Annotated in this window: 48 protein-coding genes (2 of these 48 running past the window's edge); 21 read left to right on the top strand and 27 right to left on the bottom strand. The window is 72.8% G+C overall.

From position 1 onward, the window contains the following. Positions 1–1,916: the 5' portion of a DUF262 domain-containing protein gene (locus ACFYON_RS24635; RefSeq protein ID WP_354869656.1), read on the bottom strand. The gene continues 640 nt to the left of window position 1, outside the view; 1,916 of the gene's 2,556 nt are visible here — the first part of the coding sequence; it begins with the start codon at positions 1,914–1,916; the stop codon falls past the left edge of the window. 248 nt (positions 1,917–2,164) lie between these two features. Between ACFYON_RS24635 and ACFYON_RS24640 the strand changes: the two genes are divergently transcribed. Beyond that, on the top strand, positions 2,165–3,589 hold the full coding sequence (locus ACFYON_RS24640) for a hypothetical protein (RefSeq protein WP_354869659.1): 1,425 nt from the start codon (positions 2,165–2,167) through the stop codon (positions 3,587–3,589). On the opposite strand, the gene ACFYON_RS24645 is transcribed toward ACFYON_RS24640, so the two are convergent. The 10 genes from ACFYON_RS24645 to ACFYON_RS24690 all read right to left on the bottom strand — a co-directional run bounded on the left by ACFYON_RS24645 (position 3,558) and on the right by ACFYON_RS24690 (position 25,308). Continuing rightward, positions 3,558–5,066, bottom strand: a complete 1,509-nt coding sequence (locus tag ACFYON_RS24645; RefSeq protein WP_354869662.1) for a protein kinase — start codon at positions 5,064–5,066, stop codon at positions 3,558–3,560. The genes ACFYON_RS24640 and ACFYON_RS24645 overlap by 32 nt on opposite strands. 148 nt (positions 5,067–5,214) lie before the next feature. Then, entirely contained in the window at positions 5,215–6,753 is a 1,539-nt protein-coding gene (locus tag ACFYON_RS24650) for a serine/threonine-protein kinase (RefSeq protein ID WP_354869819.1), read from the bottom strand. Positions 6,754–6,801: 48 nt separating this feature from the next. After that, positions 6,802–8,787, bottom strand: coding sequence for an N-6 DNA methylase (locus ACFYON_RS24655; RefSeq protein WP_354869665.1), 1,986 nt, complete (start codon positions 8,785–8,787; stop codon positions 6,802–6,804). 1 nt (position 8,788) lies between these two features. Further along, a complete protein-coding gene (drmC, locus tag ACFYON_RS24660) occupies positions 8,789–9,559 on the bottom strand; it encodes a DISARM system phospholipase D-like protein DrmC (protein WP_354869667.1) in 771 nt (256 codons plus the stop codon). After that, positions 9,556–11,448 (bottom strand): DUF1998 domain-containing protein, encoded by a 1,893-nt coding sequence (locus ACFYON_RS24665; protein ID WP_354869670.1) that lies wholly within the window; start codon positions 11,446–11,448, stop codon positions 9,556–9,558. The genes drmC and ACFYON_RS24665 overlap by 4 nt, the downstream gene beginning before the upstream one ends. After that, a complete protein-coding gene (gene drmA, locus ACFYON_RS24670) occupies positions 11,448–15,269 on the bottom strand; it encodes a DISARM system helicase DrmA (protein ID WP_354869672.1) in 3,822 nt (1,273 codons plus the stop codon). The genes ACFYON_RS24665 and drmA overlap by 1 nt, the downstream gene beginning before the upstream one ends. Further along, positions 15,269–19,255, bottom strand: a complete 3,987-nt coding sequence (locus ACFYON_RS24675) for an Eco57I restriction-modification methylase domain-containing protein (protein ID WP_354869675.1) — start codon at positions 19,253–19,255, stop codon at positions 15,269–15,271. Before ACFYON_RS24675 ends, drmA begins: the two co-directional genes overlap by 1 nt. Further along, positions 19,252–22,401 carry a DISARM system SNF2-like helicase DrmD gene (gene drmD / locus ACFYON_RS24680; protein ID WP_354869677.1) on the bottom strand — a complete coding sequence of 1,050 codons (3,150 nt, stop codon included), beginning with the start codon at positions 22,399–22,401 and terminating at the stop codon, positions 19,252–19,254. Before drmD ends, ACFYON_RS24675 begins: the two co-directional genes overlap by 4 nt. A gap of 146 nt (positions 22,402–22,547) precedes the next feature. After that, positions 22,548–23,405 carry a hypothetical protein gene (locus ACFYON_RS24685; RefSeq protein ID WP_354869679.1) on the bottom strand — a complete coding sequence of 286 codons (858 nt, stop codon included), beginning with the start codon at positions 23,403–23,405 and terminating at the stop codon, positions 22,548–22,550. Position 23,406: 1 nt separating this feature from the next. Beyond that, positions 23,407–25,308: an N-6 DNA methylase gene (locus ACFYON_RS24690; RefSeq protein WP_354869681.1), complete on the bottom strand. Its 1,902-nt coding sequence runs from the start codon at positions 25,306–25,308 to the stop codon at positions 23,407–23,409. A 99-nt stretch (positions 25,309–25,407) separates the two neighbouring features. Between ACFYON_RS24690 and ACFYON_RS24695 the strand changes: the two genes are divergently transcribed. From ACFYON_RS24695 to ACFYON_RS24705, 3 genes are all read left to right on the top strand, one after another. Further along, positions 25,408–25,965, top strand: coding sequence for a DUF4352 domain-containing protein (locus tag ACFYON_RS24695; protein WP_354869684.1), 558 nt, complete (start codon positions 25,408–25,410; stop codon positions 25,963–25,965). A gap of 115 nt (positions 25,966–26,080) precedes the next feature. Then, on the top strand, positions 26,081–27,766 hold the full coding sequence (locus tag ACFYON_RS24700) for a DUF6119 family protein (RefSeq protein WP_354869686.1): 1,686 nt from the start codon (positions 26,081–26,083) through the stop codon (positions 27,764–27,766). 81 nt (positions 27,767–27,847) lie between these two features. Then, positions 27,848–28,282 (top strand): hypothetical protein, encoded by a 435-nt coding sequence (locus ACFYON_RS24705; RefSeq protein ID WP_354869688.1) that lies wholly within the window; start codon positions 27,848–27,850, stop codon positions 28,280–28,282. On the opposite strand, the gene ACFYON_RS24710 is transcribed toward ACFYON_RS24705, so the two are convergent. Beyond that, positions 28,224–28,562, bottom strand: a complete 339-nt coding sequence (locus tag ACFYON_RS24710) for a hypothetical protein (protein WP_387321095.1) — start codon at positions 28,560–28,562, stop codon at positions 28,224–28,226. The genes ACFYON_RS24705 and ACFYON_RS24710 overlap by 59 nt on opposite strands. 79 nt (positions 28,563–28,641) lie before the next feature. Here ACFYON_RS24710 and ACFYON_RS24715 point away from each other — a divergent pair, with 79 nt between their 5' ends. Both ACFYON_RS24715 and ACFYON_RS24720 read left to right on the top strand, forming a co-directional pair. Further along, positions 28,642–29,373 carry a class I SAM-dependent methyltransferase gene (locus ACFYON_RS24715; RefSeq protein WP_387321097.1) on the top strand — a complete coding sequence of 244 codons (732 nt, stop codon included), beginning with the start codon at positions 28,642–28,644 and terminating at the stop codon, positions 29,371–29,373. 37 nt (positions 29,374–29,410) lie between these two features. Beyond that, a complete protein-coding gene (locus tag ACFYON_RS24720; RefSeq protein ID WP_354869695.1) occupies positions 29,411–30,289 on the top strand; it encodes an arginase family protein in 879 nt (292 codons plus the stop codon). Positions 30,290–30,296: 7 nt separating this feature from the next. Here ACFYON_RS24720 and ACFYON_RS24725 read toward each other — a convergent pair whose 3' ends face one another. From ACFYON_RS24725 to ACFYON_RS24735, 3 genes are read right to left on the bottom strand one after another with little or no spacing between them, the layout of a single operon-like run. Next, positions 30,297–30,710 carry an NUDIX domain-containing protein gene (locus tag ACFYON_RS24725; protein WP_354869698.1) on the bottom strand — a complete coding sequence of 138 codons (414 nt, stop codon included), beginning with the start codon at positions 30,708–30,710 and terminating at the stop codon, positions 30,297–30,299. A gap of 45 nt (positions 30,711–30,755) precedes the next feature. Continuing rightward, positions 30,756–31,265, bottom strand: a complete 510-nt coding sequence (locus ACFYON_RS24730) for a pyridoxamine 5'-phosphate oxidase family protein (protein WP_354869700.1) — start codon at positions 31,263–31,265, stop codon at positions 30,756–30,758. Between the two features lie 39 nt (positions 31,266–31,304). Then, positions 31,305–32,324 (bottom strand): LacI family DNA-binding transcriptional regulator, encoded by a 1,020-nt coding sequence (locus tag ACFYON_RS24735; protein ID WP_354869702.1) that lies wholly within the window; start codon positions 32,322–32,324, stop codon positions 31,305–31,307. 103 nt (positions 32,325–32,427) lie between these two features. Between ACFYON_RS24735 and ACFYON_RS24740 the strand changes: the two genes are divergently transcribed. From ACFYON_RS24740 to ACFYON_RS24780, 9 genes are all read left to right on the top strand, one after another. After that, positions 32,428–33,579, top strand: coding sequence for a Gfo/Idh/MocA family oxidoreductase (locus ACFYON_RS24740; RefSeq protein ID WP_354869704.1), 1,152 nt, complete (start codon positions 32,428–32,430; stop codon positions 33,577–33,579). Next, positions 33,576–34,739: a dihydrodipicolinate synthase family protein gene (locus tag ACFYON_RS24745; protein ID WP_354869707.1), complete on the top strand. Its 1,164-nt coding sequence runs from the start codon at positions 33,576–33,578 to the stop codon at positions 34,737–34,739. The genes ACFYON_RS24740 and ACFYON_RS24745 overlap by 4 nt, the downstream gene beginning before the upstream one ends. Beyond that, positions 34,736–35,575: a sugar phosphate isomerase/epimerase family protein gene (locus ACFYON_RS24750; RefSeq protein WP_354869710.1), complete on the top strand. Its 840-nt coding sequence runs from the start codon at positions 34,736–34,738 to the stop codon at positions 35,573–35,575. Before ACFYON_RS24745 ends, ACFYON_RS24750 begins: the two co-directional genes overlap by 4 nt. 73 nt (positions 35,576–35,648) lie before the next feature. Then, a complete protein-coding gene (locus tag ACFYON_RS24755; protein ID WP_357711641.1) occupies positions 35,649–36,815 on the top strand; it encodes an SGNH/GDSL hydrolase family protein in 1,167 nt (388 codons plus the stop codon). 64 nt (positions 36,816–36,879) lie between these two features. After that, positions 36,880–37,464, top strand: a complete 585-nt coding sequence (locus tag ACFYON_RS24760; protein ID WP_354869715.1) for an RNA polymerase sigma factor — start codon at positions 36,880–36,882, stop codon at positions 37,462–37,464. Further along, positions 37,461–38,273, top strand: a complete 813-nt coding sequence (locus ACFYON_RS24765) for a zf-HC2 domain-containing protein (protein WP_354869717.1) — start codon at positions 37,461–37,463, stop codon at positions 38,271–38,273. The genes ACFYON_RS24760 and ACFYON_RS24765 overlap by 4 nt, the downstream gene beginning before the upstream one ends. Before the next feature lie 69 nt (positions 38,274–38,342). Beyond that, entirely contained in the window at positions 38,343–39,137 is a 795-nt protein-coding gene (locus tag ACFYON_RS24770; protein WP_354869720.1) for an ATP-binding cassette domain-containing protein, read from the top strand. Beyond that, positions 39,137–40,486 (top strand): hypothetical protein, encoded by a 1,350-nt coding sequence (locus ACFYON_RS24775; protein ID WP_357711637.1) that lies wholly within the window; start codon positions 39,137–39,139, stop codon positions 40,484–40,486. Before ACFYON_RS24770 ends, ACFYON_RS24775 begins: the two co-directional genes overlap by 1 nt. Next, entirely contained in the window at positions 40,483–41,097 is a 615-nt protein-coding gene (locus ACFYON_RS24780) for a hypothetical protein (protein ID WP_357711635.1), read from the top strand. Before ACFYON_RS24775 ends, ACFYON_RS24780 begins: the two co-directional genes overlap by 4 nt. Before the next feature lie 54 nt (positions 41,098–41,151). Here the strand turns inward: ACFYON_RS24780 and ACFYON_RS24785 are convergent, their stop codons facing one another. The 3 genes from ACFYON_RS24785 to ACFYON_RS24795 all read right to left on the bottom strand — a co-directional run bounded on the left by ACFYON_RS24785 (position 41,152) and on the right by ACFYON_RS24795 (position 44,552). Further along, entirely contained in the window at positions 41,152–43,059 is a 1,908-nt protein-coding gene (locus ACFYON_RS24785; RefSeq protein ID WP_357711633.1) for a beta-propeller domain-containing protein, read from the bottom strand. 84 nt (positions 43,060–43,143) lie between these two features. Beyond that, positions 43,144–43,440, bottom strand: coding sequence for a MoaD/ThiS family protein (locus ACFYON_RS24790; RefSeq protein ID WP_354869727.1), 297 nt, complete (start codon positions 43,438–43,440; stop codon positions 43,144–43,146). Beyond that, positions 43,437–44,552, bottom strand: coding sequence for an exo-alpha-sialidase (locus tag ACFYON_RS24795; RefSeq protein ID WP_357711631.1), 1,116 nt, complete (start codon positions 44,550–44,552; stop codon positions 43,437–43,439). The genes ACFYON_RS24790 and ACFYON_RS24795 overlap by 4 nt, the downstream gene beginning before the upstream one ends. A gap of 164 nt (positions 44,553–44,716) precedes the next feature. Here ACFYON_RS24795 and ACFYON_RS24800 point away from each other — a divergent pair, with 164 nt between their 5' ends. Then, positions 44,717–45,127, top strand: coding sequence for an MmcQ/YjbR family DNA-binding protein (locus tag ACFYON_RS24800; protein WP_354869732.1), 411 nt, complete (start codon positions 44,717–44,719; stop codon positions 45,125–45,127). A gap of 1 nt (position 45,128) precedes the next feature. Here ACFYON_RS24800 and ACFYON_RS24805 read toward each other — a convergent pair whose 3' ends face one another. Further along, on the bottom strand, positions 45,129–45,665 hold the full coding sequence (locus ACFYON_RS24805; RefSeq protein ID WP_354869734.1) for a GNAT family N-acetyltransferase: 537 nt from the start codon (positions 45,663–45,665) through the stop codon (positions 45,129–45,131). 108 nt (positions 45,666–45,773) lie between these two features. Between ACFYON_RS24805 and ACFYON_RS24810 the strand changes: the two genes are divergently transcribed. Then, a complete protein-coding gene (locus ACFYON_RS24810; protein WP_357711628.1) occupies positions 45,774–46,652 on the top strand; it encodes an alpha/beta hydrolase in 879 nt (292 codons plus the stop codon). A 60-nt stretch (positions 46,653–46,712) separates the two neighbouring features. Next, positions 46,713–47,129 carry an ASCH domain-containing protein gene (locus ACFYON_RS24815; RefSeq protein ID WP_357711626.1) on the top strand — a complete coding sequence of 139 codons (417 nt, stop codon included), beginning with the start codon at positions 46,713–46,715 and terminating at the stop codon, positions 47,127–47,129. 24 nt (positions 47,130–47,153) lie between these two features. Here ACFYON_RS24815 and ACFYON_RS24820 read toward each other — a convergent pair whose 3' ends face one another. Then, entirely contained in the window at positions 47,154–48,281 is a 1,128-nt protein-coding gene (locus ACFYON_RS24820; RefSeq protein WP_354869743.1) for a CoA transferase, read from the bottom strand. A 118-nt stretch (positions 48,282–48,399) separates the two neighbouring features. Here ACFYON_RS24820 and ACFYON_RS24825 point away from each other — a divergent pair, with 118 nt between their 5' ends. Both ACFYON_RS24825 and ACFYON_RS24830 read left to right on the top strand, forming a co-directional pair. Further along, complete coding sequence (locus tag ACFYON_RS24825) at positions 48,400–49,806, top strand: acyl-CoA synthetase (RefSeq protein WP_354869745.1); 1,407 nt, start codon at positions 48,400–48,402, stop codon at positions 49,804–49,806. 49 nt (positions 49,807–49,855) lie between these two features. Continuing rightward, on the top strand, positions 49,856–50,593 hold the full coding sequence (locus ACFYON_RS24830) for a zf-HC2 domain-containing protein (protein ID WP_354869748.1): 738 nt from the start codon (positions 49,856–49,858) through the stop codon (positions 50,591–50,593). A gap of 62 nt (positions 50,594–50,655) precedes the next feature. Here the strand turns inward: ACFYON_RS24830 and ACFYON_RS24835 are convergent, their stop codons facing one another. Together ACFYON_RS24835 and ACFYON_RS24840 are read right to left on the bottom strand one after the other, a co-directional pair. Next, positions 50,656–51,222 (bottom strand): sigma-70 family RNA polymerase sigma factor, encoded by a 567-nt coding sequence (locus tag ACFYON_RS24835; RefSeq protein WP_354869751.1) that lies wholly within the window; start codon positions 51,220–51,222, stop codon positions 50,656–50,658. 153 nt (positions 51,223–51,375) lie between these two features. Further along, positions 51,376–51,849, bottom strand: coding sequence for a molybdenum cofactor biosysynthesis protein (locus ACFYON_RS24840; RefSeq protein ID WP_354869754.1), 474 nt, complete (start codon positions 51,847–51,849; stop codon positions 51,376–51,378). Positions 51,850–51,939: 90 nt separating this feature from the next. Between ACFYON_RS24840 and ACFYON_RS24845 the strand changes: the two genes are divergently transcribed. Further along, complete coding sequence (locus tag ACFYON_RS24845) at positions 51,940–53,175, top strand: hypothetical protein (protein ID WP_354869757.1); 1,236 nt, start codon at positions 51,940–51,942, stop codon at positions 53,173–53,175. Positions 53,176–53,336: 161 nt separating this feature from the next. On the opposite strand, the gene ACFYON_RS24850 is transcribed toward ACFYON_RS24845, so the two are convergent. From ACFYON_RS24850 to ACFYON_RS24870, 5 genes are all read right to left on the bottom strand, one after another. Beyond that, complete coding sequence (locus ACFYON_RS24850; RefSeq protein WP_354869760.1) at positions 53,337–54,410, bottom strand: PIN domain-containing protein; 1,074 nt, start codon at positions 54,408–54,410, stop codon at positions 53,337–53,339. Positions 54,411–54,445: 35 nt separating this feature from the next. Then, positions 54,446–54,670 (bottom strand): hypothetical protein, encoded by a 225-nt coding sequence (locus ACFYON_RS24855; RefSeq protein WP_354869763.1) that lies wholly within the window; start codon positions 54,668–54,670, stop codon positions 54,446–54,448. 120 nt (positions 54,671–54,790) lie between these two features. Further along, positions 54,791–56,380, bottom strand: coding sequence for a DHA2 family efflux MFS transporter permease subunit (locus ACFYON_RS24860; RefSeq protein WP_354869766.1), 1,590 nt, complete (start codon positions 56,378–56,380; stop codon positions 54,791–54,793). 304 nt (positions 56,381–56,684) lie between these two features. Beyond that, positions 56,685–57,353 (bottom strand): DUF305 domain-containing protein, encoded by a 669-nt coding sequence (locus tag ACFYON_RS24865; protein WP_387190010.1) that lies wholly within the window; start codon positions 57,351–57,353, stop codon positions 56,685–56,687. Beyond that, positions 57,338–57,671, bottom strand: partial view of a lytic polysaccharide monooxygenase gene (locus ACFYON_RS24870; protein WP_354869772.1) — the 3' end only. 416 nt of this gene lie beyond the right edge of the window; the window shows 334 of its 750 coding nt (coding positions 417–750); the start codon falls outside the window, past its right edge — the gene reads right to left on this strand; it ends in the stop codon at positions 57,338–57,340. The genes ACFYON_RS24865 and ACFYON_RS24870 overlap by 16 nt, the downstream gene beginning before the upstream one ends.

Here is a 57,671-nt window from a genome sequence, read left to right on the forward strand (position 1 = left end):
AGCCAGCGGAAGTTGCCTGCGAGCACGCCGTCGACCTGCAACACCCGGTGGGCGTTGGGTGCCGGGTGGTTGGCGAGCCGAACGCCGACCGGCATCGGCGCGGTGCCGATCAGGGCGGCGACGTCTCCGTACGTGGTCCAGGATCCGGCAGGCAACTCGGCGAGGGCCTTGTTCATCAGATCCCAGGCGAATTCCGCCTGTCCCGCTGCCTGCTCGGTCGGCCCTGGCCAGAGCGAGACGATCTTCTCGGCGAGCTTGTCGGCCCGGGCGTGGATCTCCGGACGGCTCCAGCGCTCCTGGGTGGCGATCTCCTGGTTCAGGCGGACGCCGCTCTTGGCCAACGCCGCCCGCTTGAGCGAGAACGGGCCGTTCCCCAGCTCGGAGTTGTAACCGGTGAGGGTGAGGTTACCCAGGCTGTGCACCAGGGCTTCGTACACGTCGTCGAAGTTCTCGTCCGGCTTGAGGTCGGCCGCGAGCATCTGGCGCCACTCGGCAGTGGGCGTCTGCGGCAGCACATGTTCGATGGTCAGGCCGTCGAGTACGACCGGCTCCTTGGCGCCGTACGACTCTTCCAGCCACCGCAACACCAGATGGCGTTGGTGCGGCCTGCCGTTGAGATAGAACGGGATCGACCGCACCGCGCTCCGGACGCTCTCGTCGTTCGCGTAGTACTTGCGGCCGGCCGACAGATACGCGTGCACCGCCTGGTCAACCGGCAGCGTCCGGTCCATCTCGGTCACCACGGAGAGCAGAATCCGGTTGATGTTGGCGGTGGCGCGGCCGATCAGCAGGCGTCGGACGAAGAAGCTCTCCACGTACCGCATCGCCGAGGCGATCTGCTCGGAGCTGGCCGTGTCCTGCTGGCGGCGGTCGAGCAGGTGCAGCAGAAGTGGGTAGATGGTGGTGGTGCTCCAGGCGCTTAGCCGCTCCAGCCGCTGTCGTACCGCCGGATCCTGCTCCTCGGCGGGGTTGAGAATGATCCGCAGGAGGGCGCCGAGGCGACTGAACCGGCGCACCTCCGCCTCGATCTCCTCCTCCGAGCGCAGCCGTTCGAGCCGGGTCTGCTGGGCCGCGTAGATGTCGCTCTGCTTGACCCGGGAATCCCGGTGGACCAGGTCGAGCCAGAAGAGAAGCTCCAGGTTCGCCGCGGTGAGGCTCTTCTGCAACGGCAGCCAGAGCCCTTGGTAGACCGTCTCGCCGCGGGTGGGCAGGCGCATGAACAGGTAGTTGCGCAGCAGGTCTCCTTGGGTGAGAAGGAGACCGGTGTTGTTCAGCGACTCGAAGATCCGGTACACGTTGTCGCGGGCCTGCGCAGTGACCGACACCAGCGCCAGCCCGGTGATCACCCCGCTCTCGATGTGCTCGACGTCGAGTCGGTCCTCCGCTTCCCCGTCGGTGTTCGGGAGTTCGGCGAGCTGCTTGGCGAAGTAGTCGTAGGCGACGGTGACCGGTACGGCGTCCTTGGGCAGCGGCGTCGATTCCACACAGGCCACGTAGGCGTCCCGGTCGGCCTGGGTGGGCACCAGCTTCCAGCGGCGCTGCCCGTCCTCGAAGGGGTTGGTCAGGAACTGCTGGTCGAGCCGGGCCCGCCGCCGGTCCTCGCCGCGTGCGGCCCAGTGGTCACGGATGGCGCAGAGCAAAATGGTCAGGCTGGTCAGCCGCTGCTGGCCGTCCACCACGAGATACTGGGCCAGGCCGGCAGGGCCGTTCGTCGGGCTGGGCGCGAGCACGAGCGAGCCGATGAAGTGGGTTGCCTCCGGGTTGTGCGTCCGGTCTTCCGCCAGTTTCCGGACATCGTCCCAGAGCCGGGCCAGTTGCACCTTCGTCCACGAGTACGGGCGCTGGTACAGCGGCACCTGATATTGCTTCGCTCCCTCCAGCAGACCTTGCAGCGTGGTCTCCTGTGCCGCGACCATTCCAGCTCCCGTCGATCGGACTCGCCTCTGAGCCCGGAAAGACAAACAGATCCGGGCGCTGTGGGCAATCCGCCGAGGAGGTGATCAACCAGACCAGCCTGTCGAAGATCCGACAGCCGGCATGCCGCCCTGGTCGCGCCAATGCGAGCAAGTTATCTCCTCGCGCACACGCGCGATATTGACACTTCGGAACTGTTCGATCACTCTGAGCTTTCTGGCCCACGCGGTACGTCAGCACCGGGGTGAGCATGGACATCGAATCTCTCGTACGGTCCCTCAGCCAACCATCGAGACTGGTAGTCGATTCCTCCCCCCGGCTGGTCGATGCCGTCGAGAAGTACGCCAAGGAAGCCGCGGCGAAGAACGACGCATACCGCTACGGCAAGGCGCCCTCGACCGTGCGGATCGGTCAGACGGTGGAGACCAGCCCGGCGCACGTGCTACACGAACTCGGCGTGGCGACCACGCTCTTGGCCACATCCCCGTTGGCCCAGGTGGCCCGGCATTGGGCGCACGTCCGTTACTGCGCCACGCTCACCCGACACCGCGGTGTACTCGGCCTGACCCAGTCGGCGCAGAGTCTCGTCTACCACCACAAGGTGACGCAGTCAGAGCAGTTGGGCATCGGCTTGGCGCTGGTGGTGGCCAAGAGAGTCCTGCAACGGCAATACCCTCAGTGGACTTTCTTCGCCGTTGACGCGGAGATGGCCCTGAAGGCGGGCTTCATCGACGGCGCCGGCGCGGTGGCACCCAGTTCAAGGGCCCAGAAGCGCCCGGACTATTTCCTGGTGGGACACCACAGTTCGGGTCGCCGCAGCCGAATGAAGATCGTCGTCCTGGAGTGCAAGGGAACCCACCAGTCGCCCGGATTCGCCTACGGTCAACTAGCACGGGCAGCAGTGCAGGTGCGCTCCCTGAGCGTCGGCGGGCGCCGTCCTCCGGCGCTGATGGTGGCCTCATGTCTGGCCGGACGGCAGATCACCTCGTACGTCCTCGACCCGCCGGGCGATGACGAGTTGTGGGACGGCACACTCGACGACTTCGCGGGAGTGGTGCAGAGGCCGCCGGAGGACCATCACTGGCGTACCCGGTCCGCCACCGCCGACGAGGCGCGGACGTGGTCGGTGACGGATCAGAACGTGGAGTTACCCGACACCACTGCTGCCACACCGGCAGACGAACTGCCGCCGGGAGCCCCCGAGGTGTTCGACGTACCCGAAGAACAACGCGGCTGGTTCACCGGGATCCTGACCCGGGCGGTGGCGGCCACCGCGCTGCTGTTCGCCGGAGACAGCGGCGCCGCGCGCAACTACGCGACGCCTCGGCAACGCGGCGAGAGCGAGCCGCCCGACGGACAACTGAGGCTGTTCGAGCTGGACCAGTCGTGGGCCAGAACCACCGCCACGTCTCATGACGTGACGGACGACCTACGCGCCCAGGGCACCCTGTATCGCACGCCACTTCCGAACGGCAGGACGCTAGAGGTGTTCCGCGGCGTGGAGATCGGCCTGTACGGGAAGCTCGCGGACGGCCAGCTCGCGGCCTACTTCCGGGCAGCGCCGTCGGTCCGACGCCGGTGGCTGCGGTCACGGCCGCGGCAACGCGGCGGCGTGGTGTCGCTCGGCCGGGACGGCACGGTGCTCACCGTTCGGGTGACCGACCGGCGTGATTGAGGCGGAGGGTCGTCATGAGGTCGAGGATCTCGGTCGCTACCGTGTCGCCGGTTCCGTGCGCGCGGGTCAGGTCGGCAGTCAGCTCGGCCAGGGTGTGCTCTGCCGCTCGCGGGTCACCCGAACCAAGCTGCAACAGTCCAAACTGTCGACGGATCTGCACGGTCCGCGGATCGATCGCGCCGAAGACCTCGGTCTCGTCGCGGACCAGCGTCTCCAGTTCCCGCAGTGCCCGCCGGGTCTCCCCGGTCAGCGCATGACAGGTGGCGGCCCGCAGCCGGCAGGTCAGCACGACCTCCGAACGTGAGCCCTGCCGAGCGGTGAGGTCGCCGACCAGGCGCTCGTAGGCGAGACCGGCCCGACGGTAGTCCCCGTCCTCGTACCAGGCCTCGGCCTGCTGGAAGCGAAGCGTCAGCATCTCGTCGTCCAGGCCCGGGATGCCGTCGCCCGCGGCGAGGACCCTGGTGAGCAGCTCAGCCGCCTGATCGTAGCGGGACTGTTCGAACAGCTCGGTCACCTCGGTGCGGGCCCGCTCCAGGTCGACCCGCGTCAGGGTGAGGGTCGGCGCGATCGGCGACGCCCTGTCAGGCTGTGTGGCAGGGCTCCGGGCGGCGTGCCGGCCCGTGGCGTGGATGCGGCTGATCACTGTGGCGTAACGCCGGACGGAGCTCGGTCCGGGCGGCGGCATGGCGGCACTGAGGACCGGGCCGAGGCCGGTGGCGAAGGGCAGCAGGCGGTCGTAGACCGCGTCCGCGTCCACCGGGCGCTCCTCGGGCTTCTTCCGCAGCATCTCGAGCACCAGCGCTTCCAGCGCCTCCGGAACGTCGCGACGTACGGTACGGACGCCGGGCGGCTCGTCCTGGACCTGCCGGTTGAGCACCTCGAACGCAGTCGCGCCCGTGAACGGCCGCTCTCCGGTCAGCAGTTCGTGGATTGTGCAGCCCAGAGAGTAGATGTCGCCGGCCGGCCCGCTGATGTTGGCCTGGATGCGCTCCGGCGCCATGTACGACGGCGTGCCGAGCAACTGCCCCGTCATCGTGATCTTCGAGAAGTCCGACATGGTGGGCGCCACGGCAAGCCCGAAGTCGAGGACCTTCACCGTGCCATCCGGCTCCAGCATCAGGTTGTTCGGCTTGAGGTCCCGGTGGATCAACGACGCCCGGTGCGCCGCGGACAGCACCGCGCAGACCTGGGCGGCGACTGCCGCCACCCAGCCGATCGACAGCGGCCCGTGCTCGCTGATCAACGCGCCCAGGCTGCTCCCGTGGATCCGCTGCATCACCAGATACGGCCGGCCCTCGTGGCTACCGGCGTCGTAGACCGCGGGCACACCGGGGTGTTCCAGGCGGGCGGTGATGCGGGACTCCCGCACGAACCGGCGAACATAGTCGTCATCCGGCTCGTCGCTGGGGAAACGGACGAACTTGACCGCGATCTGTCGATCGAGCCGGATGTCGCGGCCGAACCAGACGTCACTCATGCCGCCCTTGCCGCCGGGGCGATCGGCCAATTCGTACCGTCCGTTGATGAGCGCTCGTCGCGCCACAGCCTCTCCAGTCAGCTATGTCGATCGGTACCGAGAGGCTAACGGAGCGTCGACTGAGCGCCTTCGGGTGGGGGCAGGCCCGCTATGGCCGAACCACAGCGAGCAGGTCGCTGATCTCTCTGACCAGGGGGTGGCTCGAACCGTGCAGCTCGCTCAGGTCCTTCCACAATTCCCGCAGCGTCCGCTGGGCGGCCGCGGATTCGCCGGTACCGAGTTGCAACAGCCCGATCTGCCGCCGCAGGTCGATCGTCCGTGGATCGTCGTCGCCGATGATCCGGCGTTGGTCCCGCAGCAGATCGTCGAGCTGGCGCAGCGCCTGACTGGTGTTGCCGGTGAGCGCGTGACAGGTCGCTTCCTGCAGCCGGCATCGCAGAAGCAGATCCTCGTCACCGGTGTCGGCGAGATCGGCGATCAGTGCTTGGTAGACCGGTGCTGCCCGCCGGTAGTCGCCGCCTTCGAACAACGCGTCGGCGAGGTCCAGCCGCAGACCCACGGCGTCGGAGTCGGCGGCCGCATGCGGGGTGGCGGCGACGGCGCCGGCGAGCACGTCGGCGGCCTGGGCGTAGCGGGCCTTTCCGGCAAGTCGGCGCGCCTCGCTGCGGGCACGTCGTACCTGTCCCCTGTCGACCGAGAGGGAGGGCGGAGGAGGCACCGACTCCGGCTTTCGTGCCAGTGGGGCGGGCGTGATCGGAGTCCGGCGGACGGGAGCATCGGCGAAGACGCGGCTCAGAACGGCCGCGTACATCCGGGTCGGACTGGGATCGCCGGGCGGCGACAGCACACCGGGCAGCGGACTCAGTTCGGTGACGAACGACGTCAGCCGTCGGTAGACCACGTGCGCGTCCGCGGGCCTGTCCTCGGGCTTCTTCTCCAGCAGGTCGAGCAGGAGTTGCTCCAACTCGACGGGAATCTCGGCGCGCACGCCGCGCACCGGCGCCGGCGGGTGGCTGACCTGCTTGCTCATCACGTCGTAGGAGGTGGATCCGGTGAAGAGCCGCTCCCCGGTGAGCATCTCGTGCAGGGTGCAGCCGAGCGCGTAGAGGTCGGTCGCCGGGCCGGTCAGGGCCGCCTGGATCTGTTCGGGCGCCATGTAGGCAGGGGTGCCCAGCGGCTGGCCCGTGACGGTGATGCGGGAAAATTCCGGCTGATCGGGGGCGACGGCGAGACCGAAGTCCAGGACCTTGACGCCCCCGTCCGGTTCGAGCATCAGGTTGCTCGGCTTGAGGTCGCGGTGGACGAGCGACGCCTCGTGGGCGACGGCCAGCACCGCGCAGACCTGGGCGGCGATGGCCGTCGCCCATCCCACCGGCAGAGGGCCCTGCTCCGCTACCAGGTCAGCGACGCTGACCCCCAGGATCCGTTGCATCACCAGAAACGGCCGGTTCTCGTGGGTGCCCACGTCGTAGACGGCCGGGACGCCGGGGTGTTCGAGCCGGGCCGTGATCCGAGACTCGCGGACGAACCGCCGGATGTAGTCCTGGTCGTACGAGCCGGCCGGGAAGCGGATGAACTTGACCGCGATCGCGCGATCGAGCTTGATGTCCCGCCCGAGATAGACCTCGCCCATTCCACCCCGTCCGATGGGCAGGTCCTCCAGCTCGTAACGCCCGTTGATCAGCATGCCCACCGCGACAGCCCTCCCCGCCGGTCCCGTGTCCCGCTTCGCAGGCTAGTCATCCGAGACGGTGCTCCGAAGGCTGCCGTCGCCCAGCCCGCGGAACGCCTGTTCGACGACGTCCTCGCCCAGTTCCACCAGTTCCCGCAGTCCGTCCTCGAAGGCCATCAGCCGGCGGAACGCCTCACCGTAGGCGCGTTGCTCGCCGAGGGGCAGCCGGGGAAGCCGGACGCGGCGGATGTCCGACCGCACCGCGAGGGAGGCGCTCCCGGTGGCGGCAGGATGCTGCGCGATCCGCAGAAACCCGGCCAGGAAGTAGGCGTCCACCTGCTCCGGGTCGACCCGGAGCAGGTAGAGCCGCGGCCCGAGCAGAACGTCGCTCCCGCTCATCACCCGCACCGCGGGAGCGCGGGGAGCCAGCGGGGTGACCACGTCACCGGCCCGCACGGAGATCGCACCGTGGAGCGGGTGTGCCCGGCCGGAGGGAGAGCGGGCCTGGCGTATGTCCTGGGAGGTCACCATCGTCAGCGGGCCCGCGTCGACCACGGCGGTGCCGGGAGGCGCCTGACGGATCGTCAGCGCGCCGGCCCGAGCCAGCTCGCCGACGGTGGTGGTCGGGCCCGCACCGGTCGGCGGGTCGGCACGAAGCTCGGGCAGGATCGAGGTCAGCCCTGCCAGGGACGCCTCCATCCGGTCCCAGGCAGGCCGATAGTCGGTGGGTGAACCGGCGGGGACGAGCCAGCGGCCCGGGTTGACGTCCACGTCGTCGTCGAGCAGGTCGACAATCGGTACTGCGAGGCTCCGGTCGGGCAGGCCGGCATGCCCCGTTCGAAACGCCGTCCAGGCCCGTTCCGCCGCCCTCAGATCGTCGGTCGCGTCGACCACCAGCAGATGTGCCGGCTGATCACCGCCGTCGGGTCGCCGGAGCACCCACAGGTCCGGCGCGGCGGCGCCGGCGGGCCCGGCAGACGGGAGCGCGGCGACGGCCCGCAGCGCGCCGGCCCGCAACAACCCGGCCCGGACCCGTCTGCCGGCCCGCCGGGTGGCCGCCGCGGGAGGCATCAGGATCGCGACGTGTCCGCCGGGCCGCACCTGGTTGAGGCAGTGCTGAACCCACGCGAGTTCCGGTTCACCGCGCGGCGGCGGTTCCTGGTCGCCACCTTCGGCGGTGTCCGTGTGCCACCGAGGGCGCTCGCCGGGAGGAGGGTCGCAGATCACCGCGTCGGCGAGGCCGGGAGCGGAGTCCGCCGAACCAGAGGGCTCGGCGGCCGTGACGCGTCCCCGACCACCGTGCAGCAGCAGGCGGGCGGCGGTCAGCCGGGCCTCGGTGACACTCACGTCCCGGCCCCACAGCTCGCTCGCACCGGCACGTTGCGCGGCGGACAGGAGCGTCCCGAGGCCGCACGCCGGGTCCAGCACCCGGCCGTACGGTGCGGTCACCGCGGCCATCAGCTCCGCGTACGCCTGGGGGGTGTCGGTGTGGCGGCGTGAGTGGACCTCCCGGTAGCGGTGGCAGAGGAAGTCGAAGACCACCCGGTGGTCCGCGTGCTCGGTCGCGTCGGCGGTCAGCCGCACGATGGCGAGCCCGTCCTTGTCCGGCGCTTCGGTGACCAGGTCGGCGGCTTCGGGCACGACGGCGCGGAGCGCGTGGGTCAGCTCCTCCGTCACCGCGGCGTCGGATTCGCCGACAAGCTCCCTCCACCGGCCGGGATCGCGTGCCAGCAGCACGAGGAACAGGCCGAGGTAGCCGATACGGTCACCGAGTTGCAGGTCGTCCGCGGCACCGCGCAGTGCCTGCCACACCCGGTCAACGGGGCGGAGCGTGAACGGCTTCTGGTGCCGGATGAGCCATGCCTCAACGTCGGCGAGTGAGTAGTGCGGGCTGGCCGAGCTGCCCCCGACGGGCACCGGGAAGTCCGGAAAGCGGCGGCGCCAGTTGCTGACGGCGGCGCGGCCGACGTCGGCCAAGCGGGCGATGTCACTGGTGGTGACCGTCGCGTCGGCCAACGCCTGGGCGCGTCGGTGATCCGTACCGGTCATCTCAGGGTGCCCCGAGTCGGACCAGGACGCCTCGGACCTGCAGCTCGGCGATGTGCTCGGCGGCTCGCTGCGGTGCCGGGCCGCCGTGCACCAGCAGCCCCGCCTCGATGTTGCGGTTCACGCCGGACTGGGTGAGGTTGGCGCTGGAGACGAGCAGCACCCGCCGGTCCGCGACCGCGATCTTGGCGTGCATGCGGGCGGGCCGTTCCGCGCGCCGGGCGAGCGGCCAGTGCCACATCTGGACGCCCGCGACCCCGGCGAACGCCGCGGCCGGCTCCGCTCCCTGTAACGCGCCGGCCGCACCGGTGACGGTCTCGACCACCACGTTCACGCTCACGCCCCTGGCGACCGCCGCGATCAGGGCGGCCACCAGCGGCGGATACGGCGTCGCGGAGTAGGTCATCAGCAGCAGTTCGGACCGGGCCTCGCCGACCAGGTCGACGAGGACCTGCGCGGTGGCCCGCACCGGCACCGGATGGGTGCCCGGGCCGCTCCACACCGACTCGATCCGGACGGCCGCGGACCGTTGCGCGTGCCCGGCCGCCAAGCCACGCAGGTATGCCGCGGCGACGCCCGCGACCAGCCCGGCTTCCTGCTGCGCGGTGAGCACCGCGCCGGCCGCCTCGGCGAACCCGGGCACCGGCACGGCGTGCCGCAGCGCCTGATGCGGCACGCCGTCGTCGAGGCGGTCGGCCAGCACCCGCACATGGGCCGGTCCGAGCCGCCGCACCGCGGCCTCGGCCGCCGCCTCGAACGCCGGGTGCCAGGTCACGGCAGCTCGGGAAAGAGTGCCAGGGCAGGCTGGTCGATCGGTACGACGAACCGGCGGTCCAGGAACCGGTTGCCGCGTTCGCAGGTCGTCTCGGACACGAAGAGGCACACGTGGCAGGCGGCGCCGTGCAGGAACTCCTCCATGTCGTGCGGGAGCCGCTCGGCGCAGAGGGGGTCCGACGAACAGTGGAGGGCGTCGCTCATCGCCCGCCGGGTCAACCGCACCAGCGCGTCGTGTTCGGCGAGTGACACCAAACCGCCCAGCGTCCCCTCCGCGTCGGGCACGGCGGTGTAGATGAGGATCCCGGAACGCGGGTCGTCGGGGCGGCCCGCGTAGATCCGTTCCGACAGGCTCGCGGAGCTGTAGCCGCATTCCAGCGCGATCGTACGGATCAGCAGGTGGGACAGCGTGTGCAGGGCGATGTAGCGCTTTCCCGGCCAGTGCCGCATCGGTTCGAAGGCGCCGGAGATCCGACCGGAGTAGCGGCTGCGCCGGAACCGCCCGTACGCCTCGCGGTGGGCCTGCATGGACTCGGTGTCGGCGACCCGGCGCTCCCAGTCGGCAAGCAGATCCTCGGGGAGCCGGAGGAAGATTCCCTCGCCGCGTACCTCGCTGGCCGGAACCCAGCCCACCGACGCCTTGGCCAGCGGCGCACGGCGGACCAGGTCGGGGTCCATCGGGTCGGGGGCGTCGAGGCGGGTGAAGCCGACCAGGGCACGGACTTCCCGGAGCCGTTCGGCCTGGATGACGTCGGCGTAGACCTCCTTCAACTCGCCCGGCACACCGTCGGGATCGCGGCGGAGCGTGAAGTCGTCGGTGGCCGGCGGCAGGTCTCCCGCGGAGAAGATCTCCCACTCCGGCGTGTGCAGGTCCGGGTACCCGGTCTCCTCCTCGTCGCCCTTCGGGGCGTTGCGATGCCGCTCGATCGCCGCCCAGAGCTGGTCGTCGCTCCACCGGGCGAACTCGCGCAACACCGGCACGACAGTCCGCAGGTAGGGCAGCATCGCCGCCCCGGGTACACCTTCCAGGGCAGCCCAGTGCTGCTCGATTTTGGTCTGGAGTTCGCCGGCACCGGTGCGGGGGACGGCGAGCGCGGAGAGGGTCTGCGCGAACCACTGGTTGGAGGCGCCGAGCACGAGCAGTTTCAGCTCGCCGGCACACCTACCCGCCTCGAAGTCGCCGAGGTGCGCCCACCGTCCCCGGCAGCGCGGCAGCTTCTCCGCCCCGCGTGGCCCGAGCACCTCTTTCATGTTGCGGCGGGCGCCGCACGGCACACACCTGATCTCGACGTTGGCCCCGAGGTTGCCGCCCCGGTCGTCCATCCGCAGCCGTGGGTGACTGGCGTTCGGGCAGGCGCCACCGTGGTGCACGAAGTGCCGGTACGGGAAGTCGTCCAGGTGGCCGGCGGTGCAGGCGAGCACGAATCGCGCGGCGACGGCCATCGGCTTGGCCAGCTTCTTCCGCGTGCACGACTTGTGGAAGAACCGGGCCTCGTGCGGCTTGCGCGGCTTGGAGTTCTCGAACTCGAAGACGGAGCCGTCGAGCGGGGCGAGTTCGTCGCAGACGGTGCACCGCAGCCAGCCGGGGAACGGCGTGATCGGCACACCGATCTTGGCGGCGGGTCCGTTCGGCTGCTTGTCGGTGCCGTCGATCCAGGGGGCGGGCCGCAACTCCTTCACGGACTTGTCGTTGAGGAGCCGGCGCGCGGCGGCGAGCAGCCTCGGCTCGGCGATCGGCTCCCAGTCCGGCACCGCGGAGTGGTTCCAGTCGTCCAGGCCGCGCACCAGGACGGAGAAGTTCGGCAGGTCGACGATGGCGCCGACGCCGGTGGTGAACATCAGGTGGCTGGGGCGGACGGACCCGACCCGCCGGAAGTACGTGGCCGCCATCAGTTTCCCTTCCCCGCGAGCGTCGACTCGCCCAGTTCGTCGCCGTCGGGCAGGTCCTCGTCGCGTGCCTCGCCGCCCGGCTGCCCGAACGACCACTCCGGCGCGCCGTACTGCGGATCGAAGATCTTGTCGCCGGCGGGCAGCACCAGGTTGATCTCGTGTTCGGTCTCCCGCATCGACTGGCCGACGGTCAGGTCGGTCCACCTGTCGCCGCCTGCGACAGTGAGCAGGCCCGCGAGCTTCTGCTGCTTGAACGTCCCTTCGGCGTAGCCGAGGCGGATCGACCCGGTCTTGCGCTCGTTCCACAGATCCCGCAGCCGGTTGACCCGCTCGGAGAGGTAGTCCCGAGCCCGCGTGCCGCCGATGGCCTCGGCGCGTTCGAGGAACCGGCCGACGACCCGTTGCACGTCCGGCCCGTCGAGCGGCACGTCTTGCGCGTCGGTGTTGCGGGAGAACGCGTCCGCCGCGTTGCGCACGGCCGCGACCAGCGTCCCGGTGGTCCCCCGGTCCAGCGCCCGCCGCGTGTACGGGGTGACCGACAGCGCCTCCACCTGCCGGTAGAACGTCGCGTGGTAGTACTCGAAATCCTCGTAGTGGGCGAGATCCCGAGGGCGGGTCCAGTTGTACAGCGTAATCACCAGACCGGGACGGCGCGCGTCCCGGCCGACACGGGAGGACGCCTGAATGTATTCGGCCGTGTTCTTCGGCTGGCCGGTGACGACCATCAGACCGAACCGGGAGACGTCCACACCGACCTGGAGCATTGACGTCGCCAGCACCACGTCGACCGGCACCCGGCCTTCCCTCTGGCGGCGGTAGAAACGCTCGGTGGTCGGGTGCAGGGCGGGCCGCGCGTGGGAGGCGGGCTTGGCGCTGCTCGCCTGCCGGTAGTCGTCGATCACGGCACGCAGCCGGGCAGAGGTGTCCAGCTCTGGATCGAAGCCGATCTCCAGCCGTTTCAGGACGTCGCTGATGTCGCCGGAGGAGATCCGGGAGGTCATCTCCTGCACGTTGAGCATCTGCGTGCCCACGAGCCGGTCCGAGAGGTCCTTGCGCCGGCCGTGTGACCGCACACGCGTCGCCACCTGGTCGTCGAGGAGGCGGCGCATGCCGGCCAGCTCCCTGGTGGCGCTGAAGTAGCCGACAGTCGTCAGGTACGGGTCGGCCGGCGCCCCGTACCTGTCGAAGAGCGTCTGCCCGGCGAGCAGCAGGATCTCCGCGACCCGGATCTCGGCGGACTTCATCCGTACGCCGTGGGCGCAGACGCCGAGGTAGCGGCGACCGGGATGCTCGGCGGTGACCGGCACCTGCCGGCTGAAGAACGTGTCGGTGATGTCGATGACCGGCGGCGGGAAGACCGCCAGGTCCCGGCCGAACACGCCGAGCACCTGCTCGCGGGCCCGTTTGGTGGTGGCCGTCGAGGCCACGATCTTCGGTCCCGTTTCGCTGCCGCCGGGCAGCGGCCAGGTGCAGAGCTGGTCGACGGCCGCCTCGAACAGGCCGACCACGGTGCCGAGCGCGCCGGAGATGAGGTGCAGCTCGTCCTGGATGATCAAGTCCGGCGGGCGGAGCTGGATCACCGGCTGGCTGGTGACCGCCTCCAGGCTGCCCTTCTTGTTGTGCCGGTTGCCGCAGTTGGTCCGGCCGTCGAGGTCGTCGTGCCGGTAGCCGTGCCGGGGGCACCGCTGACGGACGCGCCCGAACAGCATTCCGGCGAAGCCGCGCCAGGGAAGCTGGGCGAGCTTGTCGACGGTAGCGATGACCAGGCTGGGTGCGTACCGGTAGATTTCCTCGTCGACGGTGAGGATCGGCAGGCCCTCGGTGCTGCGGGTGCGGGAGAACGGGCACGCGTCGGCCCCTTCGGCCTCGGCGCAGAACAGCAGCACCCGCCGCAGGTCGTCCTTGGGTTCGAGGTCCCGCTCGGCGCGCAGTTTCGCCCCGCACCACGGGCAGCTCAGCGTCTGGAGGACGTTTGTGTGCTTGCCGTGCCCGGCCTCGCGCGCCTCGGCGATCTGCTCGGCCGCCTCGTCGTACCAGTTCGGCGAGACGCCACCGCCGACCCACAGCCCGATCCGGAACGGTTCGGTGCCCCAGGTGCGTTCGTCGCGCCGACGCAGCACCTCGGCTGCGCAGATCAGCGCGGCGGCCCGCTGGAACTGCTGCGCGGTGAGCAGCCGCAGCGTGTAGCGCATGAGGACGGCGACGCCGGCCTCGCCGCTGCGGGCGTCTGCCCCGGAGCCGACCACGCCCTGAAGCCGGCGGATGGCGAACGTGAACGCGGTCAGGCCCAGGTAGGCCTCCGTCTTGCCACCACCGGTGGGGAAGAACAGCAGGTCGACTGTGGCGTCCCGGTTGGCGGCCCGCTCGGCGTGCGCCGGGTCGGTCAGCGACGGCAGGTTGAGCAGGACGAACGCGAGCTGGAAGGGGCGCCAGGAGGCAGCCGCGGCGCCGCGCGCGTCGACGGCGGCCTTGGCTTCCGCGTACGTCAGGCCCTGCTCCTCGCGAAGGCGGGCGACCTCGCTGTGCCGGCGCTGCAAGGCCATCGCCTCGTTGGCGAACCGGAACGCCGCGAGCGCGTCGGCGTGCTTGTCCCGCTCCGGGTCGGTGAGCAACGCGATGCCGGCCCGGATGCGGGTTGCCGCCTTGCCGGCGTTGAAGACGGCCGCCTCCGCGGCCGGGCGCAGCTCGGCCGGCAGGCCAGGGATCTTCGCGGCCTCGTCGTCGAGCCACGTCTCGTACCCGTCGGCGAGCGGCGCGAGACCGGTGCGGAGCCGATCGATGTCGGCGGCGGCGAGGGCGTCCATGGACAGTTCGACCCGGGCCAGCGGTGTGCCCTTGCCGACCGGTGCGACGGTCGCCGGCACGTTGTAGGTCGGCAGCCAGGTGGTGAACAGCTTGTGCGCGCAGCGGTCGCCGTCACGCACCCACGGGTGCACGGCGACGTTGCGGCCGGAGGCGTAGCGACGCTGCGACCGGTAGAGCAGCCGCAGGTGTGCCTCCTCCAGGTCGTCGCTGACGCCCTTCACCCCGTCGAGCGGGTCGTCGATGGGCAGGAAGACGGCGGCGTGCCCGTCCAGCGCCGTGAGCGTCAGGGACGATTGGAAGAGCCAGGCGGTGTCGGCGTTGCTCTCCGGTTCGAGTTGCGTGTTGATCAGCGCGACCTGCACCACCCGCTGACCGCCGCGCGGCCGGACCTCGACGGAGAGGTGCACCCCGGGCGCGTCCTGGTCGTCGACGGTGAGCGGGATCCGGTACGAGGTGTCGCCGTCGAGCCGGACCTCCCTGGCGTAGGAAACCGGCTCGCGGTACCAGACCCGGCGCTTGCCCTTCTCGTCCTCGGACTCGCGCAGGTCGTAGCGGCCCCACTCGGCGGTCACGGAGAGCGCGTCGGTGTCTTCGGCCGCGGCGAAGGACAACCCCATCGAGGAGGCCCACATCTTGCCCAGATTCTGGGGGGTGACCACCTCGGGCAGTTCGGCCTCGCTGCCGTCACCCTGGACGGCGGCGTCCACGTCGTGCACCTCGGACGAGTCACGCTTCCCGGTGCGTGGGCGCTGCTTCGGGCCGAGCATGCCGACCAGGTACCGCTCGCGCGGACCCATCGCACCCGGACGGAACTCCTCCTGCTCCCCGTCCCACGGGCCGAGCAGATCCCGGCCGATCAGGTCCTCCAGCTCGTCCCGGACCTGGTACGAGGTGGCCTTGGGAAAGGTCTGGGGCACGTCGAGCGGTGGCTTCTGGCCGTCCTCGCTGCCGGACAGGGCCAGCGCCTGCTGCTCGCCGCGCGGGTGAGGGAACAGTCCTCCCTGTACGTCGACCATCACCACAGCCCTTCCGCGGTGGACTTCGCCTTGCGGCCGGACTTCTTGTCGTGCAGGCCCTTTGCCTTCTCCTCGGCGTAGCGCTGGTGGTTCAGCTCCAGTAGACGGTCGAGGATCTCGCGCTGGACCGCCGGGCCGACGGTGTAGCGGGTGTACGCACCGGCCTTGTGGAAGCCGTGGTCGAGGCCCAACTCGACGAGGTCGTCCCAGCCGTAGGCACGGCACACTGCCTCGTCGATGTCGCGGTGGATGCGCCGCAACTCCACGATGTCCTCGTCATGGCATCCGGGGTCGAACACGAGGTTATAGGTCGAGGTCAGGCCTGCTTGCCGACTGAGCATCACTTCTCGCCGGGTTATGTCGAGCCGATCACCCAAGGCGCGCAGGTCGGCAATAGGTGTCGGTAACGGAAGCGTCGCAATTACGTCGGAGGGCGAGTAGCTAAGGTCCGCCTTCATCGTGGCGCTACGGCTCACCGCCCACCAATAGTGCGGCGCGCTGGATAGCAGCGCCAACATCGCGGTGTCAGAGCTTGGAAAGACAACGATCTTATGTGCGTACACCTGCTTGGTGGTCACCAGCAATGGCATGACTGTCTTGCTGACCTGTGCGAGCACAATGACTCGCTCCAACCTCGCAATCGCCTGATACAGCTCGAGAGTTGGGCGTGTGAAGCGCCACCAAATCTCCCGGCGCCGCTTGTCGCTATTGCGGTCCCGCTCGGGCTTGACGAGCCGTAGCACTCGGTCATAGCAGTCCGGGTAGGTGCGGGCCCGATCCTCGGGCCAGTCGTGGAAGTTGATGACCCAGCGGCTGGCTGAGCCGTCGGGCCGGGAGTTTAGGTCCTGCCCGTTCAGATAGGGAAAGAGAATCTCACGGTTGCGGGGATCCTTAGCGATGAGCGCCTCAGCCTCACGCGGCTCCATCGTGAACCCCATGCCCAGCACATACGAGCCGATGAAGGATGTTCCGGCGTTGCTCTGCAAGCGGTACGGATTGCCGGTCACGCGAGATTCCGGGTCCAGCGAAGGCGTGATGCCAGGAACCGCAAGGCCGTCGGCACGCCTGACGGTCGTATCGCCGAGGGCGCCTCGGCTGGTCCAGACAGCACAGAACTCCAGGGCTGCCGACTGCGACGGCCATCGGCGGCTCTTGATCGACTGGCGGATGGCTGCCACTTTGACGACCTGGTCGAGGCCGACCTCGCGGGTGTCGCCTTGGGCGAGGGTGTTCGTGGCGATCAGTCCAGTCTGCCCACCGGAGTTGAGCAGGTCGTGGGCGCGGAGCAGGAAGTAGGCCACCAGGTCGGCACTGCCCCGCACGCCACGGCCGGTCGCGCTGATCAGCAGCTCCCGGTAGGCCGGGCCAAGTGCCCCGGTCAGCTTCTGCCCACCCAGGAATGGCGGGTTTCCGATGATGGCGTCGAAGCCGCCCCGGTCGAACACCTCGGGGAACTCCAAGGGCCAGTGCAGCGGATCGCGGTCGAAGCCACCGTCCGGCTGGTCGAGGGCGAGCCAGGACCGCGCCTGCTGCGACAGCGGCTCCACGTCACCGCCGCCAGCCAGGTGCTGGGCGAGCCTGCCGACTGTTCCGGCGATCACGACCGGGTCCTGGCCCCGTGTGACGGAGGCGAGTGAGGCACCTACCACCAGATCGGCGTAGGCGTCGGCGCGCTGTCGCGCCGCGTGTGCCTCGGCCAGAAGTTGGTGCTTCCGCGCCACTGTGTCCTGGCGGTCCGGCAGTGCGGCGAGCTGTCGGCGAAGCTTACGGACGTCGGATAGGTCCCGTTCGAGCCGTAGATCGCGTGCCGCCCTGCCGGGCAGGTTCTCGGTGTTTCCGAGGCCGAGCAGCGAGTCACCGGCGACGAGCCGGTCGTCGAGGAAGGTGAACGGCCGCTTCGGATCCATAGACACCAGCCAGAGCGACAGCTTCGCCATCTCCACTGCCATCGGGTTGATGTCCACGCCGTACAAGCAGTGCTCGATGATCTGCCGTCGGGCCTCGATCACCAGCGGGTCCGTGTCTGCGTCGGTGCCTCGCTCGACAGCACGCGACTCGACCTCGGACGCCTGTTGGCCTCGCTCTCGGGACCAGGCAGAGATGAGGTGACCGGCCAGGTATCGGGCAGCCGCGACGAGGAACGCGGCGGAGCCCATCGCGATGTCGGCGATCTTGAGGGCGAGGATTTCCTCGCTGGACTTCGGTTTCCACTGTGTGGTGTCCGCCGTCTGCAACGGTCCCGGCTCGTACACAAGCGGTTCCAGCGCTCCCGCCACCACTTCCTCGGCGAGTTCGCGCGGCGTGTAGTGGGTGCCGGTGTTGCGGCGCAGCGCCGACTCGGTGACGAACAGCGCACCGGGCAGGATGACCACCGGCAGCCCACGCAGGTCCTCGCGCAGCAGCCCGACGAACGGCAGCAGCCGCTCGGAGAGCGGATAGTCGCCGCCGGTGACGGCGAGCAGCTTCTTGCGGGCCTCCTCGCGCTCCACCCCGTCCAGCGGCGCCAGCTTCTTCGTCAGCGCGGCCGGCGACCCGATCTTCGAGTCCTTGTACTTCTCGGCCAGCGTCTTCGCCAGCGCCAGCGCGTCGGGGTGCCGGTCCCGCAGCGCCTCCAGGTCGGTGAGCGGGACCTCCTCCTCCAGCCCTTCCTTGCCGATCAGGCCGACCGTCACGTCCTCGGCGCGGAAGCCCTCGAAGGAGAGCAGGCCCTCGTAGACGTACCCGATCTGCTCGACGTCCAGGGCGCGGAAGCTGACCGTACGGCGCTCCCGCGACCTGCCGGTGCCGACCTCGACGTACTGCACCGAGCGGAGCATGTGCAGCACGGTGCGGTCGTCGACGGTCAGCGGCAGCCACGCGTACCGCTCGGGGTCGAACAGCGAGCCGTCGTGGCCGTGCAGGGTGAGCCGGGGGTGGTCGATGCCCTGGTAGACGGCGTTGAACAGGGCGAGCAACCGGTGCCAGGCGGCGGAGCTGTGCTCCAGGTCCTCCTCGCTGCCCTCGGTGGCCCGCTGTTCCAGCTCGGCGCAGAGCCGCCCGGCGGAGTACGCCGTCGCGTACAGCTCGTTGTCGGCGGGCAGCAGCTTGCGTTCCTCGGCGAACAGCAGGAAGACGATCCGCATCATCACCGCGACGGCGCCACGGTAGACCTCGTGCGCCTCGACGTCGGCGAGGCCGCGTCCGCCGGTCTCCCGTTCGCGTACGTCGATCCGGCCGATCGCGGCGACGAGCAGCTCGACGGCCCGACGGACCTGGACACCCAGCGCCTCGGTGATCTCCTCCTGGCTACCAAGGCTGTCTCGCAGCAGCGGAACGAGGCGCTCGGCGTCGGGCACGCCGAAGAACCGGCGGCGCGACAACAGTGACACGAACGCACGCACCACGTCCCGTTCGGCGGCCTCCGGCCAGGAGACGGCGTCGAAGGTGGCGGTGGTGGTGACGCCGCCGCGGGGCGCCCAGACCAGCGTCCACCAGCGGCCGTCGGTGGCGAGACCCAGCTCGATGTTGTGGTGCCGGCAGAGGTGGGCGAGCCGGTCGACGGGCGTGGCGGCCCAGGTCGAGTCCTTGATCCGGGCGGTCGGCTGCTGGCCCGGCGGGCAGGTCAGGCCGAGCAGCCGTACGCTGTCCGGCTTGACCTCCTCGCCCGGCTCGACCAGCAGGAACGACGGCCGCAGCTCGGTGTCGTGTTCGGCCACCGTGTGCGCGAGCGAGTCGAGGGAGTCCGCGTGCAGGGTGTCGCCCCAGCCGAGCAGCTCGCCCAGCACGTACCCGATCCAGGCCTGCTGGCCCGCGACGGTGTCGTCCTGCCAGGCGGTGTACGCCTGGCGCAGCCGCTCCCGGGTCGGCTTGTCGAGGGCGTCGAGGGTGGGCCAGGTGCGGCGCAGCACCGGCAGGCTGAGGAACGGGCCGTTGACGTCGACCAGGCTCAGCCAGTTGCGGTGCTGCTCGACGCCGTCGGGGGCGGGGCGGCGGAACGTGCGGCTCATCGGGTGGCCTCCCGCTTCGGTACGACGAAGACCACTGCCACCGGGAACCGGTGCGGCTTCGGGTCGCGGTAGCGGGCGGCGACCGCGTCGAGTTCGCGGTCGCGCTCGGCTTCGAGGGCCGACAAGCGTTCCTCCCAGGATTGACGGTCCTTGCGGTACTGGGCGAGTTCTTCCTTGCTCTTGGTCATCGCGACGAGCTGCTCCGACGTGAAGAGGGAGTCCTGCCCGCCGGTGCCCTCCTCCGGCGTCGCGAGCGCGCCACGCAGGGAGGCGGCGAACTGGTCGAGGTTGTGCCGGATGCGCTTCTCCTCGGCTTCCTGCCGCTGCTTGAGCTTGCGGTCCAGCGACTCCTGCCGAGCGTTGGTGCGCCAGTCGATGGCGGCGAGCAGGCCGTCCTTGATCCGGGGCCAGCGCTCGGCGACGCGGCCCTCGACCACACGGGAGGCCGGCGTTCCGGTGGTGAGCGCCCGGTCGAGGATGCCGCCGAGGGTGGTCAGGTTCTCCAGCCGGCGGAACCGGCCCTGCTCGGGTGCCCAGCCACCGGCGTAGAGGACCTCCTCGTGCAGCCGGACGCCGTCCGCGCCGACCAGCACGAACCGGGAGTACGCGCCGACCAGCACGTCCTCCAGCGACGGGTCGTCGCTGACGACGGCGGTGACCCGGTGCAGGCCGATGTCGGGGTTGGACACGGCGGCGCGCAGCAGCCGGGTCGACATCGCCACCAGCGGATGGTTCAGGTGGGCGAGGACGATGCCGTCGCGGTCCCGCTTGGCCACCTGGGCGTCGAAGGCGATCGGGAGTTGGCTTGGCGGTTCGTTCTCATCCTGGAGCTTGGCGGTGAGCCCTGCGCCGGCACGTTGCCAGGAGCCGGTCAGCGGCGGCACCTCGTAGAGGCCGTCCACCAGGTGCCTGTCGTCGACGAAGCGCTTGAGCGGCTGCTGCCGGGCCAGGTCCAGCGCGGTGTCGACGACCCGCTTGACCGCCGGCGGGGTGATGCCGAGTTCCTCGACGGTCTTGTCCAGGTCGGCGCGCAGCCGCCGCACCTGCTCGCGCAGGTTCGACTCGGTCGGCAGGCTGCCGCCGGTCCGCCCCTTGCCGGCCCGATCGATGTCGACGCCGACCTGCTCGCCGAGCATCCGGCGCTGCACCGCCTCGGACAGCACCGCGTTCACCGAGCCGAGGTCCTCCTCCATCCGGGCGACCTTCGTGGCGACGCGGGACAGAAACTCCAGGTCGGCCTCGAACGAGTCGACCTGCCTGCCGAAGCCGGTGCCGACGAAGTGCTGGATCTCCGGGCTGACCGTCTGCCCGTACCTGTCGATCCGGCCGATCCGCTGCTCCAGTTTGTTGGGGTTGAACGGGATGTCGTAGTTGACCAGCCGGTGGCAGTGGTTCTGCAGGTCGATGCCCTCGCTGGCGGCGTCGGTGGCGAGCAGGATGCGGACCGGCCGGTCGGTGGGGTCGGCCTGGAAGGCGAGGCGGATCTGCTCCCGCTCGTCGCCCGGGGTGCCGCCGTGCAGCAGCGCGAGGCTGTCGCCGCCGAGGTCCTCCTGCCGCAGCAGGTCCGCCAGCCAGGTCTGGGTGTCGCGGTATTCGGTGAAGACGACGACGCGCTCGTTTGTCCAGTGGCGCCCGTCGGGCTTGCAGATCGCCGTCAGATAGTTGATCAGCTCGCGGGCCTTGGCGTCGGGCTGCGCCTCCTTGGCCTCGGCCCAGTCGAGCATCTTCTGCAACAGGGCGGTCTCGTCGGAGGTGGGGTCGGGTTGCATGGGCCGGACGCGGTTGAGGGCGTCATCCTCGGCCTCGGCGAGCTGCTCGTCGTCGTAGGTGGCGAGGTCGTCCATGAACTCGTCCATCCAGTCCGGCACGTCGTCGCCGGCGATCAGGTTGGGCGAGCCCTTCCTGCTGGCCAGCGTGTCGAGGTAGACGCGGACGGTGTGGGCGAACGCGGCCGGGCTGGAGAAGAGGCGCTTCTTGAGCAGCAGGGTCACCAGGTCGGTCGCCTTGCGGCCGCGCTGCGAGTTGAGCCGCTTGCGGCGCAGCTCGGCGAACTGGGTGAGCAGCGCGTGGATCTGCCGCTCGTCCTCCGGGTAGGTGACCGGGATCGCCGACGCCTTCCGCTCCACGAAGCGCGGGCTTCCGTCCGGGTTCTCGATGTCGCGCTTGAGCCGGCGTACGACGGTGTCCTTGACCGCGGCCTGGTCCGGTTGGACGCCGCGGGCAAACCGCTGGTTGTCGAGGATCTCCAGCAACGCAGTGAAGGACGCCTGGTAGCCGTTGTGCGGGGTGGCGGACAGGAACAGGCGGTGGGTGAAGTGCGGTGCCATCCGCCGGATCAGCTTGGTCTGCTGGGAGTCGACGGCGTAGACCTGCTTCGGGGCGGCTGGCGCGACGTGGTGTGCCTCGTCGAGGATCAGCAAGTCGAACGTGCGCGGGTAGGCCGGGCCGTCGGCCGGAAGCACCTCGTCGAGCAAGCGCTGCGCCTTCTGCCCGCGCAGCCAGGGCAGGCTGACGATGCTCAGCGGGTAGACCTCGAACGGGTTCGCCGCCGAGCCGTGGCTGCGGCGGACGGCCGCGCAGCGTTCCGAGTCGATGATGGTGAAGTCGAGGCCGAACTTCTCGGCCATCTCGTCGCGCCACTTGAGCGTCAGGCCGGCCGGGCAGACGATCATGACGCGGCGGGCCCGGTGCCGCAGCAGCAGCTCCTGGGCGACCAGGCCGGCCTCGATGGTCTTGCCCAGGCCCACGTCGTCGGCGAGCAGCAGGTTCACCCGGGGGGCGTCTACCGCCCGAGCGACCGGTTCGAGCTGGTAGTCCTCGATCGCGACGCCGGACCGGAACGGCGCCTGCAACGTCTTCACATCAGCGGAGGTGACGGCGGACCAACGGACGGCGTCGAGGAACGCGGCCAGCTTCTGCGGCGGGTCGAACGATCCGACCTCGGGCAGCGAGCCGCTCGGCAGCACCTGCCGGCCCGGCTCGACCTCCCAGATCACATCGAGCATGTGGCCGTAGCGGCCGTCCTCGACGCTCTGCAGCGACACCAGGGTGCTCTGTCCGGCGCGCTCGACCTCGCTGACCACCCACCGCTGTCCCCGTACGGCGACCAGCGCCCCGATCGTCACCGTGTCCGTCGCGCTCGGCATCGTGCCCCCATGTTCATGCCACACCCGCTCGAATCGAACGGACCTTGAACCGCCGATCGGGCGACAGTGATTCAGCCAAAAGGACTGTTTGCTCAGTTCACACACCGGCGGCGGAGCGACCAGGAGATCACCGTTCTCGCACCGGGTCAACCAGCCGGTTGAGTCGGGTCTCCGACATCGCACGCGGCACCCTGCTGAGGGCGAAAAAGGAGCAACTCGACCAGGTCAGGGCTCCACCGTTCGCCCGTTTCCGAAAGCTGGTCGGCCACCCTGTTCATGAACGTCAGATAGACCTCGTACCGGTACGGCGTCCAGAGCGGCCCTCGCCAGAGCCAGGCCGCCGACCGGGCACCCTCGGCGTACGGCTGGCCTGCCCGCGCCTGCCAGATGGACCGCATCCAGGCGGCGAGCCGCGCATCGAGGATCAGTGGTCGGGCTCCGTCGGCACGGGCGCGATCCGCGAAGTAGAGGAGCTTGGTGAAGAAGGCCGGACCGAGCCCGGGAATCGGCTCCTCGCGGTGCAGACGGCGATACGCGGCCACCGCTCCCCCGGCTTCGAGGTCGCCGATCGCGGCAGCGAGCCTCCGGTTCGTTTCTGGCTGGGTGGGCGCCTCCCACCGGGAGCAGCCGTGCAGGATCCAGGACAAGCGGGTGGGACCGAAGCCTCTCGTGCCCCAGCCCCAGGCCAGGGAGGCGACCAGCAAGGGGATCCAATCGTCCTTCGCGCAGTTCCAGGCCACCTCCGTCACGGCACGCCGGCTCGCGTATTCCGCGGACGAGGCGAAGGGAAAGTCAGGGAACATCGACCAGTGAGAGGGGAAGATCCGCACCTCGTGCCGATCCACCAGGTCGTCCGGATCCTCGTAGCGGCCGCCGCATTGCGACGCCCATGCTTGGCGTCGGCCAACCAGCGAGGACTGCTCATCCGCAGACAGTCCGTCCGCGATGACGCCGCGGTCGAACGCGTTCAGGTCATGGGGCAGCTCTTCGGGGTCGAACGCCATCTCATTTCCTTCCGGTTTCTGGCGCCAGGTCACCACGGCCGAGCCCGTCGGCGGTGAGCTGCACCAGCTCCGCCCCGAGTGTCGCCGCCTGCCGCAGCGCCGACTCGAACGCGTGCAGCCGCCGGAACGCCTCCCCGTACGCCTCCTGCTCCTCCCGCGCCACCCGCCGCACCTGCGCCCGCCGCACGTCGAACCGCAGCGTCCCCGACAAGCTCGACGCCTGCCGCTCGTTCGTCGACGTCCGCAACTGCCCCGCCAGGAACCACGAATCCAACGCGGCCGGATTCGGCCGCAGCAGATACAGGTTGCGCCCCAACAGGGCACCCTCCGCCGTCACCACCCGCGCGGTGAGCTGCCGCGCAATCATCGGCACGACCACGTCCCCGGCGGCCAGGGCGATCTCCTGCCCGACCCGCCCGTCGTCCCGCCCCGACGGCTCACCGCCGCCCAACACGTCCGGCACGGTCAGCACCGGCCTGCCGTCACCGGCGAGCTCACCGTCGTCGCCGGAAGCGCCCCGAATCGGCCCGAGGAGCTGCAACGCGCCGGCCCGGACCAGTTCACCGACCGTGAGGAACTCCCCATGGACCTCGTCGGCTACAGGCGTGACCTGCGGCATCAGCGTGGGCAGGTCGGCGACGACGGCGGCGAGGCGCTCGCGTGTGCGTACCAGATGTTCGCCTGTCGCCTCGCCCGCGACGGCGGGCTGGCGACGCGCGGGGGTGAGGTCGATCTCCTCGTCGAGCAGTTCGATGACCGGGACGGCGCGGGCGTAGCCGGGCTCGTCGATCTCGCCGTCGTTGGCGAAGAACCGCCAGGTGTCGAGGATGCGGGTGTGGTCGCCGGTGGCGGCGTCGACGAGCAGCGTCCGCGCCGGTGGCGGCGCGTCGGCCGGTGGGCGGCGCAGCACCCACAGGTGCAGGGGTACGCCGTGCGGCGCGGCCGCCCCCGCCGGCAGCGCGATGACGGCACGTAGCACGCCGCGGCGCAGCAGTTCGGCGCGGATACGGCGGCCGGGGCGGCGGCCGGCCGCGGCGGGCGGCATGAGGAGTACGGCGTGGCCGCCGGGGCGCAGGTGGGCGAGCGCGTGCTGGACCCAGGCGAGTTCCGGTTCGGTACGGGGGGTGGTGCCGACGATCCAGCGGGGGTCGTGGCCGAGTTCCTCGTCGCCCCAGTTGCTGGCGCCGAAGGGCGGGTGGCAGACGACCGCGTCGAACGTGCGTCCGGAGTAGTCGTCGGCGCGCAGCGAGTCGCCGGTGGTCACCTCGCCCGGCACGTCGCGCAGCGCCAGCCACAGCCCGGCGAGCCGGGTGAGGTCAGGGTCGAGTTCCTGCCCGTACGCGGAGGCGCAGCCGGCGCGGACGGCGGCGCGCAGTGTGGCGCCGGTGCCGGCGGCGGGGTCGAGCACGGAGCCGCCGGCGACGGTGGCGAGCCCGGCCATCAGGTCGGCGATGTCGTCGGGGGTGGCGAAGGGGCGGCCCGGCCCGGGGGCGGAGAAGCGTCGCCAGAGCGCGTCGAAGGCGCCCTGTGGGCCGAGTTCGTCGGCGAGCGCGTCGACGTCCGGCAGCAGCGCCTTGAGCTGCGGGTCCGCCGGACGGGCAGGGCGTTGGCCGCGTTGCCGGGCGAGCAGCCGGGCGCCGACGGCGGCGAGCCCGGCGGCCGGTGAGGCGCCGGCCGGGGCGAGGTGGCGCCAGAGCCGGTCGGCGGTGGCGAGTTCCGGGAGTTTGCCCTGGGCGTGCAGCCAGCGTTCGACCTGGGCGAGGTCGAACTCGGGGCTGGTGGCGCTGCCGCCGACGGGTTCGGGGAAGTCGCCGTGCCGTTTGCGCCAGTTGCTGACGGCGGCCCGGCCGACACCGGCGAGCCGGGCGATCTCCGCTGCGGTGATTGTCGGTGTCTCCTGCACGTTCGGAGTGTGCCACACCCGTCAAGCATGATGTCTGTTGACACCGTTCACGGATGATGCTCTTATTGACGCCGCCACGTTCACAGCAGGAGGAAAACGATGCGCAAGACCACCACGCTCGCCCTGATCGCCGGCGCCCTCGTCGCACTGGGCTGCGGCGCCGGCACCACCGAGGACACCACCGGCAGCAAGACGGAATCCGGCACCGAGGCCGACGGCGGCAAGGTGGACGCGGGCAAGGCCGAGGACAAGCCGAAGACCGCGAAGATCGGCCAGCCGGCCCGCGACGGCAAGTTCGAGTTCACCGTCAAGTCCGCCAAGTGCGGCGTCGGCAAGGTCGGCACGTCGATGGTCGGTGCCACGGCACAGGGCCAGTTCTGCCTGGTCACGCTCAACGTGAAGAACATCGGCAAGGAGTCGCAGATGTTCGACGGCAGCAGCCAGAAGGCGTACGCCGCCAACGGCACCGAGTACTCCGCCGACGGCGCGGCCGGCCTCTACGCCAACAAGAACGCCGAGACGTTCCTCAACGACATCAACCCCGGCAACCAGGTCGCCGGCGTGGTCGTCTTCGACATCCCCAAGGGCGTCAAGCTCGCCCGCCTGGAGCTGCACGACTCGCCGTTCTCCGGCGGCGTGACCGTCGCGCTGAGCTGACCTGACCTCATCTGAGCTGAGCTGCACCGGCCGGGAGCGGGATCCGCGAACCCCGCCCCCGGCACCCACTTCACCGCGCAACCGCCGGCACGAGTCTCTACGCGAGGAGATCGACATGCGCAGTGCGAACAACCCGGACGACGGCCGCGACAGTCAGTCGCCGCCCGGCACCTACCCGACGACTGTCTACCGGCTCACCGTCCCGGCCACCTCCGACGGCATCAGTGCCGCGCTCAACAGCGACTACCTGCGGCGGCACGGCTTCGAGCCCACCCCGCACCGGGTCCTCGACGCGCCGGCGCTACTGGTGCACGGCAGCGCGCCGCGCGACCGGGCCGAGTGGTGCGGCGTCCTGTCCGGCCTGGTCGGCAGCGACGTGACAATCGGCTACAGCAGCGGCGGCGGCGCCCTGCTGCTCGCGGTGGACGACCGGGCGTACGCCCTGACCTTCGGCACCCTGGGCCGGTTCATGATCGAACCGGAGAAGGTGGACCCGACGTTCGGTGTCTCCTTCGCCGTGCGGACGCTCCAGCCCGACGGCATCCGCAAGGTTCGCCGCCGGGTGGTGGGCGCCAGCGGCCGGGTGGACCGCAGCATGGTTCCGGGTGGCCAGCCCATCCGGAGGTACGGCATCGACAAGTGGGGAGAGATCGTCGGCCAGGTGTCCGGCCGTGTCGACAACCCGAACCTGACGGCGTGCCGGCACACGCGCGGTGCGGTACGGGTCGAAGGCAGCGACGCCCTGCGCATCCCGCTCGGCGTCGCCCCCGAGCGGCTGCTCGCCGACCTGCGGGAGATCGACCGGGTGTGCCGGCGGGAGTCACCGCTGGCCGATCTGGAGTTCATCGAGCAGATCCGGCCCTTGCGTCCCCACGACGCCCGGCAAGCGGCGCTGATCGAGGTGCTCGACCGGCGGCTGGGTCTGCCCGATCCCCCGGATGTCGGTGTCGCGGTGCCGGGCAGCCTGGTGGCCGACGTCGAGCACGTCGGGTCGTACCGGGTTCGGGTGCCCCGCACCGGGCAACGCCCGAGCCTGACCCCCGACCTGGACCTGGGGACGATCCTGTCGCACACCACCCGCGCCCTCGACGGTGACCGGTGGACCGGGCTGCGCGACGGCACGCTGACGCTCTACGCCGACGCCGCCGGCACCGAGGAGATGGCGTCGACACCGGTGTCCCGCTGGATCACCGCCGAGGTCGCCGTCAACGGCAGCCACATGCTGCTGCACGAGGGCCAGTGGTACGAGATCGGCGACCGCCACCGGGAGTTCCTGCGCGAGGAGATCGCGCGCATCCTGAACCGGCCGCCCACCGTCGCCCTGCCGCCGTGGACGAAGAAGCTGGCGAACGAGGACTGCTACAACCGCGAGGCCGCCAAGCAGCACCCGGGGCTGGTGCTGCTGGACAAGAAGCTTCTCCGCACCGAGCAGCACCCGCGAGGCATCGAGGCGTGCGACCTGCTCGGGCCGAACGGTGAGCTGATCCACGTCAAGCGGGCGTCGGGCAGTTCGCCGCTCAGTCACCTCTTCGCGCAGGGCGTCACGTCGTTCGACGCGCTGCGCTACGACGCCCAGGCACGTACCCGGCTCCGCGACCTGGTGCGCGCGCAGCCGGGCGGGCGCGACCTGCCCGAGGACTTCCGCCCGCGCACCGTCGTCTACGCCATCGCGCTGAGCGGCCAACGTGCCGTCACCGTGGAATCGCTGTTCACCTTTGCCCAGGTCGCGCTCTATCAGGCGGTGAAGACGCTGCGCACGGAGGGCGTCGACGTCGAGGTCGTCGCCATCCCGCCCGCCTGACCGGCACCGCTTCCGGCACCGGACCGCCCGGCGTACCGCACACGTGCCCGCCGCCGCGCCATCGACCACCCAGGAGGAACGATGCGACCCGACGAGTTCCGCCACGCCCTGAGCCTGTTCCCCGCTCCCCTGCACGCCCACGCCCTTCCGCTGGACCGGTGTGCCTTCCACGCCGCCTGCCCGCCGTGCCAGCGGATCGGGGACGTGGTCACGCTCGCGCTCGCCGCGGCTCACTACGGCCGGGTGGCCTCGGCCGGGCAGCTCCTCGACACCGCCGTCCGGCTCGCCGAGGAGCACGGCACCATCCGTCGCCCGCAACCCGATCCGCCACGCGCCCACGGTTGGCCCGTCCAGTGGACGGCGGCGGCCACGCCCGCGCCCGCCGTCGCCGCGACCCGCGCCAGGCGGCGCCGCACCGGTGACATCGGGTACGCGAGCGGCCGGTGGACCCGCCGGGTCACCAGTCGCGGGCCCAGTCCGGCGGCGGTACGACGGCGAGCTGCGGCTCCCCGCTGATCGGCTCCAGCGCGCACACGATCCGCAGGTCCCCGTCGGCGGCGGTCAGCACCCGGCCGCTGCTGCCGTCGGCGCTGACCAGCACCCACCGGTGAATCCAGCCGAATCCCTCATCCCCTTCGGGCGGGGTGAGCATGGCTACCGGGCGAGCGTCGTCCACGGTCTGGTCCTCGATCCGCCCGAGGTAGTCCGCCCCCGGTGCGACGCCGTACTCCGTCAGCAGGAACGCGCGGAGGTCCGCCGCCGGCAGTTCGGCGTCGAAGTGGATCCGATACCGCACTTCCCACCCCTCTCCCAGGCCGGCGTGTGACCCGCCACAGTGCTTGTCTCGCCGGTTTGCCGGGAGTTGGCTGTGGCGTATGGCTCGCATCGCGTACCACGACGCGGACGCCGAGGCGTTCGCCGCGACCCGGCACCTCACCGACGACGGTCTCACGGCCTGGCGGGACGCCGTCGCCCGGCACCTGGGCCCGCGTCGAGGCATGCGGCTGCTGGACCTGGGCGCCGGAACCGGTAGCTGGGCACGCGCCTTCAGCGGCTGGTTCCCCGGCGTCGAGGTCATCGCCGTCGAGCGGTCGGCGGCGATGCGCGCACGTTGCGCGTTCGCGCCGCTGGTCGCGGGCGACGCCGAGCACCTTCCGCTCGCCGACGACAGCGTCGACGGCGCGTGGGTGTCCACTGTCATCCACCACGTGCCGGACCTGGCCGCCGCTGCGCGCGAGCTGCGCCGGGTGCTGCGGCCCGGCGCGCCGGTGCTCATCCGGTCCGCGTTCGCCGGACGGCACGAGGCGATCACCCTGTTCGACTACTTCCCCGAGGCGATCCGCGTGCTGGACACGTATCCCGCCATTGTCGACGTCGAGGCCGCCTTCGCCGGCGCCGGCTTCACCGCCGCGGCGGTCGAGGCGGTCCCGCAGGTCACCGCGCCGTCGCTGCGGGAGGCGGCGGCCGGCCTGCGCCGGGAGGCGCACACGCCGCTTCAGCTCATCACCGACGCGGAGTACGCCGCCGGCGTCCGGCGGTTGCGCGAGGCGGCACGGACCGACAGCGGCCCGGTGATCGACGCGCTGGACCTGCTGGTGCTGCGCTGATCCCCGGGTGTGCCCCGGCGGTGGTTAGGGTGGGTCGATGGACCCTCGTCAGTGGACGGTCGTCGGGGCGCCGTCGAGCGCGGGCGCCCACACCCCGGGCGTGGAGCGCGCGCCGGCCGCCCTGCGCGCCGCCGGCCTGCTCGACCGGCTGGGCGCCGACATCGAGGACGCCGGTGACGTGCCGGGCTTCCGGTGGCGACCGGATCCGGCGTACCCCGGGGGTCAGAACGCGGGCGCGGTGGCCGCCGTCGCCTCGGCGGTGGCCGACCTGGTCGCCGCGGCGCTGGGCCGAGGGCGCGCGCCGCTGGTGCTCGGCGGCGACTGCACGGTGACGCTCGGCCTGGTCGCGGGTTGTGCGCGGGCCGGGCTGTCGCCCGCGCTGGTGTACGTGGACGGCGGCCCGGATCTCTACACGCCGCTGACCCGCGCCAACGGCAACCTGGACGCGATGGGGCTGGCGCACATGCTCGGGTTGCCGGGGACGCTGCCCGAGGTGGCCGGTGTCGGGCCGGCGGTGCCGCTGCTGTCGCCGGAGCGCGTGGTGGTGTACGGCGACTCGCTGCCCCGGGGTGACCACGAGCGGGAGCTGGTGGCGGAGCTGGGGCTGGCGTACGTGCCGGCCGAGGAGGTGCACGCCGACGCGCGGGCCGCGGCACGCCGGGCCCGGTCGGTGGCCGAGGGTGCGGCCGACGGGTTCGTGGTCCACTTCGACGTGGACGTGCTGAGTTTCGTGGACGCGCCGCTGGCGGACGTGCCGGAGCCGTTCGGGCTCAGCCTCGGCGAGGCGGCGGCGACGCTGGCGGAGCTGGTGGCGAGCCCGCGGTTCACCGGGCTGTCGGTCACCGAGATCAACCCGGATCATCTGCCGGACGACGAGGTGCTCCCCGGTTCGTCGACGCGTTGGCCGGGGCGCTGACCGGGCGCTAGGCGGTTTCCGCGAGGTGCAGCGGCAGCACCTTGGCCGCACTCACCGCCAGGTCCCGGTCGAGCACCTGGTCACGGGGCACGAAGACCATCGCCTGCCCCTCGCCGAGCACCACGTCCTCCTGCCGGGCGTCGGTGGCGCCGCGGAAGACGTACACGGTGACGGCGTGGGCGAAGCCCTCCTCGCGCGGGCGGGGGCCGCTCCACAGCAGGTGCAGCTCCCCGGCGGTCAGGCCGGTCTCCTCGCGTAGCTCGCGCCGCGCGGCCTGCTCCGGCGTCTCGCCGGGTTCGATGCTGCCGCCGGGCAGGCTCCACTGGTACGGCGACACCGGCGCGTTGCCGTCGCGGTGCTGCATGAGGATCGCGCCGGTCGGGTCGACGAGCAGGACGAGGGCGACGTCGTAGCTGGGCACGCCCCGAGCATGCCAGCCGCCGCCGTCGGCAGCACGTACGACCGGTCAGCGACGCCAGTGCTGGCGCGGCGCATAGCCCTCGCGGCGCAGCCAGTGTTCGGTGTAGACGATCCGGTCGGCCGCGATGACGACGAGCGGGTCGTCGGGCGGCTCGGACAGATCCCGGCCCCGCTCGGCGTGCTCGTTCTCCCAGCGGAACGCGGCCCAGTGGTGCGCCCGGTCGGGGTGGTCCGGGCCGAGCACCCGGGCGGTGCCGAACACCTGTGCGCCGCGGCTGCTGGCCAGGCCGACCAGCGGCGCGAAAACGCCGACGGACACCCGCGGGTCGGCGGCGATGTTGCGCATCTTCGGCGAGCGCGGCGCGGCGGTGAGCATCAGCGTGAAGTCGAGCGGGTAGTAGCGCACCGGCGTGGCCAGCGGCCCGTCCGGCCCGACGGTGGCCAGCACGCACATGTTCTGCGAGGACAGCAGGTTGCGGATGCGTTCCTCCAGACGGTCCCGGTCCAGCTTCCTCGTCGGCGTCGGCCCGGTCAGCCAGGGGTTCGTCAGCGGCATACGGCGTCCTCGATCATGACGGCACCCTACCGGCCGGGCTCAGGCGACCGGCGCCGTGCTGGCCCGCAGCACCACCTCGCCGGGCAGGCGGACGATCCGGCGGCGGCGGCCGGTGTTCTCGGTCAGGGCCAGCCTCATCGCCTCCTCGCCGAGCCGGTGCAGCGGCAGCGCCACAGTGGTCAGCGGCGGGGCGAGGTCGCGTACGACAGGGATGTCGTCGAAGCCGGCGACCGAGACGTCGCCGGGCACCGACAGTCCGCGGTCGCGCAGCGCCGCGTACGCGCCGACCGCCATCACGTCGGCGAGCGCGAACACGCAGGTGGCGTTGAGTCCGCGGTCGAGCAGCTCGGTCATCGCCTGGTAGCCGCCGTCGCGGGTGAACGCCGCCTCGGCCACCGCCGCCGGGTCCAGCGCCACACCGGCGGCGGACAGCTCGTCGCGGAATCCGCCGAGCCGGTCGGCGACCGTGGTCAGCTCGGGCGGGCCGGAGAGCACCGCGAAGCGGCGGTGACCCAGGTCGAGCAGCGCGCGGGCGAGCGCTGCGGCGCCGGCCCGGTTCTCCGGCAGCACACTGTCGACCTTCAGGGTGCGGTGCCGGCTGACCACCGCGACCCGGCCGCCACCGTCGAGGTAGGGCGCCAGCTCGGCGGCCATGGCCCGTTCCCAGCGGGGGTCCTCGAATCCGGAGCCGATGAGCAGGATCGCCGGGGCGCGTTCGGCGCGCAGCATCGACACGTACGCGATCTCCCGTTCCGGGTCGCGGAACGTGCTGGCCAGCATGACCAGCAGGTCGTTGTCGGCGGCGACGCGCATGACGCCGCCGGCGACGGCGGCGAAGTAGGGGTCGGTGACGTCGTGGCAGACGACGCCGACGCTGCGGCGGGACGCGCCGGCCAGCGCGCGGGCGTGGGCGTTCGGGGTGTACGCGAGGCGCGCGGCGGCGGCCAGGACGCGGTCGTGCAGGTGCGGGGTGACGCGCCGCCCGTTGAGCGCCCGGGAGGCGGTGGCCAGGGACACGTCGGCCGCCCTGGCCACGTCTTCCAGCGTCACGTGCGACATCGATGCGGCTCCCTGCGGAACGTCTTGACCCGGTGTTCCGGCGTGGCTACGGTAGCACCCTGAAAGCGCTTACTGAAAGCGCATTCACCTGCGGGGAGGCCCAGTGGAACGCACGTCCGTCGGCATCATCCTCAACGGCGTCACCGGCCGGATGGGCTACCGGCAGCACCTCGTCCGGTCCCTGCTCGCCATCCGCGAACAGGGCGGTGTGCCGGCCCGCGACGGCAGCCGCATCTGGCCCGAGCTGACCCTGGTCGGCCGCGACGAGAACCGGCTCGCCGAGATCGCCGAGCGGCACGGGCTGTCGGCGTACACCACCGACCTGGACGCTGCGCTGGCCGACGACTCCCACCGGATCTACTTCGACGCGCAGGTGACCGCCGCGCGGGAGAAGGCGATCCGGGCGGCGATCGAGGCCGGCAAGCACGTCTACACCGAGAAGCCGCTCGCCGAGGGTTTCCTCGCCTCGCTGGAGCTGGCCCGGCTCGCCGCCGCCAAGGGCGTCCGCAACGGCGTCGTGCAGGACAAGCTGTTCCTGCCCGGCCTGCGCAAGCTCAAGCGGCTCGTCGACGGCGGGTTCTTCGGCCGGATCCTGTCCGTGCGCGGCGAGTTCGGCTACTGGGTGTTCGAGGGCGACTGGCAGGCCGCGCAGCGTCCGAGCTGGAACTACCGCGCCGAGGACGGCGGCGGCATCACGCTGGACATGTTCCCGCACTGGCACTACGTGCTGGAGCAGATCATCGCCCCGGTCACCGCCGTCACCGCTGTCACCGCCACGCACATCCCCGAACGGGTCGACGAGGCCGGCACCGGCTACCGGGCCACCGCCGACGACGCCGCGTACGGCATCTTCGAGCTGGCCGGCGGCATCGTCGCGCAGATCAACTCCTCCTGGGCGGTCCGCGTGCACCGGGACGAGCTGGTCGAGTTCCAGGTCGACGGCACGCACGGCAGCGCGGTGGCCGGGCTGCGCGACTGCCGCATCCAGCACCGGGGCAGCACCCCGATGCCGGTGTGGAACCCCGACCTGCCGGTCACCGAGCCGTACCGCGCGCAGTGGCAGACGGTGCCGGACAACGGCGAGCACGACAACGCGTTCAAGGTGCAGTGGGAGTCGTTCCTGCGGCACGTCGTCGACGACGAGCCGTTCCCGTGGGACTTCCTGGCCGGCGCCCGAGGCGTGCAACTGGCGGAGGCCGGGCTGCGCTCGGCCCGCGAGGGGCGGCGGGTGACGATCGAGGAGATCCCCCGGTGAGCACGCGGATCACGCTGCCGGCGCCGGGCGGCGGCACCGAGCGGCTGACGCTGCGGGAACCGCCCGCCTGGGGGCGGCCGTCCGCGCCGCCGGCCAGCCGGATCGCGTACGCGGCGGCGCACGTCGTCGCCGATCCGTACGCCGACAACTCCCCCGGCCGCCCGGCGCGGCTGGACTGGGACGCGACGCTCGCGGTGCGGCGCGACCTGTGGTCGTGGGGTCTCGGCGTGGCCGAGGCGATGGACACCGCGCAACGCGGGATGGGGCTGGACTGGGCGGCCACCCGGGAGCTGATCCGGCGCAGCGCCGCCGAGGCCGCCGCCTGCGGCGGGCGCATCGTGGCCGGGGCGGGCACCGACCAGCTCACCGGGGTGCCCGGCACGCTCGACGAGGTGGTCGCCGCGTACGCCGAGCAGGTCGCGTTCGTGCGGGAGTGCGGCGCCACGCCGGTGCTGATGGCCAGCCGGCACCTCGCCGCGCTCGCCACCGGCCCGGACGACTACCTGCGCGTCTACGAGCGGGTGCTACGCGAGGCGGGCACACCGGTGGTGCTGCACTGGCTCGGCGACATGTTCGACCCGGCGCTGTCCGGCTACTGGGGCTCGACCGACCTGGACGAGGCCACCGCCACGTTCGCCGCGCTGGTGCACGCCCACGCCGACGCGGTCGACGGGGTGAAGGTGTCGCTGCTGGACGCCGGCCGCGAGGTCCGGCTGCGGGAACTGCTGCCACCGGCCGTGAAGGTCTACACCGGCGACGACTACCACTACCCGGAGCTGATCGAGGGCGACGGGAAGCGGTTCAGTCACGCGCTGCTCGGCGCGTTCACGGCGATCGCCCCGGCCGCGTCGGCCGCGCTGGGACGGCTGGACGCGGACGACAGGGCCGGATTCCGGGCCATCCTCGATCCGACGGTGGCGCTGTCCCGGCACCTGTTCGCCCCGCCCACGCCGTACTACAAGACCGGCATCGCGTTCCTGTCCTGGCTGAACGGGCGGCAGCCGGGCTTCACCATGGTCGGCGGCCTGCACGGCGGACGCGGCGTCCCGCACCTGGTCGAGGCGTTCCGGCTGGTCGACGCCGCCGGGCTGCTGCGCGACCCGGAACTGGCGGCGCGGCGGATGCGCGCGTACCTGGACGTCGCGGGCGTGGCCGGATGACCGCCGACCCCCGGCTGGCGAGGCTGTCGCTCAACCAGCGCACGACGCGGCGCTGGTCGGTGGCCGAGGCGGCCGACGGCTGCCTGCGCGCCGGCATCCCGGCGCTCGGGCTGTGGCGCGAGCCGGTGGCCGAGATCGGCGTGCCGGCCGCCGCGCGGCTCGTCGCCGACGCCGGACTGCGGGTGTCGTCGCTGTGCCGGGGCGGGTTCCTCACCGCCGCCGACGACGCCGGACGGGCCGCCGCACTGGCCGACAACCGGCGCGCGATCGACGAGGCCGCCGAGCTGCGTGCCGCCTGCCTGGTGCTTGTCGTCGGCGGCCTGCCGCCCGGCTCCCGCGACCTGGCGGGCGCCCGGCAGCGGGTCGCCGACGCGCTGGCCGAGCTGGCGCCGTACGCGGGCGAACGCGGGGTGCGCCTCGCGCTGGAGCCGCTGCACCCGATGTACTGCGCCGACCGTGCGGTGCTGTCCACGCTCGGCCAGGCCCTCGACCTGGCCGAGGAGTTCCCGGCCGAGCAGGTCGGCGTCGTGGTGGACACGTTCCACGTCTGGTGGGATCCGGACGTGTGGCGGCAGATCGCCCGCGCCGGGGCGCGGATCGCGAGCTTCCAGGTCTGCGACTTCCTCACCCCGCTGCCCGCCGACGTGCTGCTGGGCCGCGGCATGATGGGCGACGGGCACATCGACTTCCCGCCGCTGCGCCGCGCGGTGGAGGCCGCCGGGTACACCGGCGACGTCGAGGTGGAGATCTTCAACGCCGAGGTGTGGGCCACCGACCCGGACCTGGTGCTCGCCACCATGGCCGCGCGCTACGTGGATCGCGTGCTCGCCGACTGACCCAGCGTGACGAGTCCGGCCTGTCGGACAAATCAGGTGGCCGCCCGCCGGATGCGGCGGCAGGATCGGAACCATGGCATCCCCTCACCTCACCACCCCGATCACCACCGACCTGCTGCGCGGCGCGCTCGACCTGGAACAGACCGCGGACGGGGTGCTGCCGCACCGGCTGCCCGCGTGGGCCCGGGCGCAGAACACCGATCCGCAGGTGGCGACGGCGGAGGCGATGCCCTCGGGCGTACGGCTGGCGTTCCGGACCCGCGCCACCACTGTGGAGCTGGACGTGCTGCCCACCAAGATGGTCTACCGGGGGGCCGGGCCGCGTCCCGACGGCCGCTACGACCTGGTCGTCGACGGCCGCCTCGCCGGTCAGGCCACCGCCGGTGGCGGCAGGGTGCTCACCATCGACCTGACCACCGGCACGTCCGGCATCGAGCCGGGTCCGGTCGGCACGGTCCGCTTCACCGACCTGCCCGCCACCGACAAGGAGGTGGTGATCTGGCTGCCGCACCGCGAGATCACCGAACTGGTGGCGCTGCGCACCGACGCGCCGGTCGAGCCCGCCGGCGACTCCGGCCGCCGGGTGTGGCTGCACCACGGCAGCTCGATCAGCCACGGCTCGGACGCGGAGAGCCCCACCGGCACCTGGCCGGCCGTGGCCGCCGCACTCGCCGGCGTGGAGCTGATCAACCTCGGGTTCAGCGGCAGCGCGCTGCTCGACCCGTTCACCGCGCGGGCCATGCGCGACACCCCGGCCGACCTGATCAGCGTCAAGATCGGCATCAACCTGGTGAACAGCGACGCGATGCGGCTGCGCGCGTTCGGCCCGGCGGTGCACGGCTTCCTCGACACCATCCGCGAAGGGCATCCGGAGACGCCGCTGCTGGTGGTGTCGTCGATCCTGTGCCCGATCCAGGAGGACACGCCCGGCCCCGGCGCGGCCGACCTCAGCGACGGGCGGCTGCGGTTCCGGGCCACCGGCGACCCGGCCGAGCAGGCCGCCGGGCGGCTCACGCTGCGGGTCATCCGCGCCGAGCTGGCCCGGATCGTGGCGTCCCGGTCCGGCGCCGACCCGAACCTGCACTACCTCGACGGGCTGGAGCTGTACGGCGAGGCCGACTACGCCGAACTGCCGCTGCCCGACGAGCTGCACCCCGACCCGGCTGCCGACCGCCGCATCGGCGAGCGGTTCGCGGCGCTGGCGTTCGGCCCGACCGGACCGTTCGCCGCACCGGAGTGACGGACAGCCCCGCACGGTCTGATGTGACCCAGGTCATATCGGATCGTGATCCGTCGAGGGCGCCGTGCACGACCAACTAGGCGTGGGAGGAAGTCGACAGGACGAGGAGCGGCTGCTGCGGCGGGTCGCACGCGCCGACCTGGACGCGTTCGACGAGCTGTACCGGCGTACGTCGCCGTGGCTCGCGATCCGGCTGCGGCGGCGGTGCGCCGACGACGGCATCGTCGCCGAGGTCCTCCAGGACACGTACCTGACGGTGTGGCGGGCCGCCGGCTCGTTCAGCGGGCTCCGGCCCTCCGGTGGCGCGGACGCGCCCGGTGGCTCGGCCGCCGGCTGGATCTGGACCATCGCGGCCCGGCGCCTGGTCGACGCGCTGCGCCGCCGCGCCCGGGTGCAGGAGGTGCCGACCGACGTGCTGCCGGTACGCAGCGTGCCGGCCGCCGAGGACGAGGCGCTCGCCGGGTCGCTCGGCTCCGAGGTGGGCGCCGCGCTGGACGCGCTCGCCCCGGAGCTGCGGGCGGTGCTGGCCGCCATGGTCCTGGACGGCCTCACCGTCCGCGAGACCTCGGTCCTGCTGGGGGTGCCGGAGGGCACCGTGAAGAGCCGGGCGCGGCGTGCCCGCAACGCACTCCGGGAGGCGCTGGCATGACCACTCACGTTCCCCCGCCGGCACTGGCCGCGTACGCCGCGGGCAGCCCCGACGACGCCGCCACCTGGACGATCGAGGTGCACCTGGAGGGCTGCGCCGAGTGCCGCGACCGGCTCGGCGAGCTGGCCGCGCCGCCGCTGCGGGCCCTGCTCGGCGACGCCCGGGAGGCGATCCTGCAACAGGCCCGCACCGGGCCGCAGCCGGTGCGCCGGCGCCCGCTGCGGAGGTGGTGGCTGCGCTGGACCGACTGGTCGCTGGCGGCGTGGGCGGCCATGACGTGCACGGCGATCCTCGCCGCGGTGCTGCTGGACCGCAACTACCCGGACCGGCCCTCCGCGGTGCTGCTGCTCGCGCCGGTGGCGCCGCTGGCCGGGCTCGCGGTGGCCTGGTCGCGCCGCGCCAACCCGAACTGGGAGGTGATCGCCGGCACCGCCCGCGCCGGGCTGGAACTGCTGCTGCGCCGTACCCTCGCGGTTCTGCTCCTGGTCGCGCCGGTGCTCGCGGTGGCCGGGCTCGCGGTCGGCCGCAACCCGGCGCTGTGGCTGCTGCCCTGCCTGACGTTCACCGCGGCGACGCTGCTGGTCGGCAGCCGCGTCGGCGTGCCGCTGGCCGCCGCCGTCCTCGGCGGCGGCTGGCTCGCGGCGGTCACGGCCGTGTCGTTCACCGGCGACGCGGCCCGCGCCGCCGCCGTCACCGAGACCCTGCTGCGGCCCGCGACCATGCCCGCCTGGGCGGCGGCCGCCGTCGTGCTCACAGTGCTGACCGCGCTGCGCGCCGAACACCTGCGGCGGCCCGCCGGCTGGCGCTGACCCGAGACCCGCACCACCACACGGCGCCCGCCCGGCGCCGCTACGACCCTGCCCGAAAAGGAGACGACATTGGTACGCGCAGTGAGCGCCGACGAGGTGGCGCCGACCCGGCACGCCTGGCGGATCGAGGCGGTGGGACTGTCGGTCAAGGCCGGACGGCACCTGGCCGTCGACAACCTCGGCCTGACCCTCGGCGCCGGCGTGCACGGGCTGCTCGGCCCCAACGGCGCCGGCAAGAGCACGCTGATGCGCGCGCTCGCCACTGTGGTCAAGCCGCACGGCGGCGTGCTGCGGCTGCTCAGCGCGGACGCCACCGCGACCCGTGAGCTGCGGACCGTGCGCCGCCGGCTCGGCTATTTGCCGCAGCAGTTCGGCTACTACCCCCGGTTCACCGTCCGGGAGTACGTCGAGTACGTGGCCTGGCTGCGGGAGATGCCCGCCTCGGCGGTGCCGGCCGCCGCCCAGCGCGCCATCGACCGGGTACGCCTCACCGACCGCGCCGACGCCAAGCTCAAGTCGCTGTCCGGCGGCATGCTGCGCCGGGCCGGCATCGCCCAGGCGATCGTCAACGAACCGGACCTGCTGCTGCTCGACGAACCGACGGTCGGCCTCGACCCGGAGCAGCGCGTCGAGTTCCGTGAGCTGATCCGCGAACTCGGCGGGGACGCCTGCGTGCTGGTCTCCACCCACCTGGTGGAGGACGTGGTCGCGGCCTGCTCCGACGTCATCCTGATGGACCACGGCACCCGGGTGTTCCAGGGCCTGCCCGCCGAGCTGGTCCGCCACGGCGAGACCGGCGGTGTCGGCGACAGCGCCGCCGAGCGCGGCTACTCGTACCTCCTCAATCAGCACCGGAGCGCCTGATGATCCGACAGGTACGCGTCGAACTGCGCCGCTCCAACGCGCCGGCCGTGGCGGTGCTGCTGCTGGCGATCGGCGCCCTCGGCACGGCGAGCATGTACAGCTTCTGGCAGGGACAGTGGCTGCGGCTGGGCTACGTGCACGCCTCCGACATGTTCTTCCTGATGCCGCTCGCGCTCGCCGGTGGCGCGGTGCTGGGCCGGCGGGACCGGCGTACCCGCGCCGACGAGCTGATGAACAGCACCGGCCGGCCCCGCTGGCAGCGCGCGCTGCCGGCGATGACCGCGCTCGGCGTCGCCGCCGCGGGCGCGCACCTGCTCGTCCTCGCCGCCAGCGCGGCGGTGGTCGCCACCGGCGGCGCCTACCTCGGCGTACGCGGACTCGCCGGGCCCCTGATCGACGGGCTGGTGCTGGTGGGCGCGGCCTGGGTGGGCGTGGCAGTCGGCCGCCTGTGGTCCTCACCGCTGCTGCCGCCGCTGCTGGCCGCCGCGGCGCTCGTGGCGCAGGAGGGCACGTCCCTCCTCGCCGGGCCGGACAGTGAGCTGGCGAGCCCGTCGCTCATGATCAACTGGCCGCCGGACGCGCCCTGGGAGACGCTGTCGGACCGGCTGCTGCTGAGCCGGCTGGCGCTGGGGGCCGGCCTGGTGCTCGCCGGCCTGCTGCTGGCGGCGGGCGGATCGTGGCTCACCCGGGCCGGCGCGTTCGCGAGCCTGGCCGGCGGCGTGGCGGGTCTCGTGCTGATCGGCGTGCCCGGCCCGGCCGGGATCTGGCAGCTCGACGCGGGAGCGCGCCGCTACGTCTGCGCCGACGGCGCGCCGCAGGTGTGCGTAACAGCAGTCAACGCGCACCTGCTGCCCGAGGTCACCACCGAGGCCCGCCGAGGGCTGCGCGCGCTGGCGAAGCTGCCGGGCGCTCCGACCCGTGCGGTGGAGCTGCGGCTGGACACCATCGGCAGCAACGACAGCGAGCAGTGGCACCGGCCCGAGCCCGCACCGGGCACCGTGCAGTTCCTCCTGGAGGTCGACCCGGACACCGGCCGGGCCGCGGACGTGGCCGAGCGCATCGCCCTGGGCGGCGGCACCAGGTGGTACGGCTGCGGGCGCAGTGGCGACGACATCGCCCCGGCGATCGTCGCGGCCTGGCTGCTGGACACCGAGACCCTCCGGCTGTGGGACTCCTGGACCGGATACCGGTACGCCGACGAGCAGCAGGAGGAGATCCGGGCCGGAGTGCGGCAACTGCGCGCGCTGCCCGAGCCGGAGCAACTGCGGCGGGTGACCGCGCTGCGGGACGCGGCCGCGCGGTGCGAGCCGGACCTGATGCCGGCGCTCACCGGCCGGGCCGCGCCGTGACCCGCTGGCTGCCGCTGTACGTGCGGTCCCGCCGGATACCCGCAGCCCTGGCCGGATCGGCGGTCGCCGTCGCCGTGATGGCCGTCGCCTGGTCGGCCTTCACCGACCGGCCCGAGGTGCCCACCGGCCTCGCCCTGCTCACCACCGCGCTGGCGGTGGCACCGCTGGGGCCGACGCTCGCCGGCACCGACCCGGCGCTGGAGCGGACCGCCGCGTGGCAGTGGGCGCCGCGCCGGGCCGGACACCTGCTCGGGTACGGCGCGGTGGTGGTCGGGCTGCTGGCCGCCGCCCGTGTGCTCGGCGCCGACTTCGGGCCGCCGTCCGTGCTGGCCCGCAACACGGCCGGGCTGGTCGGGCTGGTCGGGCTCGGCGCCGCGCTCGCCGGAGCGCGCGGCTCCTGGCAGGTGCCGACCGCCTGGGCCGCGCTGGGGGCGTTCCTGGCCGCGCCGGGCGGGCCGGAATGGCGGCAGGTGGTGCTGTGGATGGCGCAGGAGCCGGGCAACCGGATCGCCGCCGTCACCGCCACGACGTTCCTCCTCGGCGGGGTCGTCGCGTACGCGCTGCGGGCAGGGCCGCAGGTCGCGGCGGCCGAGGCGGCGCTGGAACAGTAAGGGAACCGGACCTCGTCGCGCGCCTGTCACGCGGCGAGGTCCGGCCGTCCACGGTCAGGCAAGTGGCACCCAGGCCACGGTGGCCATGCCGGGCAGGGCGGTCGCCTTGAGGCCGGCGTCGGACACCGTCCAGAGCACACCGTCGACCATCAGCGAACGGCGGATCGACGTCCACTCACCACCGTCGGCCGGGGCGGCCGGGTGGTCGACGGCGCCGGCCACTGTGAAGCCCTTGTCGCCGATCCGCAGTGCCAGCACACCGCCGGACCGCGTGCCCTTGGCGCTCTCGGCCCGGTCGGCGACCACGCCCGGACGGTTCACCGGGAGCACAATCAGCCGCTCCGGCGCCCAGTAGAGGAAGGCGTGCGGGTCGCTCTCCGCCTCGGACCAGCCACCCGCGACGTGGTGCTGGGCGAGCCGGGCCGGCCGGGCCGGGTCGGCCACGTCGAACAGCGACACCTGGGTGCCCGTCACCCGTCCCCGGTCGGTCGCGTCCTGTCCGACGCCGATCAGGCGGCCGTCGCCGGCCGGATGCAGGTACGACGAGTATCCGTTGATCTTCAGCTCGCCGGTGACCCGGGGGGTGGCCGGATCGCGCAGGTCCAGCCCGTACAGCGGGTCGGTCTGCCGGAACGTCACCACGTACCCGGTGCCGCCGAGGAACCGCACCGCGAAGATCCGCTCGCCCTTGCCCAGCCCGGTCACCGCGCCGACCTGGTTCAGCGTGGCGCCCTCGGTACGCAGCACGTACACGCCGGACTGCGAGGACCTTCCGCGGATCCACGTGTCGCCGGTGGTGGTGGCCACCCGCAGGTGACCGTCCCACTCGGACAGCGCGTACTGGCCGATCAGCCAGCCGGGCACCGACCCGGCGGCGACGTAGCGCGGCGTGGCCGCCCCGGTGTCGAACTGGAAGATCTCCGTGCGGGCGTCGCCCGCCTCGGACGGCCCGCCCCGCCACGTCCGCCAACGCTGGTCGCTGGCGACGTAGAGATGTGCGCCGGTGCCGTAGACGGTGTCCCCGTCGGCGAACACGGTGACCGGATCACCCGCTCCGAGGGCCGGCGCGCCCATGTCGAAGCTGAGCACCGTCACCATCGAAGCGCCGGAGAACTCGGCCGGCCGGCTCACCCGGTCACAGCCGACCCGGCCCGAGCCGACGGTCCGGGCACCGTCGCTGACCTCGTAGCGGGGCAGCCAGTCGTCGAGCGTCGCCTTGTCGATCACGGCCTTGTTGGCGGCGATCCGCTGCGCGTCGGAGCGCCTCTTCCCGGGTTGCGGAAAGACGAGCCGGTGCCCGGAACTGATCACGACGCGGGCGGTGGCGCCGACCTGCCGGGCGTCGACCAGCCGGCCGTCCATCCGGTACTCGCCGGCGATCCGCGGCGATCCGGCGAGATCGACCAGGACCAGCCGAGCCTGCGCGACAGCGCCCGGCGCGGCACGGCCGCCCGGCACGGTGCCCATGGTGACCCATCCAGCGCGCAGCAGCACGAGCGCCCGGTCACCGTGCAGCAGCAGGCTCGCCTCGTCGCCGGAGAACCGCTCGGCGGTGGGATCGAGCGTCACCCGGCCGGTCACCCGGCGGGTCGCCACGTCGACCACCGACAGCTCTCCCCGGGTGACGGTGACGATCCGCCGCCCGTCGGTCTTGACCAGGTCCGGTTCGTCCACACCTGCCTCGTGCACGTTGGTGCCGGAGAAGGCAGGCGCGGACGCCGACGACGCATCCTTGGCACCGCTGTCTTCCATGCTGAACTGCCGCATGTAGGAGGTGCCCGGCCCGAGGCCCCACGGCCCGACCGCGGCCTTGGCGGCCGTATGGAGTTGCCGCAGCGCCTCGTCGCAGGAGTCGAAGGCGACCAGCCGCAGGTCGCCGGGAGACACCCTCCGGCCGACAGGCGTCGGATCGTCTGCCGGCGGTGCGGCGGTGCAGCCGGTGAGGGCCAGCGCGGCGGCCATCGTCAATCCGAGCGTCCGGGATCTGCGACAAGTCATGAACCGTCAGACGTGGCGGTGGCGGACGCGGTTCCCGGCCGCGCGCGTTCAACCGCCGGCCATCGCGCCGAGCACGATGAACGGCTCCTTCCCGGCGACCACCTCCTCCGGGAGCGGGTCGTCCGGGGACTCGTTGGACAGGTCCAGTTCGCAGGCGTAGAAGCGGACGAACGGCCGGCGCTTGCCGCTGTGCCGGTCGCGGATCGTGCCGAGCAGCATCGGGTACGCGGCCTCCAGCGCGTCCAGCACCTCCCGCTGGGTCGGCGGCCCGGCCAGTTCGACGCGTACCTCGCCGGTGACGTGCGCGAGGTTCTTCAGGTGCGCCGGCAGCACCACCCGGATCACGGCAGCACCTGGACCTCGACCGAGAGCACGGCCGGCAGGTCCCGCACGATCGGCGCCCAGGTGTCGCCGCCGTCGGCCGAGTGGTAGACCTGACCGCCGGTGGTGCCGAAGTAGACGCCGCACGGGTCGAGCGTGTCCACCGCCATCGCGTCGCGCAGCACGTTGACGTAGCAGTGCGACTGCGGCAGCCCTTCGGTCAGCGGCTCCCAGTGCTCACCGCCGGTACGGCTGCGGTAGACGCGCAGCTTGCCCTCCGGCGGGTAGTGCAGCGAGTCGCTGGTGATCGGCACCACGTAGACCGTCTCCGGCTCGTGCGCGTGGACGGCGATCGGGAAGCCGAAGTCCGTCGGCAGGTCACCGCTGACCTCCCGCCAGTTAGCCCCGGCGTCGTCGGTGCGCATGACGTCCCAGTGCTTCTGCATGAACAGCGTGTCCGGCCGGGACGGGTGCTGGGCGAGACGGTGCACGCAGTGCCCGACCTCGGAGTCCTCATCGGGGATCTCCCCCGAGCGCAGCCCTTTGTTGATCGGCAGCCAGCTCGCGCCGCCGTCGTCGCTGCGGAACGCGCCGGCCGCCGAGATCGCCACGTAGATGCGGTTGCGGTCGGCCGGGTCGAGCAGGATGGTGTGCAGGCACATGCCGCCCGCGCCGGGCTGCCATTGCGGGCCGGTCGGATGCTGGCGCAGCGCGGTCAGCTCCGACCACTTCCCGCCGCCGTCGGTGGTGACGTAGAGCGCCGCGTCCTCCCCGCCCGCGTACACCGTGTCGGGGTCGTGGCGGGACGGCTCCAGGTGCCAGATCCGCTTGAACTCCCACGGGCGCGGGGTGCCGTCGTACCAGAGGTGCTGCCCCACCTCGCCGCTGTAGGCGAAGTCGTTGCCCACTGTCGACCAGGTCCGGCCGCCGTCGTCCGAGCGCTGGATCAGCTGCCCGAACCAGCCGCCGGACTGGGACGCGTACAACCGGTCCGGTTCGACCGGTGAACCGGTCAGGTGGTAGATCTCCCAGCCGCCGAAGTGCGGCCCGTCGACGGTCCACTCGTCGCGTTTGCCGTCCGAGGTCAGGATGAACGCGCCCTTGCGCGTGCCGACAAGTACTCGTACGCCGCTCATGTCTCGTCCTCTCGTCCGAGGGGTTCCTCGTCGCAATGACCCTGCGCCTCACCGGAACTCATCGCTTCCTACTCCCCGGCTACGACATTTCCCGCACCGGACGCGCGTGGACGGCCGCCACGCCGGGGCGGCGGACTGTCGGAGGCGGCGGCTAGCCTGCGCGCATGACCGGCCCCGGAGACGTCCCACCCGAGCACCTCGACCGCCTGCGCCCGGTCTGTCGCGGCCTGCCGGAGACCTACGAGGAACCGGCCTGGGTGGGCGTGCGGTGGCGCGTGCGCGGCCGCACGTTCGCCCACGTGCTCACCGTCGACCCGGGCCACCGGGCGGCGTACACGCGGGCCGCGGCGACCGACGAGCCGGTCTGCGTGCTGACGTTCCGCTCCCCCGGCGACGAGATCGCCGGGCTGCTCGCCGCCGGGCCGCACTTCTACAAGCCGGACTGGGCCGCTGACGTGGTCGGCCTGCGGCTGGACGCGGAGACGGACTGGACCGAGGTCGCCGAGCTGCTCACCGAGAGCTACTGCGTGCTGGCCCCGAAGAAGCTGGTCGCGCTCGTCGACCGGCCGGGCTGAGTCAGCCCAGCTTCTTGCGCAGCGTCTCGAACGCCAGGTCCGGCCGCAGCGGCACGCCGAAGCGCTCGTCGCCGTACGGGAACGGGCTCAGCTCGCCGGTGCGGACGTAGCCGCGCCGCTCGTACCAGGCGATCAGGTCGTCGCGCTGGACGATGACCGTCATCCGCATCTCACCGGCGTGCCACTGCACGGCCCCGTAGCGCTCGGCCTCGGCCAGCAGGTCCCGGCCCAGGCCACCGCCCTGCCGGCCGGGCGCGACAGCGAACATGCCGAAGTAGACGTGGTCGTCGCGGCGCTCCAGGTGGCAACAGGCCACCAGCTCACCGCCCTGCTCGGCGACCAGCACCACGCCGCCCGGGCCGCTGACCGCCGCGGTCACCATCTCCGGGTCGGTACGCTGCCCGGCCAGCAGGTCCGCCTCGTGGGTCCAGCCCTGCCGGCTGCGCTCACCCCGGTACGCCGACTCGATCAGGTCGACGAGGCCGGCCACGTCCTCGGGGCGGGCGACCCGGACGGTACGGGAGGCGGGGCTGGTCATCACGGTTCTCCACGGTCGGTGCGGCGTGCCCGGTCAGCGTACGCACGCGGGCGTCCCGGACGGCGGCCGGGACCACCGGGCGGAACGGTTCGTGGTTCACTGCCCGGCGTGGAGACGACAGTCGGCGCGGCGGGCCTGCCCGCGGTCCTCGACCTGCCGGCCGGGCCGGCACGCGGCGGCCTGGTGGTGCTGCACGGCTCGCACGCCGGCGAGCGCTCCTACTTCCTCTACGAGCACCTGGCCCGGCTGCTGCCTCCGGCCGGGGTCGCGGTGCTGCGCTACGAGCGCCGCCCGCGCGTGGACGGGCACGACGTGCCGCTGGCCGACCAGGCCGAGGACGCGACGGCAGCGCTCACCGAACTGCGCCGGCACGTCGGGACGGCCCCGGTGGGGCTGTGGGGTTTCAGCCAGGGCGCGTGGGCGGCGGCGCTGACCGCCACCCGGCACCCGGCCGACTTCCTGGTGCTGGTCGGGTGCAGCGGCGTGAGCCCGGCCGTCCAGATGCGCTACGGCACCGCCGAGCAGCTACGCCGGCACGGCTACGGCCCGGCTGACGTGGCCGAGCTGGTCCGGGTGCGCGCGGCTGCCGAGGGCTTCCTGCGCGGTGAGGTGCCCCGCCCGGTGGCGCAGGCGGCGCTGGACGCGGCGGCTCGGCATGAGTGGTTCCCGCTGGCGTTCCTGCCCGGCGAGCTGCCGGCGCAGCCCGGCACCTGGACCGACATGGACTACGACCCGGCGCCGGTGCTGGCGCGGCTGACCTGCCCGGTGCTGCTCTGCTACGGCGAGACGGACGCGTGGATCCCGATCGAGGACAGCCTCGCGGTGTGGCGGCGGGCGGCGCGCGACGCGGGGCTGACAGTGGCCCGGCTGGCGGGCTGCGACCACGCACCCACGCTCGGCGAGCGCGAGGACCTGGACAGTGTCAGCCCGCAGTACGAGCGGGTCCTGCTCGACTGGCTCGACCGGACGCTGCCGCCGCCGGGCTGAGCGGCCGGGCGCCGCGCAATGCGGTCGCCCGCCCCGCGTGACCCGGCTACGCTGCCGCGCATGGACGCCGATCTGCCCACCTTCGAGTTCGCCTTCCCCGGCCCGCTGCGCGACCAGCTCGTCGCCGCCGTGCTCGACTGCAGCAAGACCACGACCACCGCGCTGGTCCAGGACTACGAGATCGACGGCGAGCCGCTGCCCGCGGTCGGGACCCGCTCGGCGGTCATCGACTCCGACGGCCGGCCGGTGGCGGTGATCGAGCTGGCCGAGGTCCGCGTCGCACGCCTCGGCGACGTCGACCTCGACCACGCGCGCGACGAGGGCGAGGGGTTCGACACGGTCGCCGCCTGGCGGGCCGGCCACGAGCGGTTCTGGCACGGCGACGACTACCGCGGCTGGCTCGGCGCCCCCGGGTTCACGGTGAACGACGAGACGCCGGCCGTGCTGCAACGCTTTCGCCTGGTCGAGACGATCTGACGACCCCCGGACCGACCGCGCGCCTCACTCGGCGGCGAGCCAGGCGCGCAGTTCCGCGCCGTGCTCGTCCAGCTCCGGCGGCGGCAGGTCGTAGCGGGGCGGGGTGTCGGACAGGCCGATCGGGTTGCGGATGCCCGGCACGCCCTCCACAGTCACCACCGGCTCCAGGCCGAGCCCCTGCGCCAGCGCCACCCCTTCGGCCACCGAGTTGATCGGGCTGCACGGCACGCCCGCCGCGCGCAGTTCGGCGAACCAGCCCGCGCTGCCGCGCCGGGACAGTGCCGCCACCAACAGCGGGCGCAGCTCGTCGCGGTGCGCGACCCGGTCGGCGTTGCGGCCGAACCGCGCGTCGTCGGCCAACTCCGGCACGCCGAGCACCCGACAGAGGGTACGGAACTGGCCGTCGTTCCCGGCGATCACCACCAGCTCGCCGTCGGCCGTGGGCAGCGGCTCGTACGGCACGATGCTCGGGTGCGCGTTTCCCATCCGGTGCGGCGCCGCCGCGCCGGCGACGTACGCGCTGGTGTGGTTGACCAGCCCGGACAGCGCCGAGGAGAGCAGGTCCACAGTGACGTGCTGACCGCGCCCGGTCTCCTCCCGGTCTCGCAGCGCGGCCAGGACGCCGACCGCCGCGTGCAGCCCGGCGATCACGTCGAACACGGCCACGCCCGCCTTGTACGGTGGGCCGTCCGCGTCACCGGTGAGGCTCATCAGCCCGGCGGCGGCCTGCACCATGAGGTCGTACCCGGGCAGGTCGGCGCCCCCGGCGGCGCCGAAGCCGCTGATCGAGGCGTACACCAGGCGGGCGTTGCGGGCGGTCACCGTGTCGTGGTCCAGACCGAAGCGGCGCAGCGCGCCGGGGCGGAAGTTCTGGATCAGCACGTCGGCCCTGTCGGCCAGCCGGTGCGCCAGCGTCAGGTCGCCCGGGTCGGTCAGGTCCAGCACCAGCGACCGCTTGTTGCGGTTGACCGCCAGGTAGTAGGTGGAGACGTCGTCGCGGACCGGGGGCCGCCAGCCGCGGGTGTCGTCGCCGCCCGGGGACTCCACCTTGACCACGTCCGCGCCCAGGTCGGCCAGGAGCATCGTCGCGTACGGCCCGGCGAGGATCCGGGAGAAGTCGGCGACCAGCACCCCGCGCAACGGACCCGACATGCCGCACCTCCCTCGCCGCCGCCCACGATGACACATACCCGACGGCGTAACCGGCGGGGGTGACCCAGCCGGTTAGGGTCGCGGTACATCGGGGCGGACATACCGGGAAGGGGTGCCCGTGTCGCTGCTCAGCCGGCTCGCCGAGACCACCGACGAGGCACCCGGAGCGGTCCGGGTCGGCGACCGTTCGCTGTCACGGGTGGAGCTGCGCCGGGCGGCCACCGCCGTCGCCGACGACCTGCGCGGCGCGACCCGGGTGGCGGTGCCCGCCACGGCGAGCCTGGAGACCGTGGTCGGCGTGGTCGGCGGGTTGCTCGCCGGCGCGGCGGTGGTGCCGGTGCCGCCGGACGCCGGCCCGATGGAACGCGATCACATCCTGCGCGACTCCGGCGCGGAACTGCTGCTCGCGCCGCCGGACGCACCGGACAGCGACGCCGCCGCTCCGCCGGTCGTGCCGCTGGACCTGGCGCGACGATCGGACAGCACACTCCCCGAGCCCGATCCGGCGACCACCGCGCTGATCCTCTACACCTCCGGCACCACCGGCGCGCCGAAGGGCGCGGTGCTGTCCCGACGCGCGGTCGCCGCCTGCCTGGACGGGCTCGCCGACGCCTGGGCCTGGACCCCGGAGGACGTGCTGGCGCACGGCCTGCCGCTGTTCCACGTGCACGGGCTGGTGCTCGGCGTGCTCGGCCCGCTGCGCGTCGGCAGCCGGCTGCACCACGTCGGCCGGCCCCACCCCGAGCGGTACGCGGCGACAGGCGCCTCGCTGTACTTCGGCGTACCCACGATCTGGTCGCGGATCGCGGCGCACCCGGCGGCGGCGCGGGCGCTGCGCGGCGCCCGGCTGCTCGTGTCCGGCAGCGCCGCGCTGCCCGAGCCGGTCTTCGCGGCGCTGGCCGGACTGACCGGGCACCGGCCGCTGGAGCGGTACGGCATGACCGAGACCCTCGTCACGGTGAGCGCCCGCGCGGACGGTCCCCGGCGGCCCGGCACCGTGGGCGTGCCGCTGCCCGGCGTGCGGACGCGTGTGGTGGACGAACACGGCGGCCCGCTGCCGGCCGACGGCGCCGCGATGGGTGAGCTTCAGGTACGCGGCGGCACGCTGTTCGACGGCTACCTGAACCGGCCGGACGCCGACGCGGCCAGCCGCACGGCGGACGGCTGGTTCCGCACCGGCGACATCGCGATCGTCGGCCCGGACGGCGTCCACCGGATCGTCGGGCGGGCCGCGACCGACCTGATCTCCAGCGGCGGCTACCGGATCGGGGCGGGCGAGGTGGAGGACGCGCTGCTGGCGCATCCGGGGGTGCGGGAGGCGGCGGTGGTCGGCACGCCCCACCCCGACCTGGGGCAGCAGGTCACCGCGTACGTGGTGGGCGACGGCGTGGCCGAGGCGGAGCTGATCGACTTCGTGGCGCGGCACCTGTCCGCGCACAAACGCCCCCGGCAGGTACGGCTGGTCGGCGCGCTGCCCCGCAACGCGATGGGCAAGGTGCAGAAGTCCCGGCTGACCGGGGCGTGACCCGCACCCCGCCGGGAACCAGCGCGGCGCTCCCGACGACTATCCCTACATGGCGTGTGAGCAGTGGCGGGAGATCCTGTCGGCACAGTTGGACGGTGAGGCGTCCCGGTCGGAGATCGAGGCGGCCGAGGCCCACCTGACCGGCTGCGCCGGCTGCCGCGGCTGGTTCGACTCCGCGGCGTCGGTGGTCCGGCGGGCCCGTACGCAGCTCGCCCCGCGGGTGCCCGACCTGGTCGACGCGGTACTGGCCGCCGCGCCCCCGCCCCGGCCCAGCCGCCGCCACCGGATCACGCTCGGGCTGCGCGGGGCGCTCGGCCTGCTCGGCGGGGTGCAGCTCGTGCTCGGCCTGACCCAGATCGGCCGGGAGGCGGTCGTCACCCACGCGCACGCCTCCGGCCAGCACCTGTGGCACGAGTCGGCGGCGTGGAACGTGGCGGTCGGCGCCGGATTCCTCTACGTGGCGGCGCGCCGGTCCGCCCCGTCCGGCCTGCTGCCGATGCTCAGCGCGTTCGTCGCCACGCTGGTGCTGCTGTCGGTGAACGACCTGATCACCGGGCAGGTGGCGATGACCCGGCTGGTCGGCCACGGCTTCCTGCTGGTCGGCTGGGCCGTGATGCTGGTGCTGTCCCGGCTCGGCCGGCGTCCCGGTGACACGCCGCCCGGGCAGCGCCGGTCGGGGGGATCGCGGTGGGCGCTGCGGACCGAGGAGCCGCCCGCGCCCGCGCCGCTGCGGTTGGTGCCGCCCGGCCCGTACCCCGCACAGGCCCGCGACCGGCGCGCCGCCTGACGGCCCGCCGCACGGGCCCCTGGACGCCTGCGGGCCCCCGACCGGCGGCGGTGGTCGCGGTCTCAGCGGGCCCGGCGGTCGCGGGCGTCGCCGGACCAGGCGGCGACCAGATCCTCGCGGGCGCGGGCCACACGGGAGCGGATGGTGCCCACCGGGCAGCCGCACACCTCGGCCGCCTCGGCGTAGGACAGGCCGAGCACCTGGGTGGCCACGAACGCCTCCCGGCGGTCCGGCGCCAGCGCGGCGATGAGACCGCGCAACACCACCCCGTCGTCCCCGCCGCCGGTCACCGCGCCGGCTGCCTCGGCTGCGGCCTGCCAGTCCGGCAGCGCCGCCAGCCGGGGCCGGGCGGTCGCCGTCCGCACGTGGTCCACCGCGACCCGGCGGGCGATGGTGAAGATCCAGGTACGCGCCGACGACCGGCCCGCGAAGCCCGGCAGGCTGCGCAGCGCCCGCAGGAACGTCTCCTGGGCGAGGTCGTCGGCCTCGGCGGGCCCGGCCAGGTGGGCGAGGAAACGCCACACCGGCGCCTGGAGGGCCCGGACGAAGGCGGCGGCGGCCAGCCGGTCACCCCGGGCCGCGCGTCGCGCCCACTCGGTCACCTGCTCGTCTTCGGCGTCCGGTCTCATCCGCGACCGGTCCGCCGGTCCGGCGTGCTCATGCCGGACGGTACGGATACGGCCCCCGCTCGGTTCATCAGTGGCGTCCCTCCTGCCGGCGCCGCGGTGCCGGCCGCCCTTCGGTTGGTCGGCCGTCGGGTGACGGAAGTTCCCGGGATCTCGTCAGTCCTCGACGGACACGGTGACCGGCCCGATCCGCAGCACGCCGTCGGTGAGCGCGGCGCACCGGACGCCACCGCGGCGGCGCATCGCCTTCCACGTACCGGGCTCGACCACCACGTCGAGCCAGGCGCAGGGCGGCGCGGCCCGATGTACCCGCAGCCGGACCGGACCGTCGCCGGAGTCGAGCGTGAGCACCCGGCCCACCAGGTCGTCCACCGGGATGCCGTCGGTCAGCACGTTGCGCCGCAGTTGGGTGAGGTCCGCGCCGGGCGGCAGTGACTCCCGCGCGATCAGCGTGACGCTCGCCTCCCGGTGCGCGGGACGGCCGAAGTAGCGGTCACCGACGATGCCGAGTCCGGCGCGTACCCGTACCTGGTCGACCAGTTCCCCGGGTGGCGCCGGGGCGGGTCCGTCCGCCGGGCGGCCCACGTACCGGTGCACGGGCGAGGCCAGCAACTGGACGATCCGCGGCATGCCCGAAGTCTAGTAGCGGACATACTATCGCCAACCCGGACGATAGCCACGTTCACGTATCCGCCCTGGCCACGGGGCGTTGTACCGGGTGTGACGGCGAGGCGACCCGATGCGATCGGAGCTCATCCGCGGCGACGGCTGGCCTGGGCCCGGCGCGAGAACGAACGCCGGCGTCAGGCGTACGAGACGGCGGCGCGGATCTGGCGCCGCCGGGCGGAGCACCTCGACCGGCTGGCGATCGAGGCGGCCGGTTTCCGGGGCTGCGCGCTGCCGGGCACCGCCGTGCCGGTGCCGCTGGACGACGGTGAGGTCGTCTACCGCGTCCTGCCCGCCGTCGACCTGGTCGAGGCCACTGCCCGGCATGTGCCCGGACTGCCCGTGCCCGGCCGCACGCTCACCGACCGCCTCGACCCGGCCGACGGCCGGCTACCCGCAGGGCTGCGCGTGGTCGACAGCGGCGCCGCCGTGGTGACCGACCGGCGGGTGACCTTCGCCGGGCGCGTCGTCCGGCGGGACTGGCCCCTGCGGGACCTGCACGGCCTCGCCCACCACAGCGACCGCCCGGTCACCCTGCTGCACGGCGTCGACGGCGGCCCACCGGCCGGCCTGCGCGTACCGGCGCCCGGCGCGGCGAACGCCCGGTTCTACCTCACCCTGGCCCGGGCCGACGCCACCGGCACGCGGCAGGCGGTCGTCGAGGACGTCGATGCGCTGCGGTCCGCCCACCGGGCCGCACGCCCTCGGCCACCCCGTCCGCTCGGTCCGTGGGACGCCCCGGCCGAGCCGGCACTCCCCCGGCGGCTGGTGGCGGCGGGCGTCACGGCGGTGGCCGTGCTGCTCGGCGTCACCTCCGCGGGCACCTGGAGCGCTACCGCCGGGCAGACCGGCCCGGCGCGCGGACCCGCGTCCCACCCGGCGGCCACTTCCACCACGGCAGCCGCGCCGTCGACACAGCCCGTGGCCACTCCGGCCGGCCCGTCGACGCCCTCGACGCTCCGGCCCGCACCGCGACCGGAGCCCTTCCCGAATCCGGCGGCACGCTCGGGCGCGCGAGTCCTCACCACCGCGCCGCCCGTCGCCGGATCGCCGCCGTCGCAGACGGACAACCGCCCACCGGCAAGCGTCGATCCGTCCACCCCGCCCACCGCGCAGGTGACTCCGGCACCGGCCGCGAGCCCGACGGGCGATCCGGGCGCGACCGGAGAGCCCAGCCCCACCGCGGAGCGGAGCCCCGTCTCCTCACCCGAGCCGGCCCCGCTGGCCCTGCCGCTCGACCCGGTCGCCGGCCCCAGCGTCACAGTCCCGTCGAACCCGCCCCCTTCCTGACCCGCCCCGGCCCCGGCCCCGGCCCCGGCCCCGGCCCGGCCCCGGCGATCTTGCACTTGTGGCCCCGTGGATGCCCGATTCGCCCTCGTTCATGAGGGCCGCAAGTGCAAGATCGCGAGGCGAGGGGGAGCTGGGGCGCGAGAGCGAGGGTAGTGGTGGGGTTATGAGGGCTGGGGGGTCAGCAGGTAGTCGCCGTCTTCGGGGCTCCAGCGCAGCTCCACCACGCCGCCGGTGGCGGCGGCCTTGCAGAACTGGAGGAAGCTGCGGTAGCCGAGCTTCTTCTCGCTGAAGTCCGGCCGGGCCCGCCGGAGCTGGTCCTTCAGGCCGGACAGCGCCACCGCGCCACCGTCCGCGGCGAGGTCCACCACCACGGAGCGGAGCAGCCCGAACGCGACCTCCCGGTCACCCTGTTCGGGAAGCGACACCTCCGGATCGCCCTTGGCCGGCCCGGCGGCCAGCTCCACCACGTTGTGCGCCGCGAGGTGGCGCAGCAGTTCCCCGAAGGTACGGAAGCCGTAGTCGGACTCGCTGAACGTCGGGTCCTTGCGGAGCAGGGCACGCTTGAGCGCGGACGCGGTCACGTCGCCGCTGGAGCTGCCCTGCATGCCGGCCACCGTCTGCACGAGCTGCACGGCGAGCGTGTCGACGTCCCGCGCCGAGTCCTCCTCGGCCGGGGCGGTCTCCACCGCCGGCTCGGGCGCGGGCTCGGCCGGCGAGGGCCGGGCCGGGCGCGACCGGCGAGCGGCCGGGGGCGGCACGTCCACGCCTTCCAGGCGGTCGTAGTAGAGGAACTCGTCGCAGGCCGGGGGCAGCAGCGCGGAGGTGGACTTCTCCACCCCGACGCCGATCACCCGCTTGTTGAGTTCGCGCAGCTTGTGCACGAGCGGGGTGAAGTCGCTGTCGCCGGTGCAGATCACGAACGTGGAGATGTAGCCGCGCTCGAACGCCAGCTCGACCGCGTCCACCGCCATCTTGATGTCGGCCGCGTTCTTTCGCGAGGCGCCCATCCGCTGCGGGATCTCGATCAGCTCGACGTGCGAGCGGGTGAGCATCCGCCGGTCCTCGTCGAAGTACGACCAGTCCGCGTACGCCCGGCGCACCACCACGCGCCCGCGCTCGGCGAGCGCGTCGGCGATCGGCCGGAAGTCGAACGGCCGGCCGCCGTGATGGTCCCGTACGCCCAGGGCCAGGTTTTCGTAGTCGAGGAACAGCGCGATCCGGTCTTCGTGATCCACACTGGCAGCCTAGCCCGGCCGGAGCGCCGGGCCGGTCAGCGCCGCTCGTTCCGGTAGACGGTCTCCCGGCGGGCCACGCGCTGGATCGCGTAGCTGGTGACCAGCAGCAGCAGCGCGAGCACCACCTCGACGCCGGCGACGGTGCCGGTGGCGACGGTGAGACCGAGCAGCAGCAGGATCAACCCGACGACGGCGAGCAGGCCGGCCAGCAGCAGCCGGTTACGCCGTCGCGCCGACCGCTGCGCGTCGTGTCCGCTCACGCCGACCGCCTCTCCCCGGCTCCGGTTACCGATCCTAGGCGCTGGTCGTCGCCGGGGCAGCGGATCGCGATGGCCCGGGGCCGGACACGGACGCGTCCGGCCCCGGGGTCACCGCGGCGGTCAGTGGATCGGGATCGGCGCGGGGCGCTTGTCCTCCCCCGTCTCGCCGTCGAGCAGGTGCGAGGGCTCCCGTCGGCGGGGCAGGAACGCGGCCGGGACGAAGGTCAGCAGCACCAGGCCGAAGGCGACCCAGAAGGTGGTGGAGAAGGAGTTCGCCGCGAAGTCGAGACCGCGCTCGATCAGCGACGGCGGAACCGGGAACTGCTGGGTCAGCTCGGGCTGCTGCTGCGCGGCGATGGCGAGCTGCGCCTCGGTCAGCGGGGCGCCGGTGCCCGGGTCGACGGCGCCGGGGATCGGCCGCGAGCCGTTCAGCTCGCTGGTGAGGATGACCGACATGACCGCGGCGCCCACCGAACCGCCGATCTGCTGGACGATGTTGACGAGCGTGGAACCGCGCGCCACCTCCGCCGCGCTGAGCGTCTTCAGCGCCGAGGTCATGATCGGCATCATCGTGCCGCCCATGCCGAGGCCCATCACGAACAGCGAGCCGCAGAGCAGCCAGTACGACGTGTCGGTGCCGAGCTGGGTGAAGGTGAAGAACCCGGCCGCGATGAGCACCAGCGCGAACGGCACCGTCCGGCCGACCGGCACGCGGTCGGCGAGAATGCCGGCGATCGGCATGGTCAGCATCGCCCCGATGCCCTGCGGCGCGATCAGCAGGCCCGCGGCCAGCGTCGTCTCGCCGCGCACCTGGAGGAAGTAGCTCGGGAACAGCAGGCCGGCGCCCATGAACGCGATGATGAACACGAACATGGTGACGGTGGCGATGGTCAGGTTGCGGTTGCGGAACAGCCGCAGGTCGAGCAGCGGGTGCCGAGGGCGGAACGAGTAGAGCACGAAGGCGACCACGAGCGCGCCGCCGGCGAGCATCGGCAGCCAGACCTTGGTGTCGGCGGCGGTGCCGGTCTCGGGCAGCGTGGAGATGCCGTAGAGGAACAGCGCGAGACCGGGCGAGAGCATGAGCATGCCGAGGAAGTCGAACGACTCGGACGGCTCGGCGTTGTCCCGGGGCAGTGCCAGCTGGGCGTAGACCAGGGCGACCAGGCCGATCGGCAGGTTGATGAGGAAGATCCAGTGCCAGCTCGCGACGTCGATCAGCCAGCCGCCGAGGATCGGGCCGGTGATGGGGCCGAGCAGCATCGGGATGCCGAGCACCGCCATCAGGCGGCCGATGCGGTGCGGGCCGGCGGCCCGGGTCATGATCGTCATGCCGAGCGGCATGAGCATGCCGCCGCCGAGGCCCTGAACGACCCGCCAGGCGATCAGCTCGCCGATCGAGTCGGCCGTGGCGCAGAGCCCGGAGCCGATGGTGAACAGCGCCAACGCCACCATGTAGAGGCGTTTCGTGCCGAACCGGTCGGCGGCCCAGCCGCTCAGTGGGATGACGGTGGCCAGCGCGAGCGTGTAGCCGGTCATGGTCCACGCGACGCGGGCGTACGTGGCGTCGAACTCGCTCTGGAAGGTCGGCAGCGCCACGCTGACGACTGTCACGTCGAGGATCGACATGATCGCGCCGAGCACGACGACGCCGGCCACCTTGAGCACGGCGGCGTCGAGCTTCGTCGACGTCGCGACGGGTTGGTGTGTCACTGACGGTCTCCTGGGATCCGGTCCGGCACTTCGAGGCGGTGGCGGCGCCGCGCGCCGTCGGCGGAGCGCGGGCGAACGCGCGGCGGGCCGGCGTTCGGGCGACAGCGTAGCGATGACCTGGGACAGCACGCGGCCGGTTTAGCCGGAGGACGAACCGCGCCGGCGCGGCAGGCCGCCGCCCCGGCGACCCCGGGCACTGCGGTGGCTCGCGGAAAGGGCTGGTGCGCGCCGGTTCGTGAACCTTGGCGGGGTGGGGCGGGCGGCGGCGACCGTGACGAAGGTCATGCCCGCACCGGGCCGCCGCTCAGCCCAGCCCGGCCATCAGTTCGACCTCGGCCGTACGGGAGCGGTCGATGCGGCGGGCGAGTTCGCGTACCCGCTCGTCGGTCCCGGCGGTGACCTGGGCGCGGGCCAGGTCGGCCGCGGTGCGCTGGTGCCGGCTCAGCACGTCGCGCAGCACCCGGTCGGCGTCGGCGGGCGCGGCGGCGCGCAGCCGGTCCAGTCCGGCGGTGGCGTCGCTGTGTCCGGAGTGGTCGTGCCGGGCGGCCGCGGCGGCGGCCGACGGGCCGGCCTCGCGCAGCCATCGGCGCATGGTGGCCAGTTCGTCTGTCTCGGTGGCCCGGACGGCGGCGGCGAGTGTGCGCAGCCGCGGTTCGCCGGCCCGGTCGAGGCCGAGCCGGACGATCTCCAGCGTCTGCTCGGTGTGCGCCACCATCATGGCCAGGAACAGCGCATCGATCCCGCTGACCGCGGCGTCCGCGCCGACCGGGACGGACGGCGCGGCGGACGGGTCCGGGGCCGTGGCGGACGGGACCTGCGCCGGGGCGGACCGGTCGGCGGGCGGGCCGCCGCACCCGGGCAGGGCGAGCACGGCCGCGAGCACCATCCCGGGCAGCGCCGCGGCGGACGCGCGGCGGAGCCGGGGGCCGGCCGGCTCCGCCGCGCGGGTACGCGGGCTCAGATCTGCTGCCACAGCGCCGGTACGTTCGGCGGTTCCCAGCCGGCGATGGCGGTGTGTGCCTGGCGGCAGCGGTAGCCGCGGCCGTCGTAGGTCACCGTGTCACCGACCTGGTACGCCCGCCCGGCGCTCCACGTCCCGCCCGGCGCCGGGGTGCTGGTCCGGGTGGGTGCGGGCGAGGGAGCGGGCGTGGTGGGCGCCGCCGTCGGGGTGGGCGACGGGGTCGGGTTGCCGCCTCCGCCGCCGATCTGGAGGTCGACGCAGGAGTAGAACGCGTTTGCGGTGTCGGAGATGTTCCAGATCGCCAGCAGCTTCTGCCGGCCGGAGAATCCG

This window comes from Micromonospora sp. NPDC005686, from assembly GCF_042871665.1.
GTDB lineage: Bacteria > Actinomycetota > Actinomycetes > Mycobacteriales > Micromonosporaceae > Micromonospora.

What these genes read in the sequence shown, in the direction of transcription:
- ACFYON_RS24640 (WP_354869659.1), top strand. Translation starts at nt 2,165, where the DNA reads ATGGACATCGAATCTCTCGTACGGTCCCTCAGCCAACCATCGAGACTG.
- ACFYON_RS24645 (WP_354869662.1), bottom strand. Translation starts at nt 5,066, where the DNA reads ATGAGTGACGTCTGGTTCGGCCGCGACATCCGGCTCGATCGACAGATC.
- ACFYON_RS24650 (WP_354869819.1), bottom strand. Translation starts at nt 6,753, where the DNA reads ATGCTGATCAACGGGCGTTACGAGCTGGAGGACCTGCCCATCGGACGG.
- ACFYON_RS24655 (WP_354869665.1), bottom strand. Translation starts at nt 8,787, where the DNA reads ATGACCGGTACGGATCACCGACGCGCCCAGGCGTTGGCCGACGCGACG.
- ACFYON_RS24665 (WP_354869670.1), bottom strand. Translation starts at nt 11,448, where the DNA reads ATGGCGGCCACGTACTTCCGGCGGGTCGGGTCCGTCCGCCCCAGCCAC.
- drmA (WP_354869672.1), bottom strand. Translation starts at nt 15,269, where the DNA reads ATGGTCGACGTACAGGGAGGACTGTTCCCTCACCCGCGCGGCGAGCAG.
- ACFYON_RS24675 (WP_354869675.1), bottom strand. Translation starts at nt 19,255, where the DNA reads ATGAGCCGCACGTTCCGCCGCCCCGCCCCCGACGGCGTCGAGCAGCAC.
- drmD (WP_354869677.1), bottom strand. Translation starts at nt 22,401, where the DNA reads ATGCCGAGCGCGACGGACACGGTGACGATCGGGGCGCTGGTCGCCGTA.
- ACFYON_RS24685 (WP_354869679.1), bottom strand. Translation starts at nt 23,405, where the DNA reads ATGGCGTTCGACCCCGAAGAGCTGCCCCATGACCTGAACGCGTTCGAC.
- ACFYON_RS24695 (WP_354869684.1), top strand. Translation starts at nt 25,408, where the DNA reads ATGCGCAAGACCACCACGCTCGCCCTGATCGCCGGCGCCCTCGTCGCA.
- ACFYON_RS24700 (WP_354869686.1), top strand. Translation starts at nt 26,081, where the DNA reads ATGCGCAGTGCGAACAACCCGGACGACGGCCGCGACAGTCAGTCGCCG.
- ACFYON_RS24705 (WP_354869688.1), top strand. Translation starts at nt 27,848, where the DNA reads ATGCGACCCGACGAGTTCCGCCACGCCCTGAGCCTGTTCCCCGCTCCC.
- ACFYON_RS24715 (WP_387321097.1), top strand. Translation starts at nt 28,642, where the DNA reads ATGGCTCGCATCGCGTACCACGACGCGGACGCCGAGGCGTTCGCCGCG.
- ACFYON_RS24720 (WP_354869695.1), top strand. Translation starts at nt 29,411, where the DNA reads ATGGACCCTCGTCAGTGGACGGTCGTCGGGGCGCCGTCGAGCGCGGGC.
- ACFYON_RS24730 (WP_354869700.1), bottom strand. Translation starts at nt 31,265, where the DNA reads ATGCCGCTGACGAACCCCTGGCTGACCGGGCCGACGCCGACGAGGAAG.
- ACFYON_RS24735 (WP_354869702.1), bottom strand. Translation starts at nt 32,324, where the DNA reads ATGTCGCACGTGACGCTGGAAGACGTGGCCAGGGCGGCCGACGTGTCC.
- ACFYON_RS24750 (WP_354869710.1), top strand. Translation starts at nt 34,736, where the DNA reads ATGACCGCCGACCCCCGGCTGGCGAGGCTGTCGCTCAACCAGCGCACG.
- ACFYON_RS24755 (WP_357711641.1), top strand. Translation starts at nt 35,649, where the DNA reads ATGGCATCCCCTCACCTCACCACCCCGATCACCACCGACCTGCTGCGC.
- ACFYON_RS24765 (WP_354869717.1), top strand. Translation starts at nt 37,461, where the DNA reads ATGACCACTCACGTTCCCCCGCCGGCACTGGCCGCGTACGCCGCGGGC.
- ACFYON_RS24775 (WP_357711637.1), top strand. Translation starts at nt 39,137, where the DNA reads ATGATCCGACAGGTACGCGTCGAACTGCGCCGCTCCAACGCGCCGGCC.
- ACFYON_RS24785 (WP_357711633.1), bottom strand. Translation starts at nt 43,059, where the DNA reads ATGGCCGCCGCGCTGGCCCTCACCGGCTGCACCGCCGCACCGCCGGCA.
- ACFYON_RS24795 (WP_357711631.1), bottom strand. Translation starts at nt 44,552, where the DNA reads ATGAGCGGCGTACGAGTACTTGTCGGCACGCGCAAGGGCGCGTTCATC.
- ACFYON_RS24800 (WP_354869732.1), top strand. Translation starts at nt 44,717, where the DNA reads ATGACCGGCCCCGGAGACGTCCCACCCGAGCACCTCGACCGCCTGCGC.
- ACFYON_RS24805 (WP_354869734.1), bottom strand. Translation starts at nt 45,665, where the DNA reads ATGACCAGCCCCGCCTCCCGTACCGTCCGGGTCGCCCGCCCCGAGGAC.
- ACFYON_RS24815 (WP_357711626.1), top strand. Translation starts at nt 46,713, where the DNA reads ATGGACGCCGATCTGCCCACCTTCGAGTTCGCCTTCCCCGGCCCGCTG.
- ACFYON_RS24820 (WP_354869743.1), bottom strand. Translation starts at nt 48,281, where the DNA reads ATGTCGGGTCCGTTGCGCGGGGTGCTGGTCGCCGACTTCTCCCGGATC.
- ACFYON_RS24830 (WP_354869748.1), top strand. Translation starts at nt 49,856, where the DNA reads ATGGCGTGTGAGCAGTGGCGGGAGATCCTGTCGGCACAGTTGGACGGT.
- ACFYON_RS24835 (WP_354869751.1), bottom strand. Translation starts at nt 51,222, where the DNA reads ATGAGACCGGACGCCGAAGACGAGCAGGTGACCGAGTGGGCGCGACGC.
- ACFYON_RS24840 (WP_354869754.1), bottom strand. Translation starts at nt 51,849, where the DNA reads ATGCCGCGGATCGTCCAGTTGCTGGCCTCGCCCGTGCACCGGTACGTG.